This window comes from Streptomyces sp. BK208, from assembly GCF_004364245.1.
GTDB lineage: Bacteria > Actinomycetota > Actinomycetes > Streptomycetales > Streptomycetaceae > Streptomyces.
This window is the reverse complement of record NZ_SOAV01000008.1, coordinates 230013-287683: the sequence shown is the minus strand read 5'-3', so window position 1 is coordinate 287683 and position 57671 is coordinate 230013. Positions and strand designations below refer to the sequence as shown.

The window sequence follows — 57671 nt, the reverse complement described above, 5'->3', positions numbered from 1 at the left end:
CTCCCCACGTAGGCGAAGGCCCCGACGACGGCGGCGAGCACCCCGGCCGGGACGGCCAGGCGGGCGGCCGCGGTGCGGGACGGGAGGCGGCGGGTGCGGGGGCTGCTCGGGGTCGGCTCTGCGCTCTCGGCGGTCACGCCCGCATTCTGCCCCCGGCCCTCGCCACCCGCACGTGAGGGGCGGCTCCGGCACCCCTGTGCCGGAGCCGCCCCTCAGGGGTCCGTGACCGTCGGGCGGGTCAGCCCTCGGCGCCGGCCTGGGCGTGCTCGCCGGAGACCTTGTGCACGGGGTGGTTCTGCTTCGGCTGGCCGAGGCCCATCATCCGCATGATGTAGCCGACGACACCACCGAGGAGCACGACCACCAGGCCGGCCCAGAAGCCCCACGGCTGGGCGGCCACCATGAACATGCCCGCGATGCAGAAACCGATGAAGGCGATGATGACACCGGTCCAGGCGGCCGGGGTGTGACCGTGGCTGCTGCCCGCCATTGCTTGCTCCTCGTTGCTGTGTGCCATGTCTGAGCAGGACGCTCGCACCCATTGTCCCGCACGGGGACACGCGCGGTGAGCGGGGGTGCTCCGGCGGGTGAACGCGGGCCCGGCGGCGGGTCAGGCGCTGGTGGGGTCCTCGCCGCGGTCGATGGCCTTCCACAGGTCCTCGGGGCGGTCCGGGTCCACGGTCTGGGGCCTGCGGCGCGGGCGCGGGGTGCCGTCGCGCTCGTAGCGGCCGGACATCGCGGGCCACTGGCGGCCGTAGCGCAGCGCGAGCAGTCCGGCGAGCAGGAGCAGGGCGCCGCCCACGGCCGCGACGTAGGGCCAGGCGGTGTGGGAGAGCGCGTCGACGGTGGCCGAGGTGTCGCCGGCCGCCTCGGCGGCCTGGTCGTCGAGCGCGGCGCCGTCCGTGGCGCCCACGAGGGCGGCGGCGACGGTGCCCGCGCCGCTCAGCGCGAGCACGGCGGCGACGGCGAGGCGGCCGGCGCGGCGCACGGCGAAGACGGCGACGAGCGCGGCGAGGCCGACTACGGCGAGCGCCGCGGGCACCCCCGTGACGTCGCTGCCCTTGGCGCTCAGCGGGAACGCGCCGCCGGCCACCGTCGCGGTGCCCTGCGCCCACTCCTGCCGGGTGGCGAGCAGGACGACGGCGGCGCCGAGCGCGCCGCACAGCAGGGCGACGGCGAGGCTCCGGCGGCCGGCCCGGGCGGGTCCTGCGGCTGGGGTGCGGGGGTGAGGAACAGCTGTCACGTACCCCACTATCACCCGAACCCCGGGCGAACCGTCACCCGGGGTTCGAAATGGAGGGCGTGATAATCACCCCACCGTCCCGTCCGGCCGGTCCTGTCGCGTCAGCCGGTTGGCCGTGTGCACGGCCCGCAGCACCGCCGCCGCCTTGTTGCGGCACTCGGTGTCCTCGGCGACCGGGTCGGAGTCGGCGACGACTCCCGCGCCGGCCTGGACGTAGGCCGTGCCGTCGCGCAGCAGCGCCGTGCGGATGGCGATGGCGGTGTCGGAGTCGCCCGCGAAGTCGAGGTAGCCGACGCAGCCGCCGTACAGGCCGCGGCGGGAGGGTTCGAGTTCGTCGATGATCTGCAGGGCGCGCGGCTTGGGTGCCCCGGAGAGGGTGCCGGCCGGGAAGCAGGCGGTGAGGACGTCGAAGGCGGTGCGGCCGGGGGCGACCCGGCCGGTGACCGTCGAGACGATGTGCATGACGTGCGAGTACCGCTCGACGGACATGAAGTCGACGACCTCGACGGAGCCGGGCTCGCAGACCCGTCCGAGGTCGTTGCGGCCGAGGTCGACGAGCATCAGGTGCTCGGCGCGCTCCTTGGGGTCGGCGAGCAGTTCGTCGGCGAGCGCCTGGTCCTCCTGCGGGGTGGCGCCGCGCGGGCGGGTGCCGGCGATGGGGTGCACCAGGGCGCGCCCGTCCTCGACCTTGACCAGCGCCTCGGGCGACGAGCCGACGACGTCGAAGCCGTCGAGGCGCAGCAGGTACATGTACGGGGAGGGGTTGGTGGCGCGCAGGACCCGGTAGACGTCGAGCGCGCTCGCCGTGCAGGGCGTCTCGAAGCGCTGCGAGGGGACGACCTGGAAGGCCTCGCCCGCGCGGATGCGCTCCTTGATGTCCTCGACGGCGTCCTGGAAGTCGGGGCCGCCCCACAGCGCGGTGTACTCCGGCAGCTCGGAGGGCGGCAGCGCGGCCGGGGGCTGGGCGACCGCGCGGGTGAGGTCGGCCTCCATGGCGTCCAGGCGGGCGATCGCGTCGGCGTAGGCCTCGTCGACGCCGGTCTCCAGGTGGTTGTGGTTGATCGCGTTGGCGATCAGCAGGACCGAGCCCTCCCAGTGGTCCATCACGGCGAGGTCGCTGGTGAGCAGCATGGTCAGCTCGGGCAGCCGCAGGTCGTCGCGCTCACCGGGGCCGACCTTCTCCAGGCGGCGCACGATGTCGTAGCCGAGGTAGCCGACCATGCCGCCGGTGAAGGGCGGCAGGCCCAGGTCGTGGGCGAGGTCGCGGGGGGTGTGCAGGGCCTCTACGGTGGCGCGCAGGGCGGCGAGCGGGTCGCCGTCGGTGGGGACGCCGACGGGCGGGGTCCCCTGCCAGTGCGCCTGCCCGTCCTTCTCGGTGAGGGTGGCGGCACTGCGGACGCCGACGAAGGAGTACCTGGACCAGGATCGTCCGTTCTCGGCGGACTCCAGGAGGAAGGTGCCGGGGCGCTCGGCGGCGAGCTTGCGGTACAGGGCCACCGGGGTGTCGCCGTCGGCGAGGAGCTTGCGGCTCACCGGGATCACCCGGCGGTCGGCGGCCAGCTTGCGGAAGGTGTCGAGGTCCATGTCATGCGTGACGTCCATGGCGGCAGACCCTACTGACCCGCCCGGGGCGCGTCGGCGCCCGCGGCGTCTTCAGCGCCCGCGGCGTCTTCGGCACCCGCGGCGTCCCCGGCGAGCAGCACGTCCGCGTCGAAGCAGGTGCGGGCGCCGGTGTGGCAGGCGGCGCCGACCTGGTCCACCTTGACGAGCACGGTGTCGGCGTCGCAGTCCAGGGCGACGGACCTGACCCACTGGAAGTGCCCGGAGGTGTCGCCCTTGACCCAGTACTCCCGGCGGCTGCGCGACCAGTAGGTGCAGCGTCCGGTGGTCAGCGTGCGGTACAGGGCCTCGTCGTCCATCCAGCCGAGCATCAGCACCTCCCCGGTGTCGTACTGCTGGGCGATGGCGGGCAGGAGGCCGTCCGCGGTGCGCTTGAGCCGGTCGGCGATCTCCGGGGCGAGCGGGCTGGGGCGCCCGGGGCCGCCGCTGTCGGGGGAGCTGCTGGTCATGCACCCCATTGTGCCGCCCGGGACGGGCCCTCCCGCGGGATGTCCACTGGGCGGACCCGGCCGGCCGCCGTAGGCTGACTCCATGTCGACTTTCGCCAAGCGTGAACGGCTTCTGCTCGCCGACCTGTTGGAGACGGCTGGTCCGGACGCCCCGACCCTGTGCGACGGCTGGCGGACCCGCGAACTCGCCGCGCACGTGGTGGTGCGCGAGCGCCGGCCCGACGCCGCCGGGGGCAGCATGATCAAGCCGCTGGCGGCGCGGCTCGACCGGGTGATGGAGGAGTACGGCGCGAAGCCGTACGAGGTACTGATCCAGCTGATCCGCTCAGGTCCGCCCCGCTTCTCCCCCTTCCAGCTCAAGCAGGTCGACGAGGCGGCGAACACGGTCGAGTTCTACGTCCACACGGAGGACGTCCGCCGCGCCCGGCCCGACTGGACGCCGCGCGAGCTGGACCCGGTCTTCCAGGACGCCCTGTGGTCCCGGCTGGAGCGCGCCGCCCGGCTGATGGGCCGGGGCATCCCGACGGGGCTGGTCCTGCGCCGTCCCAACGGTCAGACGACGGTCGCCCACCGGGGCACGCCGGTGGTGACCGCCACGGGCGAGCCGTCGGAGCTGCTGCTGTTCGCGTACGGCCGGCAGGACGCCGCCGAGGTGGCGCTGGAGGGCGAGAAGGACGCGATCGCCCGGCTGCGGGAGACGAAGCAGCTGGGCATCTGAGGCCCGCCGCTCACGCCGGCAGCTCGGCCCGCCGTACGCCGGGCGCGCACAGGGCGACGACCCCGCCCAGGCCGCACACGGCGGCGCTGACGGCGAAGACCGGACCGGTCCCCCACAGGCCGATGGCGGCGGCCGACAGGGGCATGCTCAGCGGCGCTATCCCCAGGCTGACGAGGCCGCCGACGGCGGTGACGCGGCCCAGGTAGGCGGGGTCGGACTGGGCCTGGAGCAGGGCGCCGCACATGGCGCCGCTGAGGCCCGCGAGCAGGCCGATGAGCAGCGCCGTGCCGACGGCCACGGGGAGGGCGGACGCGTGGGCCAGGGCGGCGATCGCGGCCGCGCCGGGGACGATGGTGCCGGCGGCGACGCACCCGGCGCGCGGCAGGCGTCCCCGTACGGCCAGCAGCAGGGCGGCGGCCCCGGCGCCGGTCCCGAACCCCGCGAGCACCCAGCCCATCCCGGACGCTCCCCAGCCCCGCTCGTCCGCGAGCAGGGTGAGGCCCACGTTGAGGGGGCCGACAAAGCCCAGGTCGCCGAGGGCGATGGTCACCATGAGCGGACCGAGGACGCGGTGCCGGCGGACGTAGCGGAGCCCGCCCACCAGGTCGCGCCAGGCCGTGGTCTCCCGCGCGGCTCCCGCGCCGTCGGCCGGCAGGTCGCGCATCCGGACGGAGATCAGCAGCGGCACGGACACGGCGATCAGCAGTCCCGCGAACGCGAAGGCCGCCGCCGCGCCGCCGACCGCCACCCCGAGCCCGCCGAGCGGTGCGCCCACGACGGCCGCGAAGCGCAGGGCGAGTCCGCGCATGCCCTGGACGCGGGCGAGCTGGTCCGTGCCGGTGATCCGTGCCGGGAGCGCCCCCACGGCGGGCATGAACACGGCGTCGACGGTGCCGAAGACGACGGCGAGCAGGGCGAGGAGCCACAGCCCGGGGTCGGCCGCGAACAGCACGGCGGCGACCGCGAGGACCGCGGCGCACCGTACGGCGTCGCTGCCGATGACGACCCGGCGCGGCCCGAACCGGTCGGCCACGACTCCGCCGCCCAGCATGAGCAGCGCGCGCGGCACCGCGCTGACGGCGGTGACCAGGCCGGCCTGCGCGGGGGTGCCGTTCTGCACGGCGGCCCAGGACAGCGCGAGGAAGAACACCGTGTCGCCGACCATGGACGCCGTGTAGGCGGCGACCCAGCGCAGGACGTTGGGGTCGCGGTGGGCGGGGACGGAGACGGCGGCGGGTATCCGTACGTCCGTCACGGACGTGGTCGTCTCAGACAAGGGAGGGAACTCCGTGGACGTGCGGGGCGGGGCTCTCGCGGCCCTCGGTGTCGCCGGCGGCTTCCGCGGCCCGCCCGCGCCCCTCCTTCCTCGCCGGGGCGAACGGTTCCACGCCCGGTTCGCCCGGGTCGGCGGGGGTGGGCCGGAGCGGCGGCCGGCCGTCGGGGGCGGTCGGGTTCCGCCTTTCCTTGCGCATCCTGGGGTTCCCTCTACCGGACGGGGTGACCCGCTCCGCGCAGGGTGTCCTTCACCTCGCCGATCCGCAGGTCGCCGAAGTGGAAGACCGACGCCGCCAGGACCGCGTCCGCGCCCGCCTCGACCGCCGGGGCGAAGTGGGCGAGGCTGCCCGCACCACCCGAGGCGATCACCGGGACGCTCACGTGCTTGCGCACCGCCGCCAGCATCTCCAGGTCGTAGCCGTCCTTGGTGCCGTCGGCGTCCATCGAGTTGAGCAGGATCTCCCCCGCGCCCAGCTCGGCGGCCCGGTGCGCCCACTCCACCGCGTCGATGCCGGTGCCGCGCCGGCCGCCGTGGGTGGTCACCTCGAAGGTGCCGGTGTCGGTGCGGCGCGCGTCGACCGACAGGACGAGGACCTGCCGGCCGAACCGCTCGGCGATCTCGCGGATCAGGTCGGGCCGGGCGATGGCGGCCGTGTTGACGCCCACCTTGTCGGCGCCGGCCCGCAGCAGCTTGTCGACGTCCTCGGCGGTGCGCACGCCGCCGCCGACGGTGAGCGGGATGAACACCTGCTCGGCGGTGCGGCGCACCACGTCGTAGGTCGTCTCGCGGTTGCCCGACGAGGCGGTGATGTCCAGGAACGTCAGCTCGTCGGCGCCCTCGGCGTCGTACACCTTGGCCATCTCGACGGGGTCGCCCGCGTCGCGCAGGTTCTGGAAGTTGACGCCCTTGACGACCCGGCCGTTGTCCACGTCCAGGCAGGGGATGACTCGGACCGCCAGGGTCATGAATCCACGGCTCCTCTATACGCTTCCACTTCGACCGACACCAGCACCCGCGAGTCGATGAAACCCTGCACGACCAGCAGGGTCGTGACCGGGCGCACGGAGTCGAACAGCTCCTTGTGGGCGCGGCCCACCGCGTCGACGTCACGGGAGTGGGCCAGGCACACCCGGGTCCTGATCACGGACTCGATGCCGAGCCCGAACTCGGCGAGGGCCTCGACGGCGGTGCCGAAGGCCACCTTCGTCTGTTCGTACGGGTCGCCCTCGCCGTAGAGCATGTCGCCCTTGAAGGCGGTGGTGCCCGCCACGATGACACGGTCACCCGCCGCCACGGCCCGTGCGAAACCGAAGGACTCTTCCCAGGGACTTCCGCTCTGCACGCGCCGTACGGCTTCGGATGTCATGTGGACACAGCCTCCAAGGCTTCTTCCAGGGTGAACGCCTTCGCGTACAGGGCCTTCCCGACGATGGCCCCCTCGACACCGGCCGGGACGAGCCCGGAGATCGCGCGCAGGTCGTCCAGGGACGACACGCCGCCCGACGCCACGACCGGCCGGTCGGTGGCCGCGCAGACGTTCTTCAGGAGCTCCAGGTTGGGGCCCTGGAGGGTGCCGTCCTTGGCGATGTCGGTGACGACGTACCGGGCGCAGCCCTCCTTGTTCAGGCGGTCCAGCGTCTCGTAAAGGTCGCCTCCGTCGCGGGTCCAGCCGCGGCCGCGCAGCGTCGTGCCGCGGACGTCGAGACCGACCGCGATCTTGTCGCCGTGCTCGGCGATGACCTTGGCGACCCACTCGGGGGTCTCCAGGGCGGCGGTGCCGAGGTTGACGCGGGTGCAGCCGGTGGCGAGGGCGGCGGCGAGGGTGTCGTCGTCGCGGATGCCGCCGGACAGCTCGACCTTGATGTCCATGGCCTTCGCGACCTCGGCGATCAGCGCGCGGTTGTCCCCCGTGCCGAACGCGGCGTCCAGGTCGACCAGGTGCAGCCACTCGGCACCGGAGCGCTGCCAGGCCAGGGCGGCCTCCAGCGGGGAGCCGTAGGAGGTCTCGGTGCCGGACTCGCCGTGCACGAGGCGGACGGCCTGGCCGTCGCGGACGTCGACGGCGGGGAGGAGTTCGAGCTTGCTCATCTCTACAGGGTCTCGATCCAGTTGGTGAGGAGCTGGGCTCCGGCGTCGCCGGACTTCTCGGGGTGGAACTGCGTGGCCCACAGCGCGCCGTTCTCCACGGCGGCCACGAAGGGCTTGCCGTGCGTGGACCAGGTGACCCTGGGCTCGGCGATCAGCGGGTTGTGCGACTCCTGGGTCCACTCGTGGACGGCGTAGGAGTGCACGAAGTAGAAGCGGGCGTCGGCGTCCAGGCCGGCGAAGAGCTGCGAGTCGGCCGGTGCCTCGACCGTGTTCCAGCCCATGTGGGGCACGACGTCGGCCTGGAGCGGTCCGACCGTGCCGGGCCACTCGTCCAGGCCCTCGGCCTCCACGCCGTGCTCGATGCCGCGCGAGAAGAGGATCTGCATGCCGACGCAGATGCCCATGACCGGGCGGCCGCCGGACAGCCGGCGGTCGACGATCCAGTCGCCGCGGGCGGCCTTGAGGCCGTCCATGCAGGCGGCGAACGCGCCGACGCCGGGGACCAGCAGCCCGTCGGCGTTCAGGGCCCTGTCGTAGTCATGGGTGATCTCGACGTCGGCTCCCGCGCGCGCGAGGGCGCGCTCGGCGGAGCGGACGTTGCCGAAGCCGTAGTCGAAGACGACGACCTTTTTGGCCGGGGTGGCGCCGGTCAATTCCAGACCTCCAGCCTCAGGACGCCCGCGAGCAGACACAGCGCGGCGCCGATGGAGAGCAGCACGATCAGGCCCTTGGGCATCTGCTGCTTGGCGAAGGAGTAGATGCCGCCGAGGAAGAAGAGACCGACGACGATCAGTGCGGTGGACGTGCCGTTCATGGGTTACAGCGCACCCTTCGTGGAGGGCAGGATGCCGGCCGCGCGCGGGTCGCGCTCCGAGGCGTAGCGCAGGGCCCGGGCCAGTGCCTTGAACTGGCACTCCACGATGTGGTGCGCGTTGCGCCCGTACGGCACGTGCACGTGCAGGGCGACCTGGGCCTGAGCCACGAAGGACTCCAGGATGTGCCGGGTCATCGTCACGTCGTACTCGCCGATCATCGGCGCCATGTTCTCGGGCTCGGTGTGCACGAGGTAGGGGCGGCCGGAGAGGTCGACGGTGACCTGGGCGAGGGACTCGTCCAGCGGGACCGTGCAGTTGCCGAAGCGGTAGATGCCCACCTTGTCGCCGAGGGCCTGCTTGAAGGCGGCGCCCAGTGCGAGGGCGGTGTCCTCGATGGTGTGGTGGGAGTCGATGTGCAGGTCGCCGTCGGTCTTCACGGTCAGGTCGAACAGACCGTGCCGGCCGAGCTGGTCGAGCATGTGGTCGTAGAAACCGACGCCGGTGGCGATGTCGGTCTTGCCGGTGCCGTCGAGGTCGATCTCGACGAGGACCGAGGTCTCCTTGGTCGTGCGCTCCACGCGTCCCACGCGGCTCATGTGCTCTGCTCCTTCTTGACTTCACGGACCGCGTCGAGGAACGCGTCGTTCTCCTCCGGGGTGCCGGCGGTGACCCGCAGCCAGCCCGGTACGCCGTTGTCCCGGACCAGGACGCCCCGGTCGAGGATCCTGCGCCAGACCTCCTGGGCGTCGGCGAAGCGCCCGAATTGGACGAAGTTGGCGTCGGACTCGGTCACCTCGTAGCCGATGGCGCGCAGTTCGGCGACCAGCCGGTCCCGCTCGGTCTTCAGCTGCTCGACGTACTTCAGCAGCGTGTCCGTGTGCTCCAGGGCGGCCAGGGCGGTCGCCTGGGTGACGGCCGACAGGTGGTACGGCAGCCGTACGAGCTGGACGGCGTCGACGACGGCCGGGTGCGCGGCGAGGTAGCCCAGGCGCAGGCCCGCCGCGCCGAACGCCTTCGACATCGTGCGCGAGACGACCAGGTTCGGGCGGCCCGCCAGCAGCGGCAGCAGCGAGGCGCCGTGGCTGAACTCGATGTACGCCTCGTCCACCACGACCATGGAGGGCTTCGCCGCCTGGGCCGCGTCGTGGAGCGCGACGACGGCTTCGGCCGGGACCGCGGTACCCGTGGGGTTGTTGGGGGTGGTGATGAAGACGACGTCCGGGCGGTGCTCCGCGATCGCCCGCTCGGCGGCGGGCACGTCGACGGTGAAGTCCTCGTGGCGCGGCCCGGAGATCCAGCCGGTGCCGGTGCCGCGCGCGATGAGGCCGTGCATCGAGTACGACGGCTCGAAGCCGATCGCGGTGCGCCCCGGTCCGCCGAAGGTCTGCAGCAGCTGCTGGATGACCTCGTTGGAGCCGTTGGCCGCCCAGACGTTGCTCGCGTCCAGGGGGTGTCCGGAGGTCTCGGTCAGGTACTCGGCGAGCTTCGTGCGCAGCTCGACCGCGTCCCGGTCGGGGTAGCGGTTGAGGTCGCGGGCCGCCTCGCGGACGCGCTCGGCGATCCGCTCGACCAGGGCCTCGGGCAGCGGGTAGGGGTTCTCGTTGGTGTTCAGCCGTACCGGCACGTCCAGCTGGGGCGCGCCGTAGGGGGACTTGCCGCGCAGCTCGTCCCGTACGGGGAGATCGTCGATGCCGAACGTCACTTGCTCTCCGGGACCTTCCACTCGAACCTCGCCTTGATCGCCGCACCGTGTGCGGGCAGGTCCTCGGCCTCCGCCAGCGTCACCACGTGATGGGCGACCTCGGCGAGCGCGTCGCGCGTGTAGTCGACGATGTGGATGCCGCGCAGGAAGGACTGCACCGACAGGCCCGAGGAGTGGCAGGCGCAGCCGCCGGTGGGCAGGACGTGGTTGGACCCGGCCGCGTAGTCGCCGAGGGAGACGGGCGCCCAGGGGCCGACGAAGATCGCACCGGCGTTCTTGACCCGGTCGGCGACGGCGGCGGCGTCGGCGGTCTGGATCTCCAGGTGCTCCGCGCCGTAGGCGTCGACGACGCGCAGCCCCTCGTCGAGGCCGTCGACGAGCACGATCGCGGACTGGCGGCCGGCCAGGGCCGGGCGGATCCGGTCCTCGATGTGCTTGGTGGCCTCGACCTGCGGGTGCAGCTCCTTGTCCACCGCGTCCGCCAGCTCCACGGAGTCGGTGACGAGGACGGCGGCGGCCAGCGGGTCGTGCTCGGCCTGGCTGATCAGGTCGGAGGCGACGTGCACCGGGTCGGCGGTCGAGTCCGCCAGGACGGCGATCTCGGTCGGGCCGGCCTCGGCGTCGATGCCGATCCTGCCGGTGAAGTAGCGCTTGGCGGCGGCGACCCAGATGTTGCCGGGGCCGGTGACCATGTCGGCGGGCGGGCAGGACTCGGTGCCGTAGGCGAACATCGCGACGGCGGTGGCGCCACCGGCCGCGTAGACCTCGTCGACGCCGAGCAGGGCGCAGGCGGCCAGGATGGTGGGGTGCGGGATGCCGCCGAACTCGGCCTGCGCGGGCGAGGCGAGCGCGATCGAGCCGACGCCGGCCTCCTGCGCGGGCACCACGTTCATGACCACGGAGGACGGGTAGACCGACCGGCCGCCGGGCACGTAGAGCCCGACCCGCTCGACCGGCACCCACTTCTCGGTGACCGAGCCGCCGGGCACGACCTGCGTGGTGTGCGTGGTGCGGCGCTGCTCACGGTGGACGAGACGGGCACGCCGGATGGACTCCTCCAGCGCGGCGCGCACGGCCGGGTCCAGGCCCTCCAGGGCGCGGGTCAGCTCCTCGGCCGGGACGCGCACCCGCTCCAGCCGGACGCCGTCGAACTGCTCGGTGAAGTCGATCAGCGCCGCGTCCCCGCGATGATGCACGGCCTCGCAGATCGGACGCACCTTCTCCAGGGCGGCCGAGACGTCGAAGTCGGCTCGGGGCAGCAGGTCGCGCAGGGCCGGGCCCTCGGGGAGGGCGTCGCCGCGCAGATCGATTCGGGAGATCACGCAACCAATTCTCTCAGACCCGCGTCGGGCCCGGTCCGCGCGTATCAATGGCTGATACGGAATGCGACGGGCGCTCACGGTCCGGGGCGAACTCCCGCGATTCGTGCTCACTTTGAGTGTTCACACCGTCACTCAGTGGGCATGAACGGTTGTACGAAGGGTGTGTGACCACCGAGTAGTCGAGGAGGGGGTGAAGCCTTGTGACCGAAGGGACGGGCCATCGTGACGGAGAGTTGCCGGACGACCTGACCATCGCGGAGGCCGGCATGTGGCAGGCCTTCCGCAACGGCAGCGTGTACGACCTGAGCAGCGGCGACGCGCTCGTCGACGACCCGCACGGCCCGCGTCCGTGGGGTCCGGAGCGGACCGTGCGGGCCCGCGTGGTGTGCTGGCTGCTTCTCGACGGTCCGCCGGCGCTCGCCGGCCGGGTGTCCTCGCTGCAACTGGTGGGCGTGCGGATCAGCGACACGATGGATCTGGCGGGCGGCACGGTGGTGCCCTACGTCGAGCTGCGGGGCTGCCGCTTCGACCGGGAGGTGCTGCTGCCGGAGACCCGGTTCACGACCGTGCGGCTGGTGGACTGCTCGGTGCCGCGCCTCGAAGCGGCCCGGCTGCACACCGAGGGCGACCTGCATCTGCCGCGCTCCCGCTTCCCCGGCGGGATCCGGCTGACGGACGCGCAGATAGGCACCGACCTGATGCTCAACCAGGCGATCGTGCACCGGGACCGCAGCGGGCGCTCCATAGCGGCGGACGGCCTGACGGTCGGCCAGGACCTCCAGGCCGAGATGCTGGAGTCGCACGGCGAGGTGAGCCTGCGCAGCGCCCAGGTCGGCGTCTCGCTGAGCCTGCGCGGCGCCCGGCTGCTCAATCCGTACACGCGGCACGCGCTGAACGCCCCGCAGCTGACGGTGGAGCGCACCCTGTACCTGACCCCGGCGGGCCTCGGCAGCCCGCTGCTGCGGGGCACCACCCCGGCCCAGGGCACCCGTGTCCAGCGCTTCGAGTGCGAGGGCGGGGTGCGGCTCGACGACGGGCGGTTCGGCGACGCCCTGGACCTGGAGCACGCCCGGTTCACCTTCACCGACGACCAGGAGCTGTCGCTGCGCCGCGTGCAGACGCCGGAGCTGCGCTTCCTGGGCGAGCGCCCGGCGCGCGGGCGGGTGGTGCTGTCGGGGGCCCGGGTGGTCAACCTGATGGACCGGGCGGACAGCTGGCCGGGCCCCGGGCGGCTGCACATGGGCGGTTTCGCCTACGAGAACCTGGTGCCGCGCGGGCCGTTCCCGCTGGAGAAGCGGCTGCGGTGGGTGGGCGCCGCGACCGCCGAGTACCACCCGGAGCCGTACGAGAGGCTCGCCGCGGTGCTGCGGGCCGGCGGCGAGGACGAGGACGCCCGCGAGGTGCTGCTCGCCAAGCACCGCAGGCGCCGCGAGAGCCTGCCGGTCGCGGCGAAGCTGGTGGGGTACGCGCAGGACTGGACGGTCGCCTACGGTTACCGGCCGGGCCGGGCGGCGGTGTGGATGGCGGTCCTGTGGGCGGCCGGCACCCTCGCCTTCGCCCGCGCGGACCCGCCCCCGCTGAAGAGCGGCGAACAGCCGGACTGGAACCCCGCCCTCTTCGCCCTCGACCTGCTCCTGCCGGTGATCGACCTGGGCCAGGCGGGTTCCTGGCAGCTCCACGACGCCTGGCAGTGGCTGTCCACGGCCCTGGTCCTGCTGGGCTGGGTCCTGGCGACGACCGTGGCCGCGGGCGCCACCCGCCTGCTCCGCAGGAGCTGACCCCACCCGGCCGCGCACAGGGCCGGCCCACGACCCGGAGCGGCCCGCGCGGACACCGGCCGCCTCCGGCACCCCGGCGGCCCGGGCACCCGGCGCAGGCCTCCGCGCGGGGCCGGCTCCTCACGCCGGGCGTGACGGCGGGCGCCACCCGCCCGCCGGCGGCGTTCTGCGGCCGCGCCCCGGACGCCGGCGCCCGGAGCCGGGGAGGCCCGCTCGACATGGGCGCGGAAGCCGGGCGGCCCGGGCACGCGGCGCCGGGTGCAGGTCCTCGTGCGGGCCCCCGCACTCCGTCACCGGGCGGGCCGTGGCGGGAAGCCCGGCGGGGCCCGCATCGGACGACGCGTCCGCTGCCCGTGGTGCGGCTGCTCACCCGGCCGGCCGAAGGCGCAGCCGGGGCCGCACAACCATCCCGAAGCCTCGTCCGTCCTACTTCCCATGCTGCGCGCGTTCCTGCGGACCGCGGCTGCCCGGGTCCGCTCCCGGTCTCCACGGCCCGCCCCCGACGACGACGTGCTCCTCGACGCCCCCGACGACCGCCTCGCCCCGGCCCTCGTCGCCGCGGCCCGCGGCGAGCACGGCCCCGCGGCCGGCCTCCTCGCCGGCACCCGGGAGAACGCCGAATGGGACCACCGCGACCGGTACACGACCCGGCTCGCCGCCTTCGCCCGCTCCCGCCCCGAGTGGCTCGACACCTGGCGCGCCACCGCACCGGACGATCCCGACGCCCTGCTGGTGTCGGCCCGCCTCGCGGTCCACCGTCACTGGGACTCACCGGCCCGCGCCGAGCTCCTGCGCCAGCTGCTCCCCGCGGTCGTCGCCGCGGCCGGGGCCGCCGGTCCCGTCGATCCGGTGCCCTGGCGGACCGCGCTGGACGCCGCACGGGGAGCGCGCGCCCCGCACGCCGAGTTCGAGCGGCTGTGGGAGCAGGCGGTCCGCCGCTCCCCGCACCACTACGGCAGTCACGTCGTCGCCCTGGAGTACCTGGCCGACACCTCGCCCCACGCCCACGGCGAGTGCCTGGACTTCGCGGAGCGGGCCGCGCAGGACGCCCCCGAGGACGCGCTCGTACGCGCGCTGCCCCTGCGCGCCGCCTTCACCTGCCTGCGGACCGACGCCGCCGGCACCGGCCCCCGCACCGGCGGCGCCTCCGCCGTGGGCGCGCACCGTGCCCGGCTGCACGCCGCGGCCGACCGTGCGACCGCCCTCTCCGCGGCCCACCCGGCGGCCGACCCGTGGGCGGCGGAACTGCGGAACCTGCTCGTCTACGTGCTCGTACGCCTGGACCGCCACCGGGACGCGGCGGAGCAACTCCGGCTGACCGGCCCGTACGTCACGTCCTTCCCGTGGGACCGGGACACGGACGACCCCGACCCGCTCGGCCGCTTCCTCCAGGTCCGCGCGGACGTCCGTGCGCGCCTGAAGACGGGTGCCCATTAGGCTTCTGCGTCGTGACCACCGTCCGGCTCCCCCTGTTCCCCCTGAACTCCGTCCTGTTCCCGGGGCTGGTACTTCCGCTCAACATCTTCGAGGAGCGCTATCGCGCCATGATGCGCGAGCTGCTGAAGACCCCGGAGGACGAACCACGCCGGTTCGCCGTCGTGGCGATCCGCGACGGCTGCGAGGTGGCCCCGAGCGCCCCCGGACTGCCCGACGGGACGACCACCGAGGAGAGCGGCCCGACGGCCGGGTTCGGGGCCGACCCGCTCAAGGCGTTCCACAAGGTCGGCTGCATCGCGGACGCGGCGACGATCCGCGAGCGGTCCGACGGCACCTTCGAGGTGCTCGCCACCGGCACCAACCGGGTACGCCTGGTCTCGGTGGACGCCTCGGGCCCCTTCCTGACCGCCGAGCTCGAGCCGCTGCCGGAGGAGCCGGGCGACGAGGCGGGCGCGCTCGCCGAGGGCGTACTGCGGTCCTTCCGGCAGTACCAGAAGCGGCTGGCGGGAGCCCGCGAGCGGTCGCTGGCGACCGGCGCCGACCTGCCGGACGAACCGGGCGTGGTCTCCTACCTGGTCGCCGCCGCCATGATGCTGGACACGCCGACGAAGCAGCGCCTGCTCCAGGCCCCGGACACGGCCTCCCGGCTGCGGGACGAGCTGAAACTCCTTCGCTCCGAGACCTCCATCATCCGTACGCTGCCGTCCCTGCCGGCGTCGGAACTGACGCGCGGCCCGACGAGTCTCAACTGAGGTACTGGCCCGCATGGCGAAGAAGCCGAGCAAGGCGAACAAGAAGCAGCAGCCGGGCGGCACGCCCGCGACGGTGGCGCTCACCGCGGCCGGGGTGGCGTACACGGTCCACGCGTACGAGCACGATCCGGCCCACCCGTCCTACGGCGAGGAGGCGGCCGAGGCGATGGGCGTCTCGCCGGAGCGGGTGTTCAAGACCTTGGTGGCGGACGTCGACGGCGCCCTGACGGTGGCGGTGGTGCCGGTCGCGGGCCGGCTGGACCTCAAGGCGCTGGCGGCCGCGGTCGGCGGCAAGCGCGCGGCGATGGCCGACCCGGCCCTGGCCGAGCGCACCACGGGCTACGTACGCGGCGGCATCTCCCCGCTGGGCCAGCGCAAGCGGCTCGCCACGGTCCTGGACGCGTCGGCCGCGGACCACGCCACGATCTGCGTGTCGGCGGGCCGCCGCGGCCTGGAGATCGAACTCTCCCCCGACGCCCTCACCACGCTCACCGACGCAACCCGAGCCCCGATCTCCCGCCCCGCGTAGCCACGCGCGCCTCCCCCACTACGGGCAGCCGTGTCCCCGCCCCCAGCTGCGGGCAGTCGTGCCTCCGCCAGTGCCTGAACGGCCTGGGAGGTACCCCCGGGGCGGCGCGGGTGGGCGGTGGGGGGCCTCCCGCTCGAGCGAAGCCGAGAGTGGGGGAGGCACCCCGCAGCGCCGGGCCGCGCACACTCCCGCCCGGCCGACGGCACCCCGCAACGCCGGGCCACGCCACGCCCCTCCGCTCCCCGGAGGCAGAGCCCTACTTGCCCCCGTACGGCCCCGGCCCCGCCGGATGCACCCCCGGCGCAGGCCACGGATCCGGCTCCGGATCCCGCGGCCCGAAGAGCCCCGTCAACCCCAGGTGCACCACCAGCGCCGCGAACGGCCACGCCAGCAGCACCCCCTTCGCCCCCAGCTTCAGCGGCGCGGAGAACGTCACCCCCTCGCCCACCTCCTTGGCGTGCGCGATCACGTCCCGCGCGGGCCCGAGCTGCACCCCGAGCCACCACGCCAGCAGCGACCCGAGCAGACCGCCGACGCCGAGGGCCACCACCAGCGGCACTCCCCCGCGCCGGCGCAGCAGGAAGACCACTACCGCGCTGAGCGCCCCGAACGCCAGCGCGAGCAGCGTGAACGTTCCGTCGACGCCGATCGCCTGCTCGCCCTCGGAGTCCTTCAGGTAGACGATCCAGCTGCCGTCGACCACATCGCCCACCAGGGGCACACTCGGCGCCAGCTGCCACCACAGCACGCCGAGCAGCGCGCCGAAGAGCGCGACCACCACCACGGTCACGGCGGCCTGCCACACTTCCTTCAACATCCCGGGGCCGTCCTGTTCGCCGAGGGGGTCACCGTGCACGTCGTACGGGCCGCCGGGCGCGGCGCCCACCGCGTGCGCACCGACGGGCGGCGGCACCGGTCCGCCCCGCTGCGACGGGCGTTCGTTCGGCGGGGGTGGCGGAGTCAAGGGTGCGGTCACCGTGCCATCGTGCCAAACGCGTGTGTGCGGCGCGTCACCGGACGGCGGCCCGGCGGTACGCCCAGGTGGCCACGGCCAGCGAGATCACCCCGACCGCGGCGCACACCGCGAGGTCGCCGAGGACGAAGCCCCAGTCGGGCCGGCTGCCGAAGGTGCGCGCGAAGGCCTCCACGCCGTAGGTGGAGGGCAGCAGATCCCGGGCCAGGCGCACCACCTGCGGCATCCGTTCGGGCGGCAGCACGCCGAGGAGCAGGGCCGCCGACATGCCGAGCTGGCCCAGCAGGGTGGCGAACTCGGGCCGGGGGGCGAGCAGGCCCAGCGCCGCGCCCAGTCCGGCGAGCGCGGCGCCCGCCAGCGGGATGACGGCCAGCAGCACCCACAGATGGGTCATCGGCAGCCCGAACAGCAGGCATCCGAACACCGCCGTCACCGCGGTCCCGGGCGCGGTGAAGGACGCGTACGCGCCCGCCGCGCCCAGCACCACCGCGGCGGGCGGCACCGGCAGCGTCGCGTAGTGGTCGAGGCCGCCGCTCGCGCGCAGCTGGCCGAAGTACTGGGCGAGGAGGTTCAGCGCGACGAAGGCCACGACCAGCACCGCCGACCCGGCGACCACGGCCCGTGCCTCGCCGCCGCCGTCCACGACGCCCCGCATCAGGATCATGATGCCGACCGACTGGAAGGTCGCCACGAACAGCAGCGGGATGCGCGCCACTCGCGCCCGGGACAGCTGCGCCCGGTAGACGGCCACCAGGGAGGGCCACAGCCGTGCCTTGGGCCCCAGCTCGGCCGGACCGGCCGCCTGCCGCTCCTCGGCTGCCCGGGCAGCGCCCTGCAGGGCGTCGGCGGGTACGACACTCACGTCGCGCTGCTCCCCTTCGCTAGGGTCGTTCTCGCTGGGCTCGTTCTGGCCGAGGTCGCTCCGGCTGGGGCCGTTCGGAGCGGTCGCCCGAACGGGTACGGTCGCCACGGGTACGGCTCCCGCGGCCGGTGTGCTCACCGCCCGTGTGCTCACGCCCTCACCAGCCCCTGCCGTGCGGCGCCGCCCAGCGCCAGGTACACGTCCTCCAGGCTGGGCGTGGCCAGGGTGAAGTCGTCCAGGGCTGCGAAGGCGGCGCCCCCGGTGACGGTGGCGACGACGGCGCGGGCCTCCTCGGGAGCGAGCCGCAGCGTCCAGCGGCGTCCCGACTCGGCGACGCGGTCGCGCAGGGCGGCGACCTCCGGGACGTTCAGCGGCGCGCTCTCGCGCCACACCAGGTCGACGCGGACCTCCCCGGCGACGCTCTCCTTGAGCCCCGAGGGCGTGTCGCAGGCGATCACGCGGCCCCGGTCGAGGACGGCGACGCGGTCGAGGACGGTCTCGGCCTCGATGACGTTGTGGGTGACCAGCAGCACGGTGGTGCCGTGTTCGGCGCGCCGCCGGTCGACGGCCGACCACACCGCACGCCGGGCCACCGGGTCCATGCCGGTGGTCGGCTCGTCCAGGACGAGCAGCGGCCGCTCCCCCACCAGTGCGGCGGCGAAGCAGGCCAGGCGGCGCTGGCCGCCGGAGAGCTTCTTGATCGGGCGGCCGGCCAGCCCGGTCAGGCCCAGCTCCTCGAGGACGGCGTCCCGCTCGGCGCGGGCCCGCCGCACCTCCAGGCCGCGCAGCCGTCCGGTGGTCTCGGCGGCGAGCGACACGGTCAGCTCGTCCAGGGCGCTGGACTCCTGGCCCAGGTAGGCGAGGATCCGCGCGGCCCGCTCCGGGTGGCGCACGATGTCGTGACCGAGGATCTCCACGCTGCCGCCGTCGGGCCGCATCAGCCCGGTGAGCTGGCGCACGAGGGTGGACTTGCCGGCGCCGTTGGGTCCGAGCAGCCCGAAGATCTCACCACGGCGGATGTCCAGGGTGACGTCGTCGGTGGCCCGCACCTCGGGGACGGCCGGGGCGCCGCGCCTGCCGCGCACCGCGGGATAGGTCTTGGTCAGCGCGCGCACCACGCACACGGCATCGCCACCGGGTCGAGGTGCCTGTGCCGCGCGCGTATCCACAAGGGACGAGACTACGGGGTCCGTCCCCCCGTCCGGCTCCCGGGTCCGCCCATAAGTGTCGATTCAACCGGGTGCGCGGGGCGCCCGGCGGGCGTCTCACTCCGCCGCGGGTGTGCGTTCGGTCGCCGTCCGTACGTCGAGCTCCCGCCAGAACCCGGCGCGGATCGCGTACCGGTCGTGCTCGTCGATCTGGTCGTCCTTGTGCGCGAGCAGCCCGAAGCGGGCCGCGTAGCGCAGCAGCTCCCCGTCGACGCGGTGCGGGATGCGCGGGTACATCCCGGACAGTTTCTGCAGGTGGCCGTGGTCGCCGAGACGTTCGAGCCAGCGCCGGGCGAAGACCTGTCCGACCTCGTACGGGTCACCGCCGACCGTGGTGATGTCCTCCTCGCGGTCGGCCCAGCGCTGTTCGGCCGTGGTGAGCTGGGCCAGCGTCGGCAGCGAGGCGCCCTCGGAGGACTCGGCGGCGGGCCGGTCGACCCAGCCCTTGTCGGAGGACCAGCGCAGGGTGGCGTTGGCAGGCTGCTGCGGGGCGGGGTGGGCGCCGCCGGGGGCGCGCAGGGCGGCGAGGTCCTTGGGGGTCGGGACGCCTTTGGCGGGCGGCACCCGCTCGTCGGTGCCGCCCTGCCCCGCGGCGGCCGTGGTGGGGTGCTCGGGCGCCTCGGCGGGCCGCTGGGCGGCGGACAGGGCGGACTCGGGCAGCGGCGCGGAGAGGATCGCGGCGATCTCGGGGCGGGGCACGGGCGGCGGCGCGCAGATGCCGCCGAACTCCTTGGCGCGTACGGCCTTGGTGATCCACGTACGGTCCAGGACGCGGCGTTCGTCGGCCTCGGCGACCAGGTCCTCGGACTGGTTGTAGTCGCCGTCGGCGGCCTGCACGGCCCACAGGTGGACGGCGACGCCGTGTTCCTTGGCGGCCATCATGCCGGGCAGCAGATCGCCGTCGCCGGTCACCAGGACGACGTCGGAGCAGGCGCGGTTGCGGGCCAGCTCGGTCAGCTCGGCGTGCATGGCGGCGTCCACGCCCTTCTGCGCCCAGCGGCCGTCGCTGCGGGTGAGGGCGCCGAGCCGGACGGTGACCCGGGGCATCACGCGCAGTCGCCGGTGCTCGGGCTGCGGGACGCGGTCGGGGGCGCCGTCGAACCAGTAGATGCGCAGCAGGGGCTGCTGCGTGTCGGACTCGGCGCGGTCGCGCAACCCCTGGATGAGGGCGGCGTGATCGACGGTGATGCGCGAGCGCGAGGGCTCTCCCGCCAGGAGACTCGCGGCGGCCCCCAGCAGATACCCGGCGTCCACCAGGACGATGCAGCGGTCCACGCGGTCCACCCTCTTTCCGGGAGGTTTGCTTCGGGCTTCCTTCGAGTCTGCCCGACCACGCGGAGGTTAACGGCCCGAACTCGATCTTCGGCGTGGCGTTTCGGCGCTCCGCACTTCCCCCGTACTCCCTCCGGAACTTCCCCCGTACTCCCTCCGGACTTCTCCGTGACTCCCCCGCCGGTTCCCCGGGAGTTCCTCCGGACCGTGTCACGGACGGTAATTGCCCGATATGCGTTCTCTGTTGGGCTATGTGAATCTGAAGGAGGTCCTGGCCCCTAGATCCCCCTCAGGAGGTAGATCACCATGGCCAAGAACAAGAACAACCGTGATCGTAAGCAGCCCCAGTCCGAGCGCTCCCCGCAGGCCGCCGAGGCGGCGGTGCTGGACCGCGAGGAGCAGCACTCCCCCCAGCTGACGACGCCCGGCGACGCGGCCTCCCGCAAGCGCCAGAAGCGCTTCGGCCACAACTGACATCCGCGGTACGGGCCGTCGCGGCCCTCCGTACGACGAGGGGCGCACCCGGCAGCCGGGGGCGCCCCTCGCCCGCGTTCACGGACCCGCCGGCCCACTGGCTCCGTGGAGCCCGCTGAGCCCGCCGGGCCGGCTCAACCCGCCAGGCAGGACGGTCCGAGCAGCACCTTCAGGTCGCCGAAGAGCGCCGGATCGGGCTTCACCCGGTGCCGGTCAAGCCGCAGCACCGTCGTCTTGGTCGGCCCCTGGAGCTTGATCCGCACCTCGCTGTCGCCCCGGTGGTGGGTGAGGATCTCGCCGAGCCTGCTGACCATCGGCGGGGTGACGCGGGTGGCCGGGATGGTGAGGACGACGGGGGCGTTGGCGCCCGCGTTGGACAGGTCGGGGACCATCAGCTCCATCGCGACCAGCCGGGGCACGTCCTCCCGCTTGTCGAGGCGGCCCTTGACGAACACCACGGCGTCCTCGACGAGTTGCGTGGAGACCAGCTGGTAGGTGGCGGGGAAGAACATGCACTCGAGCGAGCCGGCCAGGTCCTCGACGGTGGCGATGGCCCAGGCGTTGCCCTGCTTGGTCATCTTGCGCTGCAGGCCCGAGATGATGCCGCCGATGGTGACGACCGCGCCGTCGCCGAAGTCGCCGCCGGTGAGCTGGGAGATACCCGCGTCGGCCTTGTCGGACAGCACGTGCTCCAGGCCGAAGAGCGGGTGGTCGGAGACGTAGAGGCCGAGCATCTCCCGCTCCTGGGCGAGCAGGTAGGTCTTGTCCCACTCGTCCTCGCCGAAGACGACGTCGAGTCCGAAGCCGGGCTCGTCGCTCTGCTCGTCGCCCATGCCGCCGAAGAGGTCGAACTGGCCCTCGGCCTCCTTGCGCTTGACCGCCACCACGTTGTCGATCATCGGTTCGTACTGCGCGGTGAGGCCCTTGCGGGTGTGCCCCATCTCGTCGAAGGCGCCGGCCTTGATCAGCGACTCCGTCGTCCGCTTGTTGCAGACGACCGCCTCGACCTTGTCCAGGTAGTCGGGGAAGGACGCGTACTTCCCCTTGGCCTTGCGGCACTTGATGATCGACTCGACGACGTTGGTGCCGACGTTGCGCACGGCGGACAGGCCGAAGAGGATCACGTCGTCGCCCTGCGCGGCGAAGTTCGACATGGACTCGTTGACGTTGGGCGGCAGCACCTTGATGCCCATGCGCCGGCACTCGTTCAGGTAGACGGCCGACTTGTCCTTGTCGTCCTTGACCGAGGTGAGCAGGGCGGCCATGTACTCGGCCGGGTAGTTCGCCTTGAGGTAGCCGGTCCAGTACGAGACCAGGCCGTACGCGGCCGAGTGCGCCTTGTTGAAGGCGTAGCCGGCGAACGGGACCAGCACGTCCCACAGCGCCTGGATGGCCTCGTCGCTGTAGCCGTTCTTCCTGGCTCCGGCCTGGAAGAGCACGAAGTTCTTCGCCAGCTCGTCGGGCTTCTTCTTGCCCATCACGCGGCGCAGGATGTCGGCCTCGCCGAGCGAGTAGCCCGCGATGATCTGGGCGGCCTTCTGCACCTGCTCCTGGTAGACGATCAGGCCGTAGGTGACCGCGAGCACCTCCTGGAGGGGCTCCTCCAGCTCCTTGTGGATCGGCGTGATCTCCTGGAGGCCGTTCTTGCGCAGCGCGTAGTTGGTGTGCGAGTCCATGCCCATGGGGCCGGGACGGTAGAGCGCGGAGACGGCGGAGATGTCCTCGAAGTTGTCGGGCTTCATCAGCCGCAGCAGGGAGCGCATGGGGCCGCCGTCGAACTGGAAGACGCCGAGCGTGTCGCCGCGCTGCAGCAGTTCGAAGGTCTTGGGGTCGTCCAGCGGCAGCGACAGCAGGTCGAGCTCGATGCCCTTGTTGGACTTCACCATCTTGACGGCGTCGTCCATGATCGTCAGGTTGCGCAGGCCGAGGAAGTCCATCTTCAGCAGGCCGAGCGACTCGCACTGCGGGTAGTCCCACTGCGTGATGGTGACGCCGTCGGTGTGCCGCACCCAGATCGGGGCGTGGTCGACGATGGGCTCGCTGGACATGATCACGCCGGCCGCGTGCACGCCCATCTGCCGGACCAGGCCCTCGACGCCCTTGGCGGTGTCGATGACCTTCTTCACGTCCGGCTCGTTCTCGTACATCGAGCGGATCTCGCCGGCCTCGCTGTAGCGCGGGTGCGTCGGGTCGGTGATGCCGTTGAGGTCGATGCCCTTGCCGAGGACGTCGGCGGGCATGGCCTTGGTGAGCCGGTCGCCCATCGCGTACGGGTAGCCGAGGACGCGCGCGGAGTCCTTGATGGCGTTCTTCGCCTTGATCTTGCCGTAGGTGCCGATCATGGCGACCTTGTCGGCGCCGTACTTCTCGGTCACGTACCTGATCACCTCGACGCGCCTGCGCTCGTCGAAGTCGATGTCGACGTCGGGCATGGAGACGCGCTCGGGGTTGAGGAACCGCTCGAAGATCAGACCGTGCGGGATGGGGTCGAGGTCGGTGATGCCCATCGCGTACGCCACGATCGAGCCGGCGGCGGAGCCGCGGCCGGGGCCGACCGCGATGCCCTGCTTCTTGGCCCACATGATGAAGTCGGCGACCACGAGGAAGTACCCCGGGAACCCCATCTGGATGATGACGTCCATCTCGTACTCGGCCTGCTTCTGGCGGTCCTCGGGGACCTGGCCCGCGAAGCGGCGCTCCATGCCGCGGCGGACCTCCTCCTGGAACCAGGTGACCTCGGTGAAGCCGTCCGGGATGTCGAACTTCGGCATCAGGTCGCGCTTCTCGAACATGCCGGTCGTGTCGATCATCTCGGCGACCAGGCGCGTGTTGGCGCAGCCCTCCTGCCAGGCGTCCGAGGAGTCGACGGCGTACATCTCGTCCGTGGACTTGAGGTAGTAGCCGGTGCCGTCGAAGCGGAAGCGGTCCGGGTCGGAGAGGTTCTTGCCGGTCTGGATGCACAGCAGCGCGTCGTGGGCGGTCGCCTCGTGCGCGTACGTGTAGTGCGAGTCGTTGGTCACCAGCGGCGGGATGCCGAGCTTCTTCCCGATCTCGAGGAGTCCGTCGCGGACCCGGTGCTCGATCTCGATGCCGTGGTCCATCAGCTCCAGGAAGTAGCGGTCCTTGCCGAAGATGTCCTGGTAGTCGGCGGCGGCCTTCAGGGCCTCGTCGAAGTGGCCGAGGCGCAACCGGGTCTGGACCTCGCCGGAGGGGCAGCCGGTGGAGGCGACGATCCCCTCGGACCACTGGCTGATGGTCTCCTTGTCCATCCGGGGCCACTTCTGCAGCCAGCCCTCGGCGTAGGCGTCGGAGGAGAGCTTGAAGAGGTTGTGCAGGCCCGTCCGGTTGGTCGCCCACATGGTCTTGTGGGTGTAACCGCCCGAACCGGAGACGTCGTCCCGCTTCTGGTGCGGCTGGCCCCACTGGATCTTGCGCTTGTTGCGCCGCGACTCGGGCGCCACGTAGGCCTCGATCCCGATGATCGGGGTGACCCCGGCCTTCTGCGCCGAGTGGAAGAAGTCGTACGCCCCGTGCAGGTTGCCGTGGTCGGACATGGCGATGTGCGTCATGCCCATCTCGTTGCACGCGTCGAACATGTCCTTGAGCCGCGCGGCACCGTCCAGCAGCGAGTACTGGGTGTGGACGTGCAGGTGCGTGAACGGCGGCTTGGACACGGGCGGCCTCCTGGGAAAACTGGGGACGACTGGCTGCGGTCGATCCGGGGGGTCAGCGTCGAAGTCTATGCCTCACGACTGACACTCCGACGCTCTCCACGCGTACCTTCTGGGGCGGGCACTCCCGCCCCCCCTTCGAACGTTGGCCCGAGTGGAGATCCGCTCCATCCGTGAGGCACCACCCCGCACCAGGAGGCACCAGGCATGTCGGTCCCGCAGCTCGACGCCGAGCACCGCGGCGAGGAGATCCTCGCCGTCTTCGACACCGCCTTCGGACGGCTGCTGGCCGCGGACCCCGCGGCGTTCCGGGTGAAGTTCCGGAAGATGGCGGCCTCGGCCTTCGCGTTCTACCGCGGCACCGCCGGTCTCTTTTACCGCGATTTGACCGAGGACCCGGAGTTCGGCGACCAGCCGGGCGGCGCCTACCTGGACGAGCGGACCTCCCGGGTGTGGATCCACGGCGACCTCCACGCGGAGAACTTCGGCACGTACATGGACTCCACCGGCCGGCTGATCTTCAACGTCAACGACTTCGACGAGGCCTACGTCGGCCCCTTCACCTGGGACCTGAAGCGCTTCGCCGCCTCCGTCGCGCTGATCGGGTACGCGAAGGCCCTCAGCGACGAGCAGATCACCGAGCTGGTGCGGGTGTACGCGCAGGCGTACCGCGAGCGGATCCGCGCCCTGGCCACCGGCGCCAAGAGCGACGAGGTGCCGCCCTTCACGCTGGACACCGCGGAGGGCCCGCTCCTCGGCGCGCTGCGGACGGCCCGCTCGCTGACCCGCTTCGGGCTGCTGGACTCGATGACCGAGATCCGCGACTTCGAGCGCCGTTTCGCCCCGGGCGGCGGCGCCGTCGAGCTGGACGCCGCCACCCGCTACAAGGTGCTCGCGGCCTTCGACGGCTACCTGGAGACGCTCCCCGAGTCCTCCCTGGCCCGGCCCGACTCCTACCGGGTGAAGGACGTGGTCGGCCGCCGGGGCATCGGGATCGGCTCGGCCGGCCTGCCCTCGTACAACATCCTGCTGGAGGGCAACAGCGACGCCCTGGAGAACGACGTCGTGATCTACATCAAGCAGGCCCAGACCCCGGCCGTCTCCCGGCACATCACCGACGAGGCGATCCGGGACTACTTCCAGCACGAGGGCCACCGCACGGTGATCTCCCAGCGCGCCCTGCAGGCGCACGCCGACCCGTGGCTGGGCTGGACCGAGCTGGACGGCGCCGGCCAGCTGGTCGCCGAGGTCTCGCCGTACGCCGTCGACCTGGACTGGGGCGACATCGACGACCCGGAGGAGATCGCCGAGGTCGTCGCCGACCTGGGCCGGGCCACCGCGACCATGCACGCGGCGGCCGACGACCAGTCCGGGGAGTCCCTGGTGCCCTTCTCCACCGAGCGGGCCATCGACGCGGCCATCGCGGCCGACGAGGAGGGCTTCGCGCCCCTGCTGGTCGACTTCGCGCACCGCTACGGCGCCCGCGCGCGTGCCGACCACCAGACCTTCGTCGACCTCTTCCGCAACGGCCGGATCCCGGGCCTGTAACCGGCCGCCGCCCGTCGGTACGCTCACAGGAACCCTTTAGGGCTCCCTTACCGGACCCCGTGACACACTCTTCTACTGCTATGGACATATCCGGGACCCCGCTCAGAGCCGTACGCGCGGCGCTGTTCACGGCACTCGCCGTGACCCTCAGCACCGCGTCGCACGTGCTGCTGTCCGGGGTTCCGCTGCCGCTGCCCACGGTCGCGGCGGTCGCCGCCGCCGTCTTCCTGATCGCGTACGCCCTGGCCGGGCGGCGCGAGCGCGGCTTCGGGCGGATCGCCGCGCTGCTGATCCCGCTGGAGCTGGCCGCCGACACGGTCTTCACCACCGGCCAGCACGTCTGCTACGGCCGGGCGGGCGGCCCGGTCGCGGGCCCGCTGCGCTCGGTCGGCTTCGACGTGCTGTGCGGCGACGGGACCGGCATCCACGCCGGGGTGACCGCCCCGCTGACCCGGGTCACCGGGGCCGAGACCGACCGGATGGCGTCGGTGCTGGCACAGGCCGACCCCGGCACCGCCTGGCTGCTGCTTGCCGCGCACGTCGGCGTCGGGCTCCTCGCGGCGGCCTGGCTGCGGCGCGGTGAACGGGCGCTGGCCCAGCTGCTCGGCGCGGTGGCCGCGACCACGTTCCGGCCGCTGCTGCTCGCCGTCGCGGCCGTGAGCGTGCGCCGGGCACCGGCGGTGCGCCGCCCGGTGCCCCCGGCCCGCCGTACCGGCGGTGCCCGCGAGCGAATCCTCACGCACTCTCTGGGACGGCGCGGGCCGCCTCGCCCGGTGACCGCTCTCGTCTGACCCGGCTCGGCCCGGGTCGCACGAGCACCACCGAGCACCGCAGTCCCCCGTACGTACTTCCGCACACCCCCGTGTGCGCGTCCCCGGAGAGATCACCATCATGAGCAAGCGGAACAGCCAGGCGGCGAAGACGGCGGCCCGTGAGCGCCTGCGCGAGGAGCGCGAGCGCCAGGCCAAGCGCGACAAGGTCAAGCGGCAGGTCATCGTGGCCGCCTCCATCGTCGGCGTGCTGGCGATAGCCGGCGGCATCAGCTACGCCGTCGTGCAGAACAACAAGCCCAGCGGCTGGGACAAGGCCGCCGAGGCGAAGGTGGTGGCCCCGGCCAACACCTCGGGCAAGGACGGCACCACGGTCGTCATGGGCAAGTCCACGTCCGACAACGTCGTGCACCTCTACGAGGACCCGCGCTGCCCCGGCTGCGCGGCCATGGAGCAGAGCATCGGCGAGACCGTCAACAAGGGCATGACGGACGGCGACTACAAGCTCTCGTTCACCATCGGCACCTTCCTCGACGGCAACCTGGGCGGCGAGGGCTCGAAGAACGCGCTGAGCGCGCTGGGCGCCGCGCTGAACGTCAGCCCCGAGGCGTTCGTCTCCTACAAGACCGCGCTCTACTCCACCGAGTACCACCCGGAGGAGACGACCGACGAGTTCGCCAAGGACGACTACCTGATCAAGGTGGCGGACACGGTGGACGCGCTGAAGGGCAACAAGAAGTTCCAGGACGCCGTGGAGAAGGGCACCTACGACGCCTGGGCGATGCGGATGAGCAAGTCCTTCGACAAGGCCGAGGGTGTCGAGTCGACCCCGACCATCAAGGTCAACGACAAGGTGATCGACACGCCCAGCACGCCCGACGCGTGGCAGAAGGCGCTGAAGGACGCGGGCGTCACCAAGTGACCCGGTGCGCGTGCCGGTCGCGGTGATCGTCGTCTGACGAGTGGGCGAACTTTTGCGAGTTCGCCCACTCGGGCGCATACCGATCAGTAACCTGATCGGCCGTGACCAGTCGACACAGAGCGTCCGAGAACACCCTCCCGTCGTCGCCCGCCGAGCGCGCCACCCTCCGCACCACCCGCGCCCCGAGCCGCCGTACGGTCGTCAAGGCCGCGGCGGCCGGTGCCGTCCTGGCCGCCCCGCTCGCCGCGGCCCTGCCCGCCGGTGCCGCCGACGCGGCCCCCGCCTTCCTGCACGGCGTCGCCTCCGGCGATCCCCTGCCCGACGGTGTCCTGCTGTGGACCCGGGTGACTCCGACACCCGAGGCCATACCCGGTTCCGGGACCGGCCCGGACACCGAGGTGAGCTGGGTCGTCGCCACCGACAAGGCCCTCACGAACGTCGTCGCCAAGGGGTCCGTCACCGCGACCGCCGGCTCCGATCACACCGTGAAGGCCGACGTCCGCGGCCTCGCGCCCGCCACGGACTACTGGTTCCGCTTCTCCGCGGGGCCCACCGACTCCCCCGTCGCCCGCACCCGCACCGCGCCCGCGCACGACGCCGCCGTGACGGGCCTGCGCTTCGGGGTGGTCTCCTGCGCCAACTGGGAGGCCGGGTACTTCTCCTCGTACCGTCATCTCGCGGCCCGCGGCGACCTGGACGCCTGGCTGCACCTGGGCGACTACATCTACGAGTACGGCACCGGCGAGTACGCCAACCGCGACACCGTCGTGCGCCCGCACGCCCCGGCCCACGAGATCCTCACCCTCGCGGACTACCGCGTCCGGCACGGCCGTTACAAGACCGACCCCGACCTCCAGGCCCTGCACGCCACGGCTCCGGTGGTAGCGATCTGGGACGACCACGAGATCGCCAACGACACCTGGTCGGGCGGCGCCGAGAACCACACCGAGGGCGCCGAGGGGACCTGGGCGGAACGCCAGAGCGCCGCCAAGCGGGCCTACTTCGAGTGGATGCCGGTGCGCCCGGCGATCGCCGGCACCACCTACCGGCGGCTGCGCTTCGGCAGGCTCGTCGACCTGTCGCTGCTGGACCTGCGCTCCTTCCGGTCGCAGCAGGTGAAGCTCGGCAACGGCGAGGTCGACGACCCGGACCGCACCCTCACCGGCCGCGCCCAGCTGGACTGGCTCAAGTCGCAGCTCACGTCCTCGGACGCCGTCTGGCGGCTGGTCGGCAACCCGGTGATGATCTCGCCGTTCGCGATCGGCGCGCTGCCCGCCTCGCTGCTCGGGCCGCTCGCCGAGCTGCTCGGGCTGCCGAAGGGCGGCCTCGCCCTCAACACCGACCAGTGGGACGGCTACACCGACGACCGCCGCGAGCTGCTGGCCCACCTGCGCGCGCACGCGATCCGCAACACGGTGTTCCTGACCGGCGACATCCACATGGCCTGGGCCAACGACGTGCCGTACGACGCGGGGACGTACCCGCTGTCTTCCTCCGCGGCCACCGAGTTCGTCGTCACGTCGGTGACCTCCGACAACCTCGACGACATCGTGAAGGTCCCCGAGGGCACCGTCTCGGCGATCGCCGCGCCGGTGATCCGGGCCGCGAACCGGCACGTGCACTGGGTCGACACCGACCGGCACGGCTACGGCGTGCTCGACGTCACCGCGGACCGGGCGCAGATGGACTACTACGTCGTCTCCGACCGCACCGACGCGGCCGCCACCTCCGCCTGGGCCCGCTCCTACCGCACGCGCAGCGGCACCCAGCGGGTCGAGCGCGTCTACGACCCGGTCTGAGCCTCCTGGAGGGAGTCGAGGAAGCCGAGCGCCACCCGCCAGGTGGCCCCGGCGGCCTCCGCGTCGTAGTCGGGCAGCTCCGGGTCGGTGTAGAGGTGACCGGCCCCGGCGTACCGGTGCACCTCCACGTCGGCGCCGATGCGGCCCATCTGGAGGTACCAGGCGCTCAGCCAGTCGTCGGTCTCGAAGGGGTCCGGCTCGGCCACGTGCAGCTGGACCGGCAGCTCGTCGACCGAGGCGTTGGGCGCGAGGTCCGAGGTGCCGTGCAGGAGCAGCAGCCCCTTGGCCCGGTGATCGCCGAGGGCGAGGGTCTGGGCGACGGAGGCGCCGAGCGAGAACCCGGCGTACACCAGCCCTCGCTCGGAGTACGGCGCGGCGGCCAGCACGGCCCGCTTCAGCAGCTCCTCGCGGCCGATCCCGTCCTGATGGGCCATGCCCTCCTCGACCGAGTCGAAGGTGGCGCCCTCGAAGAGGTCCGGGGTCCACACCTGGTGCCCGGCGTCGCGGAGCCGGTCGGCGGCCTGCCGCACCGCGGGCCTCGGGCCGAGGGTCGAGTGAAAGAGCACGATGTTCATGAGGCCATGGTGCCAGCCGGGTGTGACACCTCCGTGCGCGGAGATGCCCCGCGCGGGACGTAAGTCACAGGTTCACGGGGCCGCGCGGCCGGTTACGTTCGAGGGATGGACACGATACTCCGCCCGCTGATCGTGGTCGGCGGCTCCGTCCTGCTGACCCTGGTCATCGGCTGGGCCACCGACCTGCTGCTGCGCAAGGCCGACGGACGGCACCCCGAGACCCCCCTGTGGGGTCTGCTGCGACGTGCCCGCGTCCCGTACCAGATCGTGCTCTGCTCGGCGCTGCTGAGAGGGTCGTACGTCGAAGCCGAGGTGTTCCCCGAGCACCGGACCGCCGTCGGCCGGACGCTCACGCTGCTGCTGATCGGCTCGGCGGCCTGGCTGGTGGTCCGGATCGCCGCCGCGGTCGTCGAGACGTCCTACTCCCGTTACGCCCACGCCCACGCCGAGCGGGATCCGGCGCGGGTGCGCCGGGTGCGGACCCAGGTGTCGCTGATCATGCGGGTGGTCACCGCGATCGTCGGTGTCGTCGCGGTGTCGTCGATGCTGCTGACGTTCCCGGCGATGCGCGCCGCGGGCGCCTCGCTGCTGGCCTCGGCCGGCATCATCGGCATCGTCGCCGGTGTGGCGGCCCAGTCCACGCTGGGCAACCTGTTCGCCGGGTTCCAGATCGCCTTCGGCGACATGGTGCGCATGGGCGACACGGTCGTGGTGGACGGCGAGTGGGGCACCGTCGAGGAGATCACGCTGACCTACCTGTCCGTGCGCACCTGGGACGAGCGCCGGATCACGATGCCGGTGTCGTACTTCACCTCGAAGCCGTTCGAGAACTGGTCGCGCGGCACCCCGCAGATGACCGGGACGGTCTTCTGGCACCTCGACCACGCGGCGCCGCTGGCACAGATGCGGGAGCGGCTGCGGGACCTGCTGCGCGAGTGCCCGGCCTGGGACGGTCGCAGCTACAACCTGACCGTCACGGACACCACCCCGACCACCATGGAGGTGCGGGCCCTGGTGACCGCGAAGGACGCGGACGACATCTGGACGGTGCGGGTCGCGGTCCGCGAGGGGATGATCCGCTGGCTGGCCGACGAGCATCCGTACGCCCTGCCGCGGGTCAACACGGCGGGCGCGGCGCCGCGCCCCTCCCGCGACGGCTTCCCGCACGCCCGCCGCTCCCCCGACACCAGCCCGCGCCGCACCCCGGACGGGGCCTCCCGCCACTTCACGGAACGGCCGACGAAGAGGGCGTGACCGCGGGGGCGCGCCCGGGGGCCGGCGGAAGAGGGCGCGAGGGCTGGGGCGCGCCCGCGGATCGGGCAGAAGAAGGCGCGAGGGCTGGGGCGCGCCCCGCGGGTCAGCGCAGGCTGCGCACGTCGAGGTGGCGCAGCACCCGGTCGACGATCTCCGGATCGGCGCCGGGTTCGCTGCGGGCGGCCAGCACCTCGTGCCGGGCGGCGCTCAGCATCTCGCCCTGGATGCGCCGGACCCGTTTGATCCGCCGCGCCCGCTGCTCCTGCGCCTCCCGCCGCTCCTCGTCCCCGAGGTCCGGGCTGATGCGTATGCCGATGTCGTAGGCGCGCCGCAGCATCTGCTCGGAGAGCTCCTCCGGCAGTTCCTCCACCGACTCGATCTCCTTGAGGCGCTGTTTGGCCGCCTTGGCGGCCCGCAGGGCCAGGTCCCGCTCGAAGTCCTGCTCCCGCTCGGTGTTCGCGCGTACCCCGAGCCTGCCCACCAGCCAGGGCAGCGTCAGGCCCTGCAACAGCAGCGTGCCCATGATCACTCCGAAGGCGATGAAGACGATCTCCTCCCGGTGCGGGAAGGCCGCCCCGTCGTCCGTCTCCAGCGGGATCGCCAGCGCCAGCGCGACCGAGGCCACGCCCCGCATTCCCGCCCACCACATGACCACCGTCTCCCGCCAGCTGGTCGGGATGTCCTCGTCCATGTCGCGCCGGGCGTGCAGCCGCTGGGTCAGCCAGGTGGCCGGCAGCAGGTACAGCAGCCGGACCAGGACGACGACGACGAGGATCGCCGCCGCCCAGCCGAGCAGTTCCGTCCAGCGGCCGGAGGCGGTGCGCACGGCGTTGTGCAGTTCGAGCCCGATCAGGCCGAAGGCGACCCCGGTGACCAGGGTGTCGACCACGTCCCAGACGGTGTGCCCGCCGAGCCGGGTCATCACGTCGTCGGCGTCCGAGGCGTACTCGGCGAGGAACATGGCGGTGGTGAGCACGGCGAGCACGCCCGAGCCGTGCAGTTCGTCGGCGGCGACGTAGCTCACGAACGGCACCAGCAGGGTCAGGCCGATCTGCAGCGTGGGGTCGCCCAGTACGCTCATCAGCTTGTTGGAGCCCCAGCCCAGGGCGATGCCGACCGCGACGGCGACGACGGCGGACAGCACCAGGTCGAAACCGGCCCGCCACGGCGAGAAGGAGCCGCCGACCGCCGCGGCGATGGCCACGTGGTACAGGACGATGGCCGTCACGTCGTTGAAGAGTCCCTCGCCCTCCAGGATGGAGACCAGGCGCCGCGGCAGACCCAGCTGCCCGGCGACGGCGGTCGCGGCGACCGGGTCCGGCGGCGCCACCAGCGCGCCCAGCGCGAAGGCCGCGGCGAGCGGCAGCCCCGGCACGATCGCATGGGCCACGGAGGCCACGCTGACCATGGTGATGAAGACCAGCGCGACGGCCAGCAGGAAGATCGGCCGCTTGTTGGCCGCGAACTGCCGCCAGGACGTGCGCCGCACGGCCGCGTACAGCAGCGGCGGCAACAGCGCGGGCAGGATCAGCTCGGGCGGGATGTCGACGTTGGGCACGAAGTCGAGCAGGGCCAGGACGATCCCGAGGAGCGTCATCAGCACCGGCGCGGGCAGCCCGAGCCGGGCACCGATCGGGACGCTCAGCAGGGCCCCGAGCAAGAGCATGAACAACAGGGCCAGCTGATCCACGGTCACCGCTCCGGTGGGGTCTGAGGGCTGCGGTCTGGGCGTTCACCCGGCGAAGCCCAAGCCTGCCATGCCGCCGGCCCCACCAGCCGCTTCGGCGCCCGCTGCTAGAGGAGGCGCCGCATCGCGCGGTGGGGGATCCCGGCGTCGGGGAACTCGGGCCCGTACGCCTGGTACCCCAAACGTTCGTAAAATCCCAGGGCGTGGGTCTGCGCGTGCAGGTCCACGGCGGTGAGTCCGCGCGCGCGTGCCGCGTCCTCTATGGCCCGCACCAGCGCGGCCCCGACGCCGAGGCCGCGGGCCGCCGCGGTCACCGCGAGCCGCCCGAGGGAACCGACGGCCGGGTCTCCGTCGCCGTTCTTCGCCGCGGCGGCCGCGCCGTGCAGCAGCCGGCCGGTGCCGAGCGGCAAGCCGTCCGCCCGGACCGCGAGGACGTGCACGGCGTCGGCGTCGGCGTCGTGGGCGTCGTACTCGATGTCCTCGGGGACCCTCTGCTCGGCGACGAAGACGTCCTTGCGCACCGCGAAGCAGGCCTCCCGGTCGGCGGGGTCCTCGGCGACGCGCACCGCGTAGTCCGGGGCGCTCATCCGTAGGTCTCCTCGCGGACCTGGTCGAGGGCCTGCCGGAGGTCCTCCGGGTAGTCGCTGGCGAACTCGACCCACTCGCCGGTGCCGGGGTGCTCGAAGCCGAGCCGCACGGCGTGCAGCCACTGGCGGGTCAGCCGCAGCCGCTTGGCCAGGGTGGGGTCGGCGCCGTAGGTCAGGTCGCCGACGCAGGGGTGGCGGTGGGCGGCCATGTGCACGCGGATCTGGTGGGTGCGGCCGGTCTCCAGCTTCACGTCGAGCAGGGAGGCGGCGCGGAATGCCTCGATGAGGTCGTAGTGCGTGACGGAGGGCTTGCCCTCGGCGGTGACCGCCCACTTGTAGTCGTGCTGCGGGTGGCGGCCGATGGGCGCGTCGATGGTGCCGCTGGTCGGGTCGGGGTGGCCCTGGACGAGCGTGTGGTAGCGCTTGTCGACCGTGCGCTCCTTGAACTGCCGCTTGAGCGAGGTGTACGCCCGCTCCGACTTGGCCACCGCCATCAGGCCGGAGGTCCCGACGTCGAGGCGGTGCACGATGCCCTGGCGCTCGGCGGCGCCGGAGGTGGAGACGCGGTACCCGGCGGCGGCGAGGCCGCCGATGACGGTCGGGCCGCTCCAGCCCGGGGAGGGGTGGGCGGCGACACCGACGGGCTTGACGACGACGACCACGTCCTCGTCGTCGTGCACGATCTCCATGCCCTCGACGGGCTCGGCGACCACCTGCACGGGCGCCGGCGCCTGCGGCATCTCCACCTCGAGCCAGGCGCCGCCGTGGACGCGCTCGGACTTGCCGACCACCGACCCGTCGACCTGCACCTTGCCCGCCGCGGCGAGCTCCGCGGCCTTGGTACGGGAGAAGCCGAACATGCGGGAGATGGCGGCGTCGACGCGCTCGCCCTCCAGACCGTCGGGCACGGGCAGGGTTCGGATCTCGGGAATCGTGCTCACCCGTCGAGTATGCCGGACGGCCCGGACACTCCCGAACGCGCGCTCTGTCCCCGTGGGCGGCGGGCTCCCCCGCTCGGTCCCCGTGGGCACCCGGCCCGCCGGGTCAGTCCTTGTGGACGGTCCCGTCCGGGTCCAGGCCCCGGAAGGAGAGGATCACGATCAGGATGCCGCCGCAGACGATCGCCGAGTCGGCGAGGTTGAAGACGGCGAAGTGCTTGGGCGCGATGAAGTCCACCACCGCGCCCTCGAAGACGCCGGGGGCGCGGAAGATCCGGTCGGTGAGGTTGCCGAGGGCGCCGCCGAGCAGCAGGCCGAGCGCGATGGCCCAGGGCAGGCTGCGCAGCTTGCGCGCGAGGCGGGCGATCACGACGATCACGGCCGCGGCGATCACCGTGAAGATGATCGTGAAGGCCTCGCCGAAGCCGAAGGCCGCGCCCGCGTTGCGGATCGCGGCGAACCTGAGCCAGTCACCGACGATCTCGATCGGCTCGTGGTGCTCCAGCTCGGCGACCACGATCATCTTGCTGACCAGGTCGACCAGGTACGCGAACACGGCGACGGCGAACAGTACGGCGACCCGGCGCTTGCCCCGAGGAGGCTGCGGAGCCTGCTCCCGCCTCTGCTCCTGGCCGGCGTCGTCGGGCAGCTCCTGCCCGTCCCCCGCCGCGTCCGGGGTGTCCGGCGTACCGATGATGCGCTCCGCCTCTGCCACGTGAGTCCCTCAGCGTAGGTCCTTGACTGAGCACGAGGGTACGGCACGTCTCGCCCCCCGGCCGCGGACCGGTACCGGCTCAGTACCGGCGCTCCTGCTTCTGCTTGCACTCGACGCAGAGGGTGGCCCGCGGGAAGGCCTGCATCCGCGCCTTGCCGATCGGGTTGCCGCAGTTCTCGCACAGGCCGTAGGTGCCCGCGTCCAGACGGTCCAGGGCGCGCTCGGTCTGGCTGAGCACCTCGCGCGCGGTGGCGGCCAGCGCCAGTTCGTGCTCGCGCGTGATGTTCTTGCTGCCGGTGTCCGCCTCGTCGTCGCCCGCGCCGTCTCCGGAGTCCCGCATCATGCCCTGCAGCGACCGCTCGGAGGAGTCGATCTCGGTGCGCAGCCGGTCGGCCTCGGACTGCAGCTCGCCGCGCGCCTCCTCGACCTCCTGCGGGGTCCAGGGGTCCTCGCCGGGGCGTACCGCGAGGTCGCCGGGGACCGCGGCGGTGCCGCGGGCCTTGGGAACAGCGGTCTTGGCCGCCGTGGCCGTGCCAGGAGTCTTCTTCGCAACCACCGTCGTGGCTCCCGTCTGCTCCGCGGCCTCGGCCGCGCCCGCTTTCTTGGCCGTGCTCTTCTTCGCCGTGCTTTTCTTCGCCGTGCTCTTGGCCGTGCTCTTGGCCGTGCTCTTCTTCGCGGCGGACTTCGCCGCGGTCTTCTTCGCCCCGGTCTTCCCTGCCGGGCCCTCCCCCGCCGCCGTCCCCTGCGCGGTCTCCTCCGCGGCCTCCTGCTCCGCGGCGCTCTCCTGGGCGGCGCTCCGCCTCGCGGCCGTCGTCTTCTTCTTCGCCACCATGGCCGCGGCCCCTTCACATATTGTGATCTTGCGCGCGAATCGTGCTGGGACGATAAATCGACTCCGGTCGCGCGGCAACGGGGCACGCCGCCCGACTCGCCCGCCCGTCGTGCGCCGCGCGGCGAGCATGCATGCGTTGTGCCCAGCTCCCCGCCCGGTAATCCGCCGGAACACCCCCGGTAGGACCGTCCGCGGGCCGGTCCCCGGACGGCGGCATTCGGGTCACCCGAAATCCGGTCGGCCGCTGTCCGCCCGGCGCCGTACACTGGGCGCAGCGAAAAGCGTGGATGGGGACGAGTAGCGGCGTCAGCAGCCCAGAGCGACCCGGGGACGGTGTGAGCCCGGGGGCGAGCGCGACGTGAAGATCACCCCGGAGCCGCCGGAAGAAAGCCGTGGCAGACAGCCGCGGTGAGTAGACCCGGCTCGCGACCCCAATGAGGGGGCTCACCGGAGCACACGACGCGCCGGCGGGCCAAGGAGGGTGGTACCGCGGGAGCACGGCTCTCGTCCCTCCGACGGAAGGCAGCACGTCCGCCGGAGGAAGCTCGTTGAATACGCAGCCGCAGTACCGCCAGGTGCCCGCCCAGGTCGACCTGCCCGCGCTCGAACACGCGGTGCTCGACTTCTGGCGCGAGCAGAAGATCTTCGCCAAGAGCCTGGAGCAGTCCGAGGGCCGCCCCGAGTGGGTGTTCTACGAGGGCCCGCCCACCGCCAACGGCATGCCCGGTGCCCACCACATCGAGGCCCGGGTCTTCAAGGACGTCTTCCCGCGCTTCCGCACCATGCGCGGCTACCACGTGGGCCGCAAGGCCGGCTGGGACTGCCACGGCCTCCCGGTGGAGCTGGCGGTCGAGAAGGAGCTGGGCTTCTCCGGCAAGCAGGACATCGAGGCGTACGGCATCGCCGAGTTCAACGCGAAGTGCCGCGAGTCGGTGACCCGCCACACCGACGCCTTCGAAGAGCTGACGACCCGCATGGGTTACTGGGCCGACCTCCAGGACCCGTACCGCACGATGGACGCGGAGTACATCGAGTCCGTCTGGTGGTCGCTGAAGGAGATCTTCGGCAAGGGCCTGCTGGTCCAGGACCACCGGGTCGCCCCCTGGTGCCCCCGCTGCGGCACCGGCCTGTCCGACCACGAGCTGGCCCAGGGCTACGAGACGGTCGTCGACCCGTCCGTCTACGTCCGCTTCCCGCTGACCTCCGGCCCGCTGGCCGGCGAGGCGGCGCTGGTCGTCTGGACGACGACCCCGTGGACCCTGGTCTCCAACACCGCGGTCGCCGCGCACCCCGAGGTGACCTACGTCGTCGCCACGAACGGCGAGGAGCGGCTGGTCGTCGCCGAGCCGCTGGTGGCCAAGGCCCTCGGCGAGGGCTGGGAGACCACCGGGCAGTCCTTCACCGGCGCCGAGATGGAGCGCTGGACGTACCGGCGCCCGTTCGATCTCGTCGAGTTCCCGGAGCCGGCGCACTACGTCGTCAACGCCGACTACGTCACCACCGAGGACGGCACCGGCCTCGTCCACCAGTCCCCCGCCTTCGGTGAGGACGACCTCAAGGTCTGCCGTTCCTACGGCCTGCCGGTGGTCAACCCGGTCCGCCCGGACGGCACCTTCGAGGAGGACGTCCCGCTGGTCGGCGGCGTCTTCTTCAAGAAGGCCGACGAGAAGCTGACGGAGGACCTGGACGCCCGCGGCCTGCTCTTCAAGCACATCCCGTACGAGCACAGCTACCCGCACTGCTGGCGCTGCCACACCGCGCTGCTGTACTACGCGCAGCCGTCCTGGTACATCCGCACCACGGCCGTCAAGGACCGCCTCCTCCAGGAGAACGAGAGGACCAACTGGTTCCCGGAGGCGGTCAAGCACGGCCGGTACGGCGACTGGCTGAACAACAACATCGACTGGGCCCTGTCCCGCAACCGCTACTGGGGCACGCCGCTGCCGATCTGGCGCTGCGAGGAGGACCACCTCACGGTCGTCGGCTCCCGCGCGGAGCTGACCGAGCTGTCCGGCGCCGACCAGTCGGCCCTGGACCCGCACCGCCCGTTCATCGACGCCGTCACCTTCGCCTGCCCGCAGGACGGCTGCGGGCGGACCGCCACGCGCGTGCCCGAGGTCATCGACGCCTGGTACGACTCGGGCTCGATGCCCTTCGCCCAGTGGGGCTACCCGTACAAGAACAAGGAGCTGTTCGAGAGCCGCTACCCGGCGCAGTTCATCTCCGAGGCCATCGACCAGACCCGCGGCTGGTTCTACACGCTGATGGCGATCGGCACCCTGGTCTTCGACAAGTCGTCCTACGAGAACGTGGTCTGCCTCGGCCACATCCTCGCCGAGGACGGCCGCAAGATGTCCAAGCACCTGGGCAACATCCTGCAGCCGATCCCGCTGATGGACCAGCACGGCGCCGACGCGGTCCGCTGGTTCATGGCGGCCGGCGGCTCCCCGTGGGCGGCCCGCCGGGTGGGCCACGGCACCATCCAGGAGGTCGTCCGCAAGACGCTCCTCACGTACTGGAACACGGTCGCCTTCCAGGCCCTGTACGCCCGCACCACCGGCTGGGCGCCCAGCGAGGCCGACCCGGCCCCGGCCGACCGCCCGGTGCTGGACCGCTGGCTGCTCTCCGAGCTGCACGCGCTGACCGACCAGGTGACGCAGGCGCTGGACGCCTACGACACCCAGCGGGCCGGCAAGCTGCTGTCCGCGTTCGTCGACGACCTGTCCAACTGGTACGTGCGCCGCTCGCGCCGCCGCTTCTGGCAGGGCGACAAGGCCGCGCTGCGCACGCTGCACGAGGTCGTCGAGACGGTCACCAAGCTGATGGCGCCGCTCACCCCGTTCATCACCGAGCGGGTGTGGCAGGACCTGGTCGTGCCGGTCACCCCGGGCGCGCCCGAGTCGGTCCACCTGTCCTCGTGGCCGGAGGCCGACCTCTCGGCGATCGACCCGGAGCTGTCGAAGCAGATGGTCCTGGTCCGCCGCCTGGTCGAGCTCGGCCGTGCCACCCGCGCGGAGTCGGGCGTCAAGACCCGGCAGCCGCTCAGCCGCGCGCTGATCGGCGTGACGGGCTTCGACGCCCTCTCCCCCGAGCTGCGCACGCAGATCACGGAGGAGCTGAACGTCGAGTCCCTCGCGTCGCTGAGCGAGGTCGGCGGCTCGCTCGTCGACACCACCGCGAAGGCCAACTTCCGTGCGCTGGGCAAGCGGTTCGGCAAGCGCGTCCAGGACGTGGCGAAGGCGGTCGCGGCCGCGGACGCCGCCGCCCTCTCCCTCGCCCTGCGCGAGGGCACGGCCTCGGTGGAGGTCGACGGCGAGGCCGTCACCCTCGCTCCCGACGAGGTGATCATCACGGAGACGCCGCGCGAGGGCTGGTCGGTGGCCTCCGACTCGGGCGCGACGGTGGCGCTCGACCTGGAGATCACGGAGGAGCTGCGCCGGGCGGGCCTCGCCCGGGACGCGATCCGCCTGATCCAGGAGGCGCGCAAGAACAGCGGCCTCGACGTCGCCGACCGGATCGCCCTGCGCTGGACGGCCACGGACGCGGCCACGGTCGCCGCCCTGACCGGCCACGCCGGCCTGATCGCCGACGAGGTCCTGGCGACGGACTTCGCCCAGGGCGAGGCGGACGACACCTACGGCACCCCGTTCACGGACGAGGGCCTCTCCCTCACGTTCCGCCTGCGCAAGCAGTAACCGAACGAACAGCACCGAGGGCCCGCATCCCGACAGGGGATGCGGGCCCTCTGCCGTCCCCCGAACTGCGCGCACCCGCACCACCGCAACTGCGGGCACCCGCACCGCCATAGCTGCGGCCACCCGCACCGCCGTAGCCGCGGGCACCCGCACCGCCGTAGCCGCGGGCACCCGCACCGCCATAGCTGCGGGCAGTCGTGCCGCTGGGGCGGCACGGGTGGGCGCAGCGGCACCCCGCAACGCCGGGCAACGCAGCCCACCCCCCCCACCCGCACCCACACCCACACCCACACCCACACCCACACCCGCACCGGACACAACACAAGGGCGGGCCCCGGGTCAGAAACCCGGGGCCCGCCCTGAACGCTGCCGTCGGCAACGCCGTACTACCTACCGGACGTCAGTCCGAAGCAGCTCAGTTGTCGTCCTCGTCGATCAGGAACCCGCGCATCGGCGAAGGCGCCTGCCCCATCGACGACGGCCCCTGCGGCCGCACCGGCGCCATCGGCTGAGTCATCGCCGGCGACATCTGCTGCTGACCGCCGTACGACGGACCGGCCTGGCCCGGACCGCTGCCCATCGACTGGTTGCCGCCGTAGGACGGGGCACTCGCGCCGGCCGGTGCCATCGAGGGCGCCGGGGACGGCGGCAGAGAGGCCGTCGCGGGCGTACGCGGCGGGGCGAGCGAGTCGTCGGCCTGGGTCTCCAGCTGGCGCAGCTGCGACTCCAGGTACGACTTCAGCCGCGTGCGGTACTCGCGCTCGAAGCCGCGCAGGTCCTCGACCTTGCGCTCCAGCGTGGCGCGGGCGGACTCCAGGGAGCCCATCGCGACGCGGTGCTTCTCCTGCGCGTCCCGCTCCAGGGCGTCCGCCTTGGCACGGGCGTCCCGCTCCAGACCCTCGGCACGCGAACGCGCCTCGCCGACGATCTTGTTGGCCTCGGAACGCGCCTCGGCGATCGCCTGGTCGGCGGTCTGCTGGGCCAGCGAGAGGACACGGGCGGCGCTGTCGCCACCGGGGCCTCCCTGACCGGGCATGCCCGGGCCACCGGGGCCCTGCGGACCGCCCATGGGGCCGCCCATCGGACCGGGACCCATCTGGCCCTGCATCGGACCGTGCCCCTGGCCCATCGGCCCCGGACCCTGGCCCATCGGGCCGGGACCCTGCGGGCCACCCTGTCCGCCGGGGCCGGCGGGCAGCTGCGGGGCACCGCTCGGCAGCTGGGGCGGACCACCCATGGGGCCACCCATCTGCTGCTGCGGCGGGCCCGATATGCCGGCGGGCACCGGAGCGCCGGGACCTCGCATGCCCTGCTGCGGCATGCCGCCCTGCTGCGGGTGCCCCTGCTGGTGCGGAGGCTGTCCCTGCGGCGACTGCTGGTCCTGCGGCGACTCCGGCGGCTTGCGCATGTTCTGCTGGTTCTGCGCGGCCGCACGCGTCGCCGCGGCCAGCTTGGCGCGCAGGTCCTCGTTCTCGCGGAGCAGTCGGGTCAGTTCGGCTTCGACCTCGTCGAGGAAGGCATCGACCTCGTCCTCGTCATAGCCTTCTCGGAGGCGGACGGTCGTGAACTGCTTGTTCCGCACGTCCTCGGGGGTCAACGGCATCTCTTCACCTCAACGTTGTCGTCGGCATTCGGCAAGCCCGTATCTCTCTCATCGATCACAGCCGGCTCACGATCGAGATCAGGATGTAGACGATGATCATCAGTACGAAGAAGGACAGGTCGAGCGCCACGCCCCCGAGACGCAGCGGCGGGATGAACCGCCGCAGAAGCTTCAACGGTGGATCGGTGACGGTGTAGGTGGCCTCCAGAACGACCACCATCGCCTTGCCGGGTTGCCACGAGCGGGCGAACTGGAAGACGTAGTCCATGACCAACCGGAAGATGAGCACGATGAGGAAGCACATCAGCGCGATGTAGACGACATCCAGGACCACGCTCATGACCTGTGCTTCCCTCTCCCCTGAACCATCTCTCGGACCCCTCTTCGGATCCGTGTTCTTGCTCTGTACCGGTGGTGCGTCTCAGCTCTGGTTGAAGAACCCGCCCTCTGCGATGCGGGCCTTGTCCTCCGCCGTGACATCGACGTTAGCAGGAGACAGCAGGAACACCTTCTGCGTCACCCGCTCGATACTGCCGTGAAGACCAAACACCAAACCGGCCGCAAAGTCGACAAGTCGCTTCGCATCTGTGTCATCCATCTCAGTGAGATTCATGATCACCGGCGTGCCCTCACGGAAGTGTTCCCCGATGGTACGGGCCTCGTTGTAGGTCCGGGGGTGAAGTGTGGTGATCCGGTAGGGCTCTCGTTCGGACACGACCTTGGGCATGATGACCGGTGCGCTCTTTTCCAGGCTTGCGCGTTCTTGTGTGATGGACGCCACGGGCGCGATACGCGCCGGACGACTCGATTCCGCCGCGAGCGAAGCGGAACGGGGCATCGGCTCGCGCTGCGCGGGCGGTTGTACGACTCGTACCTCTTCGTCCCTTTGGGGCTGATGTGAACCATGTGACTGGTGCGCCGGTTCATGGCGCCGGTGATCCCGCTCGGGCTCCGGGTCCAGTTCGGGTTCGAAGTCGTCGTCGGGGTCGAACCCCCGGCCGTCGTACCCGTCGTCCTCCACGAGGCCGAGGTAGACCGCCATCTTGCGCATCGCGCCGGCCATTCTCTGAGTCCTCCGCTCTGTGGTGGATCCGCTGACGACTGCCAAGTGCCTGCGATCCACGAGGTCGTTGCATCCGCCTTTCGGCGGTAATGACCATATTTTCTGCTGTGGTCCGACTTCTTGGCGACGTTACCCGAGCCCGGGTCGGACTCCGAGTACCGCAGTGCCGACGCGTACATGTGTCGCTCCGGCGGCCACGGCCTGTTCGAGGTCCGCACTCATTCCCGCGGAGACCATGTTCGCAGCCGGATGGGCTCGGCGCACGCAGGTCGACAAATCCATGAGGTGCTCGAACGCCGCCTGTTGGCGTCCCGCGTACTCGCCGGTGAGCGGCGCGACCGTCATCAGGCCGTCGAACCGCAGCCCGTCCGATCCGGCGACCAGGTCGGCCAACTCTTCGATTCCGGCGGGCGAGACCCCTCCGCGCTCCCCGCGCCCGCTCTCCCCCGCGTCGAGCGCGACCTGGAGCAGACAGCCCACCTCGCGACCGGCGCGTACGGCCTCCTTCGACAGGGCCGTGATCAGCCTGGCCCGGTCGACGGACTGCACGACGTCGGCGTAACCGACCACAGACCGCACCTTGTTGGTCTGCAACTGGCCGACGAAGTGCCACGAAAGCGGCAGATCCGCGCACGCGGCGGCCTTGGGTGCGGCGTCCTGGTCGCGGTTCTCGGCGACGTGCCGCACCCCAAGTTCCGAGAGGAAGCGCACGTCGTCCGCCGGGTAGGTCTTGGTGACCACGATGAGGGTCACGTCCTCGCGCGGGCGGCCCGCGGCGGCACAGGCGGCGGTGATGCGCTCTTCCACTCTCGCCAGGTTCGCGGCGAGTTCCTGCTTACGGTCCGTCATGCCCCATCAGTCCAGCCACACATAGCCCGCGAGCCGCCCGGTGGTGCGGTCGCGTCGGTACGAGAAGTGGTCCTCCGACTCCCGGGTGCACACCGGCGACTGCGCCCGGTCGCGCACCCCGAGGCGCCGGAGCTGCGCGTGCACCCCGGCGCTCACGTCGACGGCCGGCGTGCCCCAGGAGGTCTCGGCGTACCCGGCCGGCTCGACGGCGGCCACCTCGGCGCGCATCTCCTCAGGCACCTCGTAGCACCGGCCGCACACCGCGGGTCCGGTGCGGGCGACGATCCGGGTGGGCTCCGCGCCGAGTTCGGTCATGGCCCGTACGGCGGCGGGGACCACCCCGGCGACCAGGCCGGGCCGGCCCGCGTGGGCCGCGGCGGCGACTCCGGCGACGGGGTCGGCGAGCAGCACGGGCACGCAGTCGGCGGTGAGGACGGCGAGCGCGAGACCGCGTTCGGCGGTGACGACGGCGTCGACCCGCGGGACCGGCCGGTCCCCCCAGGGCGCGTCGACCACGGCGACGTCGGCACCGTGCACCTGGTTCATCCAGACCACCCGGGCCGGGTCGACGCCCAGCGACTTGGCCGCCAGCTCCCGGTTGGCGGTGACGGCGCCGGGGTCGTCGCCGACCGCGCCGCCGAGGTTGAGCTCCTCGTACGGAACGGCGCTCACTCCGCCCCACCGGTCGGTGAAGCCGAAGTGCGCGCCGCTCACGGTGTCGCGCTGTCCTATCACTTCAGGAAGTCCGGCACGTCCAGTTCCTCGGCCGCGCTGTCCGAGTAGGTCCGCGACGGCGGGACCGGCGGCGGGGAGACCGGGAGGTCGGCGACCGGCTCCGGGGCGGGCGCCTGCTCCGGCTCCTCCTTCGGCTTGACGCTGCCGAGCGAGCCGAAGGACGGGCGGCTCTCGGACGAGGGCCGGGCCGGGGTGGGCTCCTCGCGCTTGGCCGAGGACGACCCGAGGACGTTGTCCCGCTTGGAGGGCGGCTGGCCGCCGTCGAAGCCGGCCGCGATCACGGTGACCCGCACCTCGTCGCCGAGGGCGTCGTCGATGACCGCGCCGAAGATGATGTTGGCCTCGGGGTGGGCGGCCTCGCTGACCAGCTGGGCGGCCTCGTTGATCTCGAACAGGCCGAGGTCGGAGCCGCCGGAGATGGAGAGCAGGACACCGCGGGCGCCGTCGATGGACGCCTCGAGCAGCGGCGAGGAGATCGCCATCTCGGCCGCGGCCACCGCGCGGTCGTCGCCGCGGGCCGAGCCGATGCCCATGAGGGCGGAACCGGCCTCGGACATGACCGACTTGACGTCGGCGAAGTCCAGGTTGATCAGGCCGGGCGTGGTGATGAGGTCGGTGATGCCCTGCACACCGGACAGCAGCACCTGGTCGGCCGACTTGAAGGCGTCGAGCACCGAGACCTGGCGGTCGGAGATGGACAGCAGCCGGTCGTTGGGGATGACGATGAGGGTGTCGACCTCTTCGCGGAGCTCCGCGATGCCGTCCTCGGCCTGGTTGGCCCGGCGCCGTCCCTCGAAGGTGAACGGGCGGGTGACCACGCCGATGGTGAGGGCGCCGAGCGAGCGGGCGATGTTGGCCACGACGGGCGCGCCGCCGGTGCCGGTGCCGCCGCCTTCACCGGCGGTCACGAAGACCATGTCGGCCCCCTTGAGGACCTCCTCGATCTCCTCGCGGTGGTCCTCGGCGGCCTTGCGGCCGACGGCCGGGTTGGCTCCGGCGCCGAGTCCGCGGGTGAGTTCGCGGCCGACGTCGAGCTTGACGTCGGCGTCGCTCATCAACAGCGCCTGCGCGTCGGTGTTGATGGCGATGAACTCGACGCCCTTGAGACCGACCTCGATCATCCGGTTGATGGCATTGACACCACCGCCGCCGACACCGATGACTTTGATGACTGCGAGGTAGTTCTGCGGTGCTGCCACGTCGAAGGCCTCTCGCCTCGAGTTACGTGTCGCCCGACCGCCGAAGCACTGATGCCCCCGCGACCCGACGACTGATGCCGATTGGGACGGTCCGTAGCGCCGACCCGAACCCTAACGCTGAAGTTTAGGGTTACCAGTGTGTCTGTTCCTTGGACTCTTCCGAACAGGACACTAAGTCGACAAGTGGCGCACGTTCAACGAACACGCCGAACCTCCCGTTTTTCTTTTCACCCTATGTGATCAGCCGTAGCGCTGCCCAACCAGGGTGCTGGCCTGCACATATACCCGTCAACTCCCCGATGACGCGGGGGCGGTGGGAACACTCACGTCGAAGTGCCGCGCATCGGGCGTCGCTTTCATGAGCGCGGTGAGCGCGCGGGCCTTGCCGGCGCTCCGCTCACCGCTCCCCCAGGACACGGTCCTCCCGCCGCTCAACTCCAGCGAGATGTCGTCGTAGGAACGGACCTTGACGAGTCGTGTGTCCCGGGCGACCTTGCCGGGGATCCGGCCGGCCACCCGCACCGCCTCGCGCACCAGGCGGTCGTCGTCGAAGCGGCGCAGGCTCGCCGCGGCGGATCCGGAGCGGGCGAGTTCCAATTCCAGCGTGGGCACGCCTTTCGGGGCCTTGGAGACCGTGGCGAACCGGACGCCTTCGTCGTCCACTTCCACGAACTTCCGGCCCTTCTGCACCATCAGGACCGGAGTGCGCTCCGTCACTTTCAGTCCGATTCCGTGCGGCCAGGAACGCTCCACCGCGACCTCGTCGATGCGGGGCAGTTTCCGGCGCAGCCGCGCCTCGACCGCCGCGGTGTCGACCGAGACCAGCGGGTCCCCGACCGGGACGTCGGCGGCCTCGCGCACCTGCGCGGGCGTCAGAACACGCGTCCCCGAGACGGACACGTCTTCGAGGCGCGTCCAGTTCGAGCCGTAGAGCACCCATACGGTGCCGCCCGCGGCGAGCACGAGCGCGACGGCGAGAATGATGATCGTACGAAGGCGGGGCGGGCGGAAGCGGCGCGCGGGGGGCGGGCCGGACGACTCCTGCTGGCGTGCACCGCGCTCGGCGGTGGTCGATCCGGCCACGCGCACTCCCTTTCCTGGCTCGGTTCACCTCCGGGGCGCCGCAGTCGGTGTCGACAGCCCGGCCGTGCTCGACCCTTCGGGCCTCCGCGTGCTCGGACCGTCGACACCGACGCGCCCCTTCGGCTCACTCGCCGACGTGTTACTAGCGTCGCGCACCCGCGGCGATCGCCTCGTACACCATGCCGACGAGGAGGTCGTCGGCGTCCCGGCGGCCGAACTCGGCGGCGGCGCGGGACATCTCGTACAGCCGGTGCGGGTCGGCGAGCACGGGCAGGACGTTCTGCTGGATCCACTCGGGCGTGAGTTCCGCGTCGTCGACCAGCAGGCCGCCGCCGGCCTTGACCACCGGCTGGGCGTTGAGCCGCTGTTCGCCGTTGCCGATGGGCAGCGGGACGTAGGCGGCCGGGAGCCCGACGGCGGAGAGTTCGGCGACGGTCATCGCGCCCGCGCGGCAGAGCATCATGTCGGCGGCGGCGTACGCGAGGTCCATCCGGTCCAGATAACTTACCGGGATGTACGGGGGCATCCCCGGCATCTGGTGGACCTGCGGCAGTTCGTTCTTGGGACCGACCGCGTGCAGGATCTGGATGCCGGCCTGCTGGAGCCAGGGCGCGACCTGCTGGATCACCTCGTTGAGGCGGCGGGCGCCCTGCGAACCGCCGGTGACCAGCAGCGTGGGCAGGTTGGGGTCGAGCCCGAACATCGCGCGGGCCTCGGGGCGGGCGGCGGCCCGGTCGAGGGTGGCGATGGAGCGGCGCAGCGGGATGCCGATGTAGCGCGAGTTGCGCAGCTTGCTGTCGGGGGTGGAGACGGCGACCTGGGCGGCGTAGCGCGAGCCGATCTTGTTGGCCAGGCCGGGGCGGGCGTTGGCCTCGTGGACGACGATCGGCACACCGAGCCGCTTGGCCGCGAGGTAGGCGGGCAGCGCCACGTAACCGCCGAAGCCTGCCACGGCGTCCGCCTTGGTGCGCTCCAGGATCTGCTCGGTCGCCTTGATGGTGCCGCGCAGCCGGCCCGGGACGGTGATCAGCTCGGGGGTGGGCTTGCGCGGCAGCGGCACGGCCGGAATCAGCGCCAGCTCGTAACCCCGCTCGGGCACCAGGCGGGTCTCCAGGCCCCGTTCCGTGCCCAGGGCCGTGATCCCCACGGTCGGATCCTGCCTGCGCAGGGCGTCCGCGAGGGCGAGCGCGGGCTCGATGTGGCCCGCGGTTCCTCCGCCGGCGAGTACGACATGCACCGAATTTCACCGCTCTCCGGACGAGCGCGCCGCCGAGGCGCGCCGTCGCATCGTGTTCCAACTCCCGGGGCTCCGCTTGGCCGCGGGTCCCCCGGCTCCCCGCTTTCTACCAAAGCGAGGTTGCCGCAATGCAAGCGCCGCCCGCGCACCGGGTTCGTCACGCGCGAAGGCGATCAGCAGACCGATGGCGAACATGGTCGGCAACAGGGCCGAACCCCCGTAGGAGAACAGCGGGAGGGGGACACCGGCGATCGGCAGCAGTCCGAGGACCGCACCGATGTTGATCACGGCCTGCGCCGTGATCCAGGTGGTCACGCCTCCCGCGGCATACCTGACGAAGGGGTCCTCCGTGCGTCCGGCCACGCGGATACCCGCATAGCCTAGAGCCGCGAACAGGGCGAGCACCGACAGCGTCCCCGCCAGGCCCAGTTCCTCGCCGGTGACGGCGAAGATGAAGTCGGTGTGCGCTTCGGGGAGTTGGCCCCATTTCTCCACGCTGGCACCGAGCCCGGAACCGAACAGCCCACCCGAGGCGAGGGCGTAGATGCCGTGCACGGCCTGCCAGCACGAGTCCCCGGGTCCCGGGTCGGTGGCGCCGAGGCAGTTGAGGCGGGCCATGCGGTTGGGGCTGGTCTTGATGAGGATGAAGCCGAGCACCAGGGCGATCGACAGCACGCCCGCGAAGAGCCGGGTGGGCGCGCCGGCCAGCCACAGCAGACCGAACAGGATCGCCGTGAGGATGATCGCGGTCCCCATGTCGCCGCCGATCATGATGAGCCCGAGCAGCATGAACGCGGCGGGCACCAACGGCACCAGCATGTGCTTCCACTGCGTCAGCAGCTTCTTGTCGTGCTTGCGGGCGAGCAGGTCCGCGCCCCACAGCACCAGGGCCAGCTTGCCGAACTCGCTGGGCTGGATCTGGAAGGAGCCGCCCAGTGAGATCCAGTTCTGGTTGCCGTTGACCGCGACTCCTATCCCCGGCACCTGGACCAGGATCATCAGGCAGACGGCCCCGGCGAGGATGGGATAGGCCAGCGCCCGGTGCAGCTTCACCGGCATCTTCATGGCGACGAGGAGGAGAACGGCGCCGATCAGCGCCGCCGCGGCCTGTTTGCGGAAGAAGAACGAGCCGGGCAGCGACAGCTGGAGCGCGGTGATCTGCGACGCCGAGTAGACCATCACCAGGCCGAGCACGGTGATCAGCGCGCTGCCGCCACAGATCAGGTAGTACGCGGTCAGCGGCCGGTCCCAGGCCCGGCGCAGCCTCAGGTACAGGCGGAGCACCGGGTTCTCGTGCGGCGGCCCCGGCGGGGCGGGTCGCTTGACGCTGCGCTGCACGGGCGGTCGTCCGGTGCGGCTCTGGGGACTACCGGGCATCGCTGCCTCCGCTGTACGTCGGCATGGACCGTCCCACGCGTCCTCCCGAGTTCACCCGGCGCGGGAGCGCGGCCGGGTCAGGCGCCGAGTTCGCGAACGGCCTGCGCGAACGCGTCACCGCGCTGGTTGTAGTTGGTGAACATGTCCATGGAGGCACAGGCCGGGGCCAGGAGCACCGTGTCGCCGGGCCGGGCGAGCCGCCGCGCCTCCTGGACGGCCTGGAGCATCGCACCAGTGTCGGTCCGGTCGAGGTCGACCACGGGTACTTCCGGGGCGTGTCGCGCCAGGGCTTCGCGGATCAGGGCGCGGTCGGCGCCGATGAGGACGGCGCCGCGCAGCCGCGTCGCCGCGCCCGCGACCAGTTCGTCGAAGGTGGCGCCCTTCGCCAGCCCGCCGGCGATCCACACGATCGACTCGTACGCCGCCAAGGAGGCCTCGGTGGCGTGGGTGTTGGTGGCCTTGGAGTCGTCCACGTAGGCCACGCCGTCCACGTCGGCGACGTGTGCGATGCGGTGGGCGTCCGGCGTGAAGGCGCGCAGTCCGTCCCGCACGGCGGCGGCGGAGACGCCGTAGGCGCGGGCGAGGCCCGCGGCGGCAAGGGCGTTGGCGATGTTGTGCGGCGCCGGCGGGTCGACGTCCGTGACCTCGGCGAGTTCCTGGGCGTTCTTGTGCCGGTCCTCGACGAAGGCCCGGTCGACCAGAAGGCCTTCCACCACGCCGAGTTGGGAGGGCCCGGGGGTGCCGAGGGTGAAGCCGACCGCGCGGCAGCCCTCCTCGACGTCGGCGGCGCGGACCAGGTCCTCGGTGGCCTTGTCGGCGACGTTGTAGACGCAGGCGACCTGATTGCCCTCGTAGATGCGGCCCTTGTCGGCGGCGTAGGCCTCCATCGAGCCGTGCCAGTCGAGGTGGTCAGGGGCCAGGTTGAGCACGGCCGCGGAATGGGCGCGCAGGGAGGGCGCCCAGTGCAGCTGGTAGCTGGACAGCTCCACGGCGAGGACGTCGTACTCCTCCTCGCCGGTGACCGCGTCCAGCAGGGAGACGCCGATGTTGCCGACGGCGGCGGTGCGCAGACCGGCCGCCTTCAGGATCGAGGCGAGCATCTGGACCGTGGTGGTCTTGCCGTTGGTGCCGGTGACGGCCAGCCACGGCGCGGGCTCCCTGCCGTCCAGGCCGCGCAGCCGCCAGGCCAGCTCCACGTCGCCCCAGACCGGGACGCCGGCCTGTCCGGCCGCCGTGAACAGGGGCTTGGTGGGCTTCCAGCCGGGTGCGGTGACGATCAGCTCGGTGCCCTCGGGGAGCGTGTCCCCGTCGCCGAGGCGGACGGTGACGCCGAGCGCCTCCAGCTCCGCGGCCTGCGTCCGGGCGCGCTCGTCGTCGCCGTCGTTGACGACGGTCACCCGCGCGCCGAGTCCGTGCAGGACCTTGGCCGCCGGGACGCCGGAGACGCCGAGTCCGGCGACGGTGACGTGCTTGCCGGTGAATTCCGAAGGCACCGAGGAGGTCACTTGTCCGCTGCCCATCCCGCGTAGAAGAGGCCGAGTCCGACGATCACGCAGATGCCCTGGATGATCCAGAAGCGGACCACTACGAGGACCTCGGACCAGCCTTTGAGTTCGAAGTGGTGCTGGAGCGGCGCCATCCGGAAGACCCGCTTGCCGGTCAGGCGGAAGGAGCCGACCTGGATGACCACCGACATCGTGATCAGGACGAACAGGCCGCCGAGGATGGCCATCAGCAGTTCGGTGCGCGAGCAGATCGCCAGGCCCGCGAGCACACCGCCGAGCGCGAGCGAACCGGTGTCGCCCATGAAGATCTTGGCCGGCGAGGTGTTCCACCACAGGAAGCCGAGGCAGGCGCCCATCAGTGCGGACGCGACCACGGCGAGGTCCAGCGGGTCTCTCACCTCGTAGCAGGCGCCGGGGTTGGTCAGGGTCAGCGCGTTGGCGCAGGACTCCTGGAACTGCCAGACGCCGATGAAGGTGTAGGCGCCGAAGACCAGGACGGAGGCGCCGGTGGCCAGGCCGTCCAGGCCGTCGGTGAGGTTCACGCCGTTCGACATGGCGAGGATCATGAACAGCGCCCAGACGACGAACAGCACCGGGCCGATGGTCCAGCCGAAGTCGGTGATGAACGACAGCTTCGTGGACGCCGGGGTGTTGCCCCGGTTGTCCGCGAACTGCAGCGACAGCACGGCGAAGCCGATGCCGACGATCAGCTGGCCGGCCATCTTCGCCTTGGCCCGCAGACCCAGCGAACGCCGCTTGACGATCTTGATGTAGTCGTCGAGGAAGCCGACCAGGCCCATGCCGACCATCAGGCCGAGCACCAGCAGGCCGGAGAAGGTCGGCCCCGCGTCGATGTCCGGGTCCAGATAGCCGGTGATGCCCTTGGCCAGGAAGTACGCGGCGACCGTCGCCAGGATGAAGGCGATACCACCCATGGTCGGCGTACCGCGCTTGCTGGCGTGCTCGCGCGGTCCGTCGTCGCGGATGTACTGGCCGTAGCCCTTGCGGGCCAGGAGCTTGATCAGCAGCGGGGTGCCGACCAGCGTCAGGAAGAGGCCAATGACTCCCGCGAACAGGATCTGCTTCATCATCGGGCGGCAACCTCACCCTCGGCGCCGGTCTCGAGCAGCGCCGTGGCGACGCTCTCCAGACCCACCGAACGGGACGCCTTCACGAGCACGACGTCCCCCGGGCGCAACTCGCTGCGCAACAGGTCGACCGCCGCCTGTGCGTCGGACACGTGCACCGACTCCTCACCCCACGAACCCTCGTTATATGCGCCCAGTTGCAGCCATCGGGCTTCCCTGCCCCCGACCGCGACGAGCTTGCTGACGTTGAGCCGGACGGCGAGCCGTCCGACCGCGTCGTGCTCGGCGAGCGCCTCGTCCCCGAGCTCGGCCATCTTGCCGAGCACCGCCCACGTCCGGCGTCCCTTGCCCATGGCGGCCAGTGCACGCAGCGCGGCCTTCATGGACTCGGGGTTCGCGTTGTAGGCGTCGTTGACGACCGTCACGCCGTCCGGGCGCTCGGTGACCTCCATCCGCCAGCGGGAGAGGGAGCCCGCCTCGGAGAGCGCGGTGGCGATCTCGTCTGCGGACATGCCCAACTCGTGGGCGACGGCGGCCGCGGCGAGCGCGTTCGACACGTGGTGCTCACCGTACAGGCGCATGGTCACATCGCTTGCACCGGAGGGTGTGTGAAGCCTGAACGAAGGCTGTCCGGTGTCCGTGAGTCGCACGTTCTCGGCAGAGACGTCCGCTTCGTCGGACTCTCCGAAAAGGAGCACCTTCGCCTTCGTTCGGGAGGCCATGGCACGTACGAGGGGGTCGTCCGCGTTGAGGACGGCGACGCCGCCCTCCTCGGCCGACGGCAGCGCCTCGACGAGCTCGCCCTTGGCCTGGGCGATCTGCTCCCGGCCGCCGAACTCGCCGATGTGCGCGGAGCCGACGTTGAGGACGAGGCCGATCCGCGGCGGGGTCAGCTCGCACAGGTACCGGATGTGGCCGATGCCGCGGGCGCCCATCTCCAGGACGAGGAACCTGGTCTCCTCGGTGGCGGTGAGCGCGGTCAGCGGCAGCCCGACCTCGTTGTTCATGGAACCGGGCGTGAAGACCGTGGGTGCCTTGCGGCGCAGGACCTGGGCGATCAGGTCCTTGGTGCTGGTCTTGCCGGCCGACCCGGTCAGGGCCACGAGGGTGGTGCCGAGGCGCCGTACGACGTGCCGGGCGAGGGCGCCCAGGGCGGCCTGGACGTCCTCGACGACGATCGCGGGCGCGCCGACGGGGCGGGAGCCGAGGACGGCCACCGCGCCCGCTTCTACGACCTGCGCGGCGAAGTCGTGGCCGTCCACCCGTTCGCCCACGAAGGCGACGAAGAGGCTGCCCGGCCCGGCTTCCCGGGAGTCCCGGACGACCGGCCCGGTGACCTCGGCGGACGCGTCCGGTATGTCGTGCATCCGCCCGCCGACGACTTCTGCGATCTCGGCGAGTGAGAGGGTGATCACAAGTTCGTCCCCTGGATCAGGATCAGGATCGGCTGGATCATGCGGGATCTCATCCCTGGGCTTTCTTGATGGCTTCGCGCAGCACCTCGCGGTCGTCGAAGGGACGGACCACCCCGGCGATGTCCTGGCCCTGCTCGTGGCCCTTGCCGGCCACCAGCACGGTGTCGCCGGGCTCGGCCCGGGCGACGGCGGCGGCGATCGCGGCGGCCCGGTCCTCGAAGACCTGGACCTCGCCGCGCTCGTGGGCGGGCACGGAGGCCGCGCCCTGGAGCATGGTGGCGAGGATCGCGAGCGGGTCCTCGGAGCGGGGGTTGTCGGAGGTCAGGACGGCGGTGTCGGCGAACCGGGCCACGGCGGCGCCCATCGGCTCCCGCTTGGTGGTGTCCCGGTCGCCGCCGCAGCCGAGGACGGCGTGCAGCCTGCCCTCGGTGACCTTGCGCAGGGCCCGCAGCACCGACTCGACCGCGTCGGTCTTGTGGGCGTAGTCGACCACCGCGAAGTAGGGCTGGCCCTCGTCCACGCGCTCCAGACGGCCCGGCACGCCCGGTACGGCGGCGACGCCGTCGGCGGCGGTCTGCGGGTCGAGTCCGGCGGCGGCCAGGGCGACGATCGCGGCGAGGGTGTTCGCCACGTTGAACGGTCCCGCCAGCGGCGACTTCGCGGTGATCCGCTCGCCCTTCGGCCCGAGCACGGTGAACCTGGAGTCCAGCGGCCCGACCTCGACCGCGTCGGCGCGCCAGTCGGCGTCCGGGTGGCCCTCGGCGGAGTAGGTGACGACCGGGACGGTGGCCTCGGCCGCGAGGCGGCGCCCGTACTCGTCGTCGACGTTGACCACGCCGAGCCTGCTGCGCTCCGGGGTGAAGAGCTGCGCCTTGGCCTGGAAGTAGTCCTCCATGCCGGAGTGGAACTCCATGTGCTCCGGGCTGAGGTTGGTGAAGACGGCGATGTCGAAGACGCAGGCGTCGACCCGGCCGAGCACCAGGGCGTGGCTGGAGACCTCCATGGCGACCGCCTCGGTGCCGCGCTCGCGCATCACCGCGAACAGGGCCTGGAGGTCGGTGGCCTCGGGCGTGGTCCGCTCGGACTTGATGCGCTCGTCGCCGATGCGCATCTCGACCGTGCCGATCAGCCCGGTGGACTTCGCCGTGCGCAGGCCGCCCTCGACGAGGTAGGCGGTGGTGGTCTTGCCCGAGGTGCCGGTGATGCCGATCTGGAGCAGGTCGCGGCCGGGGTGGCCGTAGATCGTGGCCGCCAGTTCACCCATCCGCGCGCGCGGGTCGTCGACGACGAGCGCCGGCAGGCCGGCCGCCGCGGCACGCTCGGCGCCGGCCGGGTCGGTCAGCACGGCCACGGCGCCGAGGCCGGCGGCCTGGGTGACGAAGTCGGCGCCGTGCAGGCGCGCTCCGGGCAGGGCGGCGTACAGGTCACCGGGGCGGACGGCGCGCGAGTCGTGGGTGATGCCCGTGACCTCGGCGGAGCGGTCCGGCGCGGTGGTACCCAGCTGATCGGCGAGTTCCGCGAGTGAGGTGGCGGAGATCCGCACCGGCCGGGGCGGTCCCGGATATGTCACGGGGTGGCCCTTCTGGGTGGTTTGGGACTGATCGGGGTGTGGCACGGCGGTGAGCGTACCGGCAGTACCCGCCTCCCGGCGAAGCGAGGTGCGGGGGCTGTCCTGGTTCCCGGGGTCGGGGGTGATCGTTGTCACGGGTGGTTCCTGGTGGCTCGGTACTGAATCGGCGCTGGCTCGGTACGGGCTCGGTGTCTGTGGGGGCGGGGGCGGTGTGACTCAGGGCTTGAAGGCGACCGGGAGCCTCGCGGGGTCGGCGCCGGTCGGGGGCACCTGAAGGGTCTTCAGGGCGAACTCCATGACCTGCTTGTAGATGGGGCCGCAGATCTGCCCGCCGAAGTAGCTGCCCTCGGTGGCGTTCTGGATGGCGCAGTAGACGGTGACGCGGGGCTTGTCGGCCGGGGCGAACCCGGCGAACGACGAGGTGTAGCCGTGGTACTTGCCGGTGGCCGGATCCACCCGGTTGGCCGTGCCCGTCTTGCCCGCCACGCGGTAGCCGGGGATGCGGGCCTTGGTTCCGGTGCCCTCCTCGTCGTCGACGACGGACTCCAGCATCTGCGCGAGGGTCTTCGCGGTCTTCTCACTGGTCACCCGCCTCTTCTCGGGCTCGGGAGCCGGTGTGAAGCGTCCGTCGGCGCCCTTGGTCCCGCGGACGAGCGTGGGTTCGACGCGTACGCCGCCGTTGGCGATGGTCGAGTAGATGGAGGCCGCCTGGAGCGCGTTCACGGAGACGCCCTGGCCGAAAGGGATCGTGTACTGCTGCGAGGTCGACCACTGGCCGGGCGGGGCCAGGATGCCCTTGGTCTCACCGGGGAAGCCGAGGCCGCTGTAGTCGCCGAGGCCGAACTTGCGCAGGTAGGAGTAGAGCACCTTGTTGGCCTCCGCCTGGGTCCTGCCCAGCTCGCCGGTGGCCATGATGGTGCCGATGTTGCTGGACTTGGCCAGCACGCCGTTGAGCGTGAGGTACCAGGTCGGGTGGTCGATGTCGTCCTTGAAGAGCCGGTCGCCGCGCTTGAGGCGGTTGGGCACGGTGATGTGGGTGCCCGGAGTGGCGGCGTTCTCCTCCAGCACGGCCGCCATCGACAGCACCTTGGCGGTGGAGCCGGGTTCGAAGGCGTCCTGGAGGGCGGCGTTGCCCAGCGCCCTCGGGTCGGCGTGCGCGAGGTCGCCGGGCTCGAAGCCGGGGGCGTTGGCCATGGCGAGGATCTCGCCGGTGGTCGTGTCCTGGACGATGACGTAGCCGCCGTCCGCCTTGGACTTCTCCACCTGCTCGCTGATGGCGTTCTGCGCGGCCCACTGGATGTCGCGGTCGATGGTGAGCTCGACGTCGCTGCCGGGCACCGCGGGCGTCTCGGTGGAACCGGCGGTGGGCACCTGGCGCCCGCCGGACTGCGCGTAGCGGATCTTGCCGTCCTCGCCGGCCAGGGTCTTGTCCAGCTTCCGCTCCAGGCCGCCGCCGCCCTTGCCGTCGGCGCCCACCCAGCCGAGGACCCCGGCGGCGAGGTCGCCACCCGGGTACACGCGCTTGCTGCTGGGGTCGGCGAAGACACCCGCGAGCACGTTGACCGCGGCCGTGTCGGTCTCCGTCTTGGCGGTGAGCGCGGTCTTCAGGTCCTTGATCTGGTTCCAGACCTGGGGCGTCTGCCGGCGCGCGAGGCGGACGTAGCGCAGCTGCCTGTTCTTCGGGCGGAGCACCTCGGCCAGCTCCTCCTGGTCCTGGCCGAGGATGGGTGCGAGGAGCGCCGCCGCCTGCTCGGGACCGTCGTCGACCTTCAGCTGCTCGCGGGTGAACATCGTGGGGTCGGCGGTGATGTCGTAGGAGTCCACGGTGGTCGCGAGGGCGACGCCGTTGCGGTCGGTGATCCCGCCGCGCTCGGCGGGCAGGGTGTGCACGACGTAGCGGTTCTGCTCGGCCTTCGCGGAGTACGTGCCGGCGTCCACGGCCTGGACCTGGAGGAGCCGTACGACGAAGGCGGACAGCACCAGGGTCAGCGCCAGGCCGATCATGCGCAGGCGGGGGCGCGGGCTGCCGAGCCGGAAGGCGCGGGGGGCCGGCCGGGACGGGCCCGGCCTGCGGGCCGGCCGGGCGCCGGGCCCGGGGCGGCGCCCGCCACCGGGGCGGACGGGCCTGGCGGGTCCGGGCACACGGCGGCGCGGCGGTTCCCTGTCGGACACTTCCGTCACCTGCCGGGAGTCGGGGTCGGGGTGGGCGTCGCCGCTGTGGTGGGGGTGGCGGCCGTGCTGGAGGACGCGGGTGCCGGGCCGGACGGTTCGGCGTACGGGGCCGGGGTGCCCGCGGCCGGGCCGCCGGACGTCGCGGTCAGCGCCTCGGGGGCGAGCACGAGCGGGGTGGCCGCGGCGGGCGCGGGGCTGGGCGAGCCCTTGACGGTGCCGTCGGGGTCGAGGAAGGCCGGGTCGCCGCCGGGCACCATGCCCAGCTCGCGGGCGCGGCGCTGGAGGGCCTGGGGGGCGGAGTAGGCGTCGATGTCCCGCTGCAGCGCCTGTTCCTCGTCGGTCAGCTCCTTGGTCTGCTGCTTCAGGTCGTCCAGCTGGAAGGAGCCCTCGCTCAGGGCGGAGTTCAGCACCAGGAGCCCGATGAGCCCGCCGCCGAGGAGGACGACGACCAGGAGGACGAACGGGGCCCGGGCCGCCTGGCCGCGGGTGCCGCCCGAGGGCAGGAGCCGGGCGAGGCGGGCCGCCCTGCCCTTCAGTTCGGGTTTCCTGCTCACTCGCCCTCCCCTAGGGGACGTCGTTCGGATCTTGCCGGGTCTGCCTCGCTCGCTCCACCGCCCGAGGGACTCCCCTCACCCGAGGGACTCCCGGATGCGCTCGGCGCCGCGCAGCCGTGCCGGTGCCGCCCGCCGGTTCTCGGCGATCTCCTCCTCGGTGGGAAGTTCGGCACCGCGCGTGAGCAGCTTGAGCCGCGGCGCGTAGCGTTCGGGGACGACGGGCAGACCGGGCGGCGCGGTGTTGGCGGCGCCGGCCGCGAACACCTGCTTCACCAGCCGGTCCTCCAGTGAGTGGTACGACAGCACGGCGATCCGTCCGCCGACGGCGATCGACTCGACGGCCGCCGGGATCGCCCGTTCCAGCACCGACAGTTCGCCGTTGACCTCGATGCGCAGGGCCTGGAAGGTCCGCTTGGCCGGGTTGCCGCCGGTGCGCTTGGCGGCCTGCGGCAGCGCCGCGCGGATCAGCTCCACGAGGCGGGCGCTGTTGGTGAAGGGCTCCTTCTCGCGCTCGCGCACGACGGCCGACACGATCCGCTTGGCCTGCTTCTCCTCGCCGTACGCCCGCAGGATGCGGACGAGTTCGCCGGGCGGGTAGCTGTTGAGGACCTCGGCGGCGCTCATGCCGGTCGTCTGGTCCATCCGCATGTCGAGCGGGGCGTCCTGGGCGTAGGCGAAGCCGCGGTCGGCCTCGTCGAGCTGCATGGAGG

At 72.2% G+C, this 57671-nt stretch carries 53 protein-coding genes (2 of these 53 cut by a window edge); 12 read left to right on the top strand and 41 right to left on the bottom strand.

Going from position 1 to position 57671, the window contains the following annotated elements; translation table 11 throughout:
- The 5 genes from EV562_RS21550 to hisI form a co-directional block, all read right to left on the bottom strand.
- Positions 1-59 carry the beginning of a DUF2752 domain-containing protein gene (locus EV562_RS21550; RefSeq protein ID WP_133888564.1) on the bottom strand. 322 nt of this gene lie to the left of the window's left edge, so 59 of the gene's 381 nt are visible here — the first part of the coding sequence; it begins with the start codon at positions 57-59; the stop codon falls past the left edge of the window.
- Positions 60-238: 179 nt separating this feature from the next.
- Complete coding sequence (locus EV562_RS21545; RefSeq protein ID WP_133888458.1) at positions 239-490, bottom strand: HGxxPAAW family protein; 252 nt, start codon at positions 488-490, stop codon at positions 239-241.
- Between the two features lie 120 nt (positions 491-610).
- A complete protein-coding gene (locus EV562_RS21540; protein WP_133888457.1) occupies positions 611-1252 on the bottom strand; it encodes a TIGR02234 family membrane protein in 642 nt (213 codons plus the stop codon).
- Between the two features lie 57 nt (positions 1253-1309).
- A complete protein-coding gene (locus EV562_RS21535) occupies positions 1310-2845 on the bottom strand; it encodes an anthranilate synthase component I (protein WP_133888456.1) in 1536 nt (511 codons plus the stop codon).
- Between the two features lie 11 nt (positions 2846-2856).
- Positions 2857-3312, bottom strand: a complete 456-nt coding sequence (gene hisI, locus EV562_RS21530) for a phosphoribosyl-AMP cyclohydrolase (RefSeq protein ID WP_133888455.1) — start codon at positions 3310-3312, stop codon at positions 2857-2859.
- Between the two features lie 82 nt (positions 3313-3394).
- On the opposite strand from hisI, the gene EV562_RS21525 reads away from it, so the two are divergent.
- The gene (locus EV562_RS21525; protein ID WP_133888454.1) at positions 3395-4030 is read left to right on the top strand and encodes a TIGR03085 family metal-binding protein; all 636 of its coding nucleotides are present in this window, start codon (positions 3395-3397) and stop codon (positions 4028-4030) included.
- Positions 4031-4040: 10 nt separating this feature from the next.
- Here the strand turns inward: EV562_RS21525 and EV562_RS21520 are convergent, their stop codons facing one another.
- The 9 genes from EV562_RS21520 to hisD all read right to left on the bottom strand — a co-directional run bounded on the left by EV562_RS21520 (position 4041) and on the right by hisD (position 11233).
- Positions 4041-5306 carry an MFS transporter gene (locus tag EV562_RS21520; protein ID WP_133888453.1) on the bottom strand — a complete coding sequence of 422 codons (1266 nt, stop codon included), beginning with the start codon at positions 5304-5306 and terminating at the stop codon, positions 4041-4043.
- Between the two features lie 209 nt (positions 5307-5515).
- Positions 5516-6271, bottom strand: coding sequence for an imidazole glycerol phosphate synthase subunit HisF (gene hisF, locus EV562_RS21515; RefSeq protein WP_133888452.1), 756 nt, complete (start codon positions 6269-6271; stop codon positions 5516-5518).
- Complete coding sequence (locus tag EV562_RS21510; protein ID WP_052841504.1) at positions 6268-6672, bottom strand: RidA family protein; 405 nt, start codon at positions 6670-6672, stop codon at positions 6268-6270. Before EV562_RS21510 ends, hisF begins: the two co-directional genes overlap by 4 nt.
- Positions 6669-7394 (bottom strand): bifunctional 1-(5-phosphoribosyl)-5-((5-phosphoribosylamino)methylideneamino)imidazole-4-carboxamide isomerase/phosphoribosylanthranilate isomerase PriA, encoded by a 726-nt coding sequence (gene priA / locus EV562_RS21505; RefSeq protein WP_061445275.1) that lies wholly within the window; start codon positions 7392-7394, stop codon positions 6669-6671. The genes EV562_RS21510 and priA overlap by 4 nt, the downstream gene beginning before the upstream one ends.
- A 2-nt stretch (positions 7395-7396) precedes the next feature.
- Positions 7397-8053 (bottom strand): imidazole glycerol phosphate synthase subunit HisH, encoded by a 657-nt coding sequence (gene hisH / locus EV562_RS21500; protein ID WP_133888563.1) that lies wholly within the window; start codon positions 8051-8053, stop codon positions 7397-7399.
- Positions 8044-8208 (bottom strand): hypothetical protein, encoded by a 165-nt coding sequence (locus EV562_RS35135; RefSeq protein ID WP_166661923.1) that lies wholly within the window; start codon positions 8206-8208, stop codon positions 8044-8046. Before EV562_RS35135 ends, hisH begins: the two co-directional genes overlap by 10 nt.
- 3 nt (positions 8209-8211) lie before the next feature.
- Positions 8212-8805: an imidazoleglycerol-phosphate dehydratase HisB gene (gene hisB / locus EV562_RS21495; protein ID WP_030186039.1), complete on the bottom strand. Its 594-nt coding sequence runs from the start codon at positions 8803-8805 to the stop codon at positions 8212-8214.
- Positions 8802-9911 (bottom strand): histidinol-phosphate transaminase, encoded by a 1110-nt coding sequence (locus EV562_RS21490; RefSeq protein ID WP_133888451.1) that lies wholly within the window; start codon positions 9909-9911, stop codon positions 8802-8804. The genes hisB and EV562_RS21490 overlap by 4 nt, the downstream gene beginning before the upstream one ends.
- On the bottom strand, positions 9908-11233 hold the full coding sequence (gene hisD / locus EV562_RS21485; protein ID WP_133888450.1) for a histidinol dehydrogenase: 1326 nt from the start codon (positions 11231-11233) through the stop codon (positions 9908-9910). Before hisD ends, EV562_RS21490 begins: the two co-directional genes overlap by 4 nt.
- A 200-nt stretch (positions 11234-11433) precedes the next feature.
- On the opposite strand from hisD, the gene EV562_RS21480 reads away from it, so the two are divergent.
- The 4 genes from EV562_RS21480 (at position 11434) to ybaK (ending at position 15729) form a co-directional block, all read left to right on the top strand.
- On the top strand, positions 11434-13011 hold the full coding sequence (locus tag EV562_RS21480) for an oxidoreductase (RefSeq protein ID WP_133888449.1): 1578 nt from the start codon (positions 11434-11436) through the stop codon (positions 13009-13011).
- Positions 13012-13446: 435 nt separating this feature from the next.
- Positions 13447-14448 (top strand): hypothetical protein, encoded by a 1002-nt coding sequence (locus EV562_RS21475; protein ID WP_133888448.1) that lies wholly within the window; start codon positions 13447-13449, stop codon positions 14446-14448.
- Between the two features lie 11 nt (positions 14449-14459).
- Positions 14460-15200: an LON peptidase substrate-binding domain-containing protein gene (locus EV562_RS21470; protein WP_133888447.1), complete on the top strand. Its 741-nt coding sequence runs from the start codon at positions 14460-14462 to the stop codon at positions 15198-15200.
- Positions 15201-15213: 13 nt separating this feature from the next.
- Positions 15214-15729, top strand: coding sequence for a Cys-tRNA(Pro) deacylase (gene ybaK, locus EV562_RS21465; RefSeq protein ID WP_133888446.1), 516 nt, complete (start codon positions 15214-15216; stop codon positions 15727-15729).
- 256 nt (positions 15730-15985) lie between these two features.
- On the opposite strand, the gene EV562_RS21460 is transcribed toward ybaK, so the two are convergent.
- From EV562_RS21460 to EV562_RS21445, 4 genes are all read right to left on the bottom strand, one after another.
- Positions 15986-16705 carry an AAA family ATPase gene (locus EV562_RS21460; protein ID WP_133888445.1) on the bottom strand — a complete coding sequence of 240 codons (720 nt, stop codon included), beginning with the start codon at positions 16703-16705 and terminating at the stop codon, positions 15986-15988.
- Positions 16706-16739: 34 nt separating this feature from the next.
- Positions 16740-17564 (bottom strand): ABC transporter permease, encoded by an 825-nt coding sequence (locus EV562_RS21455; protein WP_133888444.1) that lies wholly within the window; start codon positions 17562-17564, stop codon positions 16740-16742.
- Between the two features lie 149 nt (positions 17565-17713).
- On the bottom strand, positions 17714-18688 hold the full coding sequence (locus tag EV562_RS21450) for an ABC transporter ATP-binding protein (RefSeq protein ID WP_133888443.1): 975 nt from the start codon (positions 18686-18688) through the stop codon (positions 17714-17716).
- A gap of 141 nt (positions 18689-18829) precedes the next feature.
- Complete coding sequence (locus EV562_RS21445; protein WP_133888442.1) at positions 18830-20047, bottom strand: NYN domain-containing protein; 1218 nt, start codon at positions 20045-20047, stop codon at positions 18830-18832.
- Between the two features lie 303 nt (positions 20048-20350).
- On the opposite strand from EV562_RS21445, the gene EV562_RS21440 reads away from it, so the two are divergent.
- The gene (locus EV562_RS21440) at positions 20351-20518 is read left to right on the top strand and encodes a hypothetical protein (RefSeq protein ID WP_133888441.1); all 168 of its coding nucleotides are present in this window, start codon (positions 20351-20353) and stop codon (positions 20516-20518) included.
- A gap of 134 nt (positions 20519-20652) precedes the next feature.
- Here EV562_RS21440 and dnaE read toward each other — a convergent pair whose 3' ends face one another.
- Complete coding sequence (gene dnaE, locus EV562_RS21435; protein ID WP_133888440.1) at positions 20653-24192, bottom strand: DNA polymerase III subunit alpha; 3540 nt, start codon at positions 24190-24192, stop codon at positions 20653-20655.
- A 204-nt stretch (positions 24193-24396) separates the two neighbouring features.
- Between dnaE and EV562_RS21430 the strand changes: the two genes are divergently transcribed.
- The 4 genes from EV562_RS21430 to EV562_RS21415 all read left to right on the top strand — a co-directional run bounded on the left by EV562_RS21430 (position 24397) and on the right by EV562_RS21415 (position 29228).
- Complete coding sequence (locus tag EV562_RS21430; protein ID WP_133888439.1) at positions 24397-25737, top strand: DUF2252 domain-containing protein; 1341 nt, start codon at positions 24397-24399, stop codon at positions 25735-25737.
- Positions 25738-25817: 80 nt separating this feature from the next.
- On the top strand, positions 25818-26528 hold the full coding sequence (locus EV562_RS21425) for a hypothetical protein (protein ID WP_133888438.1): 711 nt from the start codon (positions 25818-25820) through the stop codon (positions 26526-26528).
- A gap of 100 nt (positions 26529-26628) precedes the next feature.
- Positions 26629-27429 carry a DsbA family protein gene (locus EV562_RS21420; protein ID WP_133888437.1) on the top strand — a complete coding sequence of 267 codons (801 nt, stop codon included), beginning with the start codon at positions 26629-26631 and terminating at the stop codon, positions 27427-27429.
- A 227-nt stretch (positions 27430-27656) separates the two neighbouring features.
- Positions 27657-29228 carry an alkaline phosphatase D family protein gene (locus tag EV562_RS21415; protein WP_243860113.1) on the top strand — a complete coding sequence of 524 codons (1572 nt, stop codon included), beginning with the start codon at positions 27657-27659 and terminating at the stop codon, positions 29226-29228.
- Here EV562_RS21415 and EV562_RS21410 read toward each other — a convergent pair.
- A complete protein-coding gene (locus EV562_RS21410) occupies positions 29213-29803 on the bottom strand; it encodes a dienelactone hydrolase family protein (protein WP_133888435.1) in 591 nt (196 codons plus the stop codon). The genes EV562_RS21415 and EV562_RS21410 overlap by 16 nt on opposite strands.
- Positions 29804-29908: 105 nt before the next feature.
- Between EV562_RS21410 and EV562_RS21405 the strand changes: the two genes are divergently transcribed.
- On the top strand, positions 29909-31057 hold the full coding sequence (locus tag EV562_RS21405) for a mechanosensitive ion channel domain-containing protein (RefSeq protein ID WP_133888434.1): 1149 nt from the start codon (positions 29909-29911) through the stop codon (positions 31055-31057).
- Positions 31058-31160: 103 nt separating this feature from the next.
- Here EV562_RS21405 and EV562_RS21400 read toward each other — a convergent pair whose 3' ends face one another.
- The 5 genes from EV562_RS21400 to EV562_RS21380 all read right to left on the bottom strand — a co-directional run bounded on the left by EV562_RS21400 (position 31161) and on the right by EV562_RS21380 (position 35816).
- Entirely contained in the window at positions 31161-32747 is a 1587-nt protein-coding gene (locus tag EV562_RS21400; protein WP_133888433.1) for a Na+/H+ antiporter, read from the bottom strand.
- Between the two features lie 104 nt (positions 32748-32851).
- Positions 32852-33331 (bottom strand): GNAT family N-acetyltransferase, encoded by a 480-nt coding sequence (locus EV562_RS21395; protein WP_133888432.1) that lies wholly within the window; start codon positions 33329-33331, stop codon positions 32852-32854.
- Positions 33328-34272 (bottom strand): RluA family pseudouridine synthase, encoded by a 945-nt coding sequence (locus tag EV562_RS21390; protein ID WP_133888431.1) that lies wholly within the window; start codon positions 34270-34272, stop codon positions 33328-33330. The genes EV562_RS21395 and EV562_RS21390 overlap by 4 nt, the downstream gene beginning before the upstream one ends.
- A 103-nt stretch (positions 34273-34375) precedes the next feature.
- Positions 34376-34984 (bottom strand): signal peptidase II, encoded by a 609-nt coding sequence (gene lspA / locus EV562_RS21385; RefSeq protein WP_133888430.1) that lies wholly within the window; start codon positions 34982-34984, stop codon positions 34376-34378.
- Between the two features lie 79 nt (positions 34985-35063).
- Positions 35064-35816 carry a TraR/DksA family transcriptional regulator gene (locus tag EV562_RS21380; RefSeq protein WP_133888429.1) on the bottom strand — a complete coding sequence of 251 codons (753 nt, stop codon included), beginning with the start codon at positions 35814-35816 and terminating at the stop codon, positions 35064-35066.
- 548 nt (positions 35817-36364) lie between these two features.
- Here EV562_RS21380 and ileS point away from each other — a divergent pair.
- Positions 36365-39511, top strand: coding sequence for an isoleucine--tRNA ligase (gene ileS / locus EV562_RS21370; RefSeq protein WP_133888428.1), 3147 nt, complete (start codon positions 36365-36367; stop codon positions 39509-39511).
- A gap of 415 nt (positions 39512-39926) precedes the next feature.
- Here the strand turns inward: ileS and divIVA are convergent, their stop codons facing one another.
- The 16 genes from divIVA to rsmH form a co-directional block, all read right to left on the bottom strand.
- A complete protein-coding gene (gene divIVA, locus EV562_RS21360; protein ID WP_133888426.1) occupies positions 39927-41114 on the bottom strand; it encodes an apical growth/hyphal branching protein DivIVA in 1188 nt (395 codons plus the stop codon).
- A gap of 55 nt (positions 41115-41169) precedes the next feature.
- On the bottom strand, positions 41170-41454 hold the full coding sequence (locus tag EV562_RS21355; protein WP_007448661.1) for a YggT family protein: 285 nt from the start codon (positions 41452-41454) through the stop codon (positions 41170-41172).
- Positions 41455-41535: 81 nt separating this feature from the next.
- A complete protein-coding gene (sepF, locus tag EV562_RS21350; RefSeq protein ID WP_007448662.1) occupies positions 41536-42177 on the bottom strand; it encodes a cell division protein SepF in 642 nt (213 codons plus the stop codon).
- A gap of 129 nt (positions 42178-42306) precedes the next feature.
- Positions 42307-43026: a YggS family pyridoxal phosphate-dependent enzyme gene (locus EV562_RS21345; RefSeq protein WP_133888425.1), complete on the bottom strand. Its 720-nt coding sequence runs from the start codon at positions 43024-43026 to the stop codon at positions 42307-42309.
- Positions 43027-43032: 6 nt separating this feature from the next.
- Positions 43033-43761, bottom strand: a complete 729-nt coding sequence (gene pgeF / locus EV562_RS21340; protein WP_133888424.1) for a peptidoglycan editing factor PgeF — start codon at positions 43759-43761, stop codon at positions 43033-43035.
- On the bottom strand, positions 43758-44960 hold the full coding sequence (gene ftsZ / locus EV562_RS21335; RefSeq protein ID WP_133888423.1) for a cell division protein FtsZ: 1203 nt from the start codon (positions 44958-44960) through the stop codon (positions 43758-43760). Before ftsZ ends, pgeF begins: the two co-directional genes overlap by 4 nt.
- Positions 44961-45248: 288 nt before the next feature.
- Complete coding sequence (ftsQ, locus tag EV562_RS21330) at positions 45249-46043, bottom strand: cell division protein FtsQ (protein ID WP_133888422.1); 795 nt, start codon at positions 46041-46043, stop codon at positions 45249-45251.
- 142 nt (positions 46044-46185) lie between these two features.
- Positions 46186-47280, bottom strand: a complete 1095-nt coding sequence (gene murG, locus EV562_RS21325; protein WP_133888421.1) for an undecaprenyldiphospho-muramoylpentapeptide beta-N-acetylglucosaminyltransferase — start codon at positions 47278-47280, stop codon at positions 46186-46188.
- Between the two features lie 6 nt (positions 47281-47286).
- Positions 47287-48657: a putative lipid II flippase FtsW gene (ftsW, locus tag EV562_RS21320; RefSeq protein WP_133888420.1), complete on the bottom strand. Its 1371-nt coding sequence runs from the start codon at positions 48655-48657 to the stop codon at positions 47287-47289.
- A 77-nt stretch (positions 48658-48734) separates the two neighbouring features.
- Positions 48735-50150: a UDP-N-acetylmuramoyl-L-alanine--D-glutamate ligase gene (murD, locus tag EV562_RS21315; protein ID WP_133888419.1), complete on the bottom strand. Its 1416-nt coding sequence runs from the start codon at positions 50148-50150 to the stop codon at positions 48735-48737.
- Between the two features lie 8 nt (positions 50151-50158).
- Positions 50159-51250, bottom strand: a complete 1092-nt coding sequence (gene mraY, locus EV562_RS21310; RefSeq protein ID WP_133888562.1) for a phospho-N-acetylmuramoyl-pentapeptide-transferase — start codon at positions 51248-51250, stop codon at positions 50159-50161.
- Positions 51250-52665 (bottom strand): UDP-N-acetylmuramoyl-tripeptide--D-alanyl-D-alanine ligase, encoded by a 1416-nt coding sequence (gene murF, locus EV562_RS21305; protein WP_133888418.1) that lies wholly within the window; start codon positions 52663-52665, stop codon positions 51250-51252. Before murF ends, mraY begins: the two co-directional genes overlap by 1 nt.
- Before the next feature lie 49 nt (positions 52666-52714).
- Positions 52715-54235, bottom strand: a complete 1521-nt coding sequence (locus EV562_RS21300) for a UDP-N-acetylmuramoyl-L-alanyl-D-glutamate--2,6-diaminopimelate ligase (RefSeq protein ID WP_133888561.1) — start codon at positions 54233-54235, stop codon at positions 52715-52717.
- Positions 54236-54451: 216 nt separating this feature from the next.
- Positions 54452-56416, bottom strand: a complete 1965-nt coding sequence (ftsI, locus tag EV562_RS21295; protein ID WP_133888417.1) for a cell division protein FtsI — start codon at positions 56414-56416, stop codon at positions 54452-54454.
- Positions 56413-56961 (bottom strand): septum formation initiator family protein, encoded by a 549-nt coding sequence (locus EV562_RS21290; protein WP_133888416.1) that lies wholly within the window; start codon positions 56959-56961, stop codon positions 56413-56415. The genes ftsI and EV562_RS21290 overlap by 4 nt, the downstream gene beginning before the upstream one ends.
- Positions 56962-57036: 75 nt before the next feature.
- Positions 57037-57671, bottom strand: partial view of a 16S rRNA (cytosine(1402)-N(4))-methyltransferase RsmH gene (gene rsmH / locus EV562_RS21285; RefSeq protein ID WP_133888415.1) — the 3' portion only. The gene runs 322 nt beyond the window's last position; the window shows 635 of its 957 coding nt (coding positions 323-957); the start codon falls outside the window, past its right edge — the gene reads right to left on this strand; the stop codon is at positions 57037-57039.

Excerpts from the sequence above, each read along its gene's own strand:
- ybaK (WP_133888446.1), top strand. The coding sequence starts at position 15,214 with ATGGCGAAGAAGCCGAGCAAGGCGAACAAGAAGCAGCAGCCGGGCGGC.
- priA (WP_061445275.1), bottom strand. The coding sequence starts at position 7,394 with ATGAGCAAGCTCGAACTCCTCCCCGCCGTCGACGTCCGCGACGGCCAG.
- EV562_RS21475 (WP_133888448.1), top strand. The coding sequence starts at position 13,447 with ATGCTGCGCGCGTTCCTGCGGACCGCGGCTGCCCGGGTCCGCTCCCGG.
- EV562_RS21410 (WP_133888435.1), bottom strand. The coding sequence starts at position 29,803 with ATGAACATCGTGCTCTTTCACTCGACCCTCGGCCCGAGGCCCGCGGTG.
- EV562_RS21395 (WP_133888432.1), bottom strand. The coding sequence starts at position 33,331 with ATGAGCGCCCCGGACTACGCGGTGCGCGTCGCCGAGGACCCCGCCGAC.
- EV562_RS21355 (WP_007448661.1), bottom strand. The coding sequence starts at position 41,454 with ATGAGCGTGGTCCTGGATGTCGTCTACATCGCGCTGATGTGCTTCCTC.
- EV562_RS35135 (WP_166661923.1), bottom strand. The coding sequence starts at position 8,208 with ATGAACGGCACGTCCACCGCACTGATCGTCGTCGGTCTCTTCTTCCTC.
- EV562_RS21510 (WP_052841504.1), bottom strand. The coding sequence starts at position 6,672 with ATGACATCCGAAGCCGTACGGCGCGTGCAGAGCGGAAGTCCCTGGGAA.
- hisF (WP_133888452.1), bottom strand. The coding sequence starts at position 6,271 with ATGACCCTGGCGGTCCGAGTCATCCCCTGCCTGGACGTGGACAACGGC.
- EV562_RS21380 (WP_133888429.1), bottom strand. The coding sequence starts at position 35,816 with ATGGTGGCGAAGAAGAAGACGACGGCCGCGAGGCGGAGCGCCGCCCAG.
- EV562_RS21420 (WP_133888437.1), top strand. The coding sequence starts at position 26,629 with ATGAGCAAGCGGAACAGCCAGGCGGCGAAGACGGCGGCCCGTGAGCGC.
- EV562_RS21535 (WP_133888456.1), bottom strand. The coding sequence starts at position 2,845 with ATGGACGTCACGCATGACATGGACCTCGACACCTTCCGCAAGCTGGCC.
- hisB (WP_030186039.1), bottom strand. The coding sequence starts at position 8,805 with ATGAGCCGCGTGGGACGCGTGGAGCGCACGACCAAGGAGACCTCGGTC.
- EV562_RS21405 (WP_133888434.1), top strand. The coding sequence starts at position 29,909 with ATGGACACGATACTCCGCCCGCTGATCGTGGTCGGCGGCTCCGTCCTG.
- EV562_RS21425 (WP_133888438.1), top strand. The coding sequence starts at position 25,818 with ATGGACATATCCGGGACCCCGCTCAGAGCCGTACGCGCGGCGCTGTTC.
- EV562_RS21525 (WP_133888454.1), top strand. The coding sequence starts at position 3,395 with ATGTCGACTTTCGCCAAGCGTGAACGGCTTCTGCTCGCCGACCTGTTG.
- sepF (WP_007448662.1), bottom strand. The coding sequence starts at position 42,177 with ATGGCCGGCGCGATGCGCAAGATGGCGGTCTACCTCGGCCTCGTGGAG.
- divIVA (WP_133888426.1), bottom strand. The coding sequence starts at position 41,114 with ATGCCGTTGACCCCCGAGGACGTGCGGAACAAGCAGTTCACGACCGTC.
- mraY (WP_133888562.1), bottom strand. The coding sequence starts at position 51,250 with ATGAAGCAGATCCTGTTCGCGGGAGTCATTGGCCTCTTCCTGACGCTG.
- hisI (WP_133888455.1), bottom strand. The coding sequence starts at position 3,312 with ATGACCAGCAGCTCCCCCGACAGCGGCGGCCCCGGGCGCCCCAGCCCG.
- ftsW (WP_133888420.1), bottom strand. The coding sequence starts at position 48,657 with ATGCCCGGTAGTCCCCAGAGCCGCACCGGACGACCGCCCGTGCAGCGC.
- EV562_RS21440 (WP_133888441.1), top strand. The coding sequence starts at position 20,351 with ATGGCCAAGAACAAGAACAACCGTGATCGTAAGCAGCCCCAGTCCGAG.
- EV562_RS21545 (WP_133888458.1), bottom strand. The coding sequence starts at position 490 with ATGGCGGGCAGCAGCCACGGTCACACCCCGGCCGCCTGGACCGGTGTC.
- EV562_RS21430 (WP_133888439.1), top strand. The coding sequence starts at position 24,397 with ATGTCGGTCCCGCAGCTCGACGCCGAGCACCGCGGCGAGGAGATCCTC.
- EV562_RS21345 (WP_133888425.1), bottom strand. The coding sequence starts at position 43,026 with ATGACGGACCGTAAGCAGGAACTCGCCGCGAACCTGGCGAGAGTGGAA.